Source organism: Methylobacterium sp. CM6247 (assembly GCF_054817925.1).
This window is the reverse complement of sequence record NZ_JBTXKX010000003.1, coordinates 2,255,001-2,311,557: the sequence shown is the minus strand read 5'-3', so window position 1 is coordinate 2,311,557 and position 56,557 is coordinate 2,255,001. Positions and strand designations below refer to the sequence as shown.

Annotated in this window: 51 protein-coding genes, 1 tRNA gene and 4 pseudogenes (2 of these 56 only partly in view); 40 read left to right on the top strand and 16 right to left on the bottom strand. The window is 64.3% G+C overall.

Going from position 1 to position 56,557, the window contains the following annotated elements; genetic code table 11:
* On the top strand, positions 1–1,274 hold the 3' portion of the coding sequence (locus tag ACYQOP_RS11705) for a histidine kinase (protein ID WP_461222459.1). It extends 295 nt beyond the left edge of the window; the window shows 1,274 of its 1,569 coding nt (coding positions 296–1,569); the start codon falls outside the window, past its left edge; the stop codon is at positions 1,272–1,274.
* A 68-nt stretch (positions 1,275–1,342) separates the two neighbouring features.
* On the opposite strand, the gene rpoH is transcribed toward ACYQOP_RS11705, so the two are convergent.
* Both rpoH and ACYQOP_RS11695 read right to left on the bottom strand, forming a co-directional pair.
* Positions 1,343–2,233, bottom strand: coding sequence for an RNA polymerase sigma factor RpoH (gene rpoH, locus ACYQOP_RS11700; protein ID WP_207411627.1), 891 nt, complete (start codon positions 2,231–2,233; stop codon positions 1,343–1,345).
* Positions 2,234–2,530: 297 nt separating this feature from the next.
* Positions 2,531–3,532 carry an RluA family pseudouridine synthase gene (locus ACYQOP_RS11695; RefSeq protein ID WP_461222458.1) on the bottom strand — a complete coding sequence of 334 codons (1,002 nt, stop codon included), beginning with the start codon at positions 3,530–3,532 and terminating at the stop codon, positions 2,531–2,533.
* A 291-nt stretch (positions 3,533–3,823) separates the two neighbouring features.
* Between ACYQOP_RS11695 and ACYQOP_RS11690 the strand changes: the two genes are divergently transcribed.
* Positions 3,824–3,899 (top strand) — tRNA-Glu (locus tag ACYQOP_RS11690).
* A gap of 285 nt (positions 3,900–4,184) precedes the next feature.
* Positions 4,185–5,364 (top strand): annotated as a pseudogene (locus tag ACYQOP_RS11685) (IS3 family transposase).
* Between the two features lie 12 nt (positions 5,365–5,376).
* Here the strand turns inward: ACYQOP_RS11685 and ACYQOP_RS11680 are convergent.
* A pseudogene (locus ACYQOP_RS11680) lies at positions 5,377–5,523 on the bottom strand (IS630 family transposase); the annotation flags it as partial.
* Between the two features lie 89 nt (positions 5,524–5,612).
* Here ACYQOP_RS11680 and ACYQOP_RS11675 point away from each other — a divergent pair.
* Positions 5,613–6,623 (top strand): IS110 family RNA-guided transposase, encoded by a 1,011-nt coding sequence (locus tag ACYQOP_RS11675; protein ID WP_419951587.1) that lies wholly within the window; start codon positions 5,613–5,615, stop codon positions 6,621–6,623.
* Between the two features lie 273 nt (positions 6,624–6,896).
* Here the strand turns inward: ACYQOP_RS11675 and ACYQOP_RS11670 are convergent.
* Positions 6,897–7,675 (bottom strand): annotated as a pseudogene (locus tag ACYQOP_RS11670) (IS630 family transposase); the annotation flags it as partial.
* 193 nt (positions 7,676–7,868) lie between these two features.
* Between ACYQOP_RS11670 and ACYQOP_RS11665 the strand changes: the two are divergent.
* From ACYQOP_RS11665 to ACYQOP_RS11560, 22 genes and pseudogenes are all read left to right on the top strand, one after another.
* Positions 7,869–8,284: pseudogene (locus tag ACYQOP_RS11665) on the top strand (IS630 transposase-related protein); the annotation flags it as partial.
* A gap of 447 nt (positions 8,285–8,731) precedes the next feature.
* Positions 8,732–10,597, top strand: a complete 1,866-nt coding sequence (locus ACYQOP_RS11660) for a hypothetical protein (protein ID WP_461222457.1) — start codon at positions 8,732–8,734, stop codon at positions 10,595–10,597.
* 186 nt (positions 10,598–10,783) lie between these two features.
* Positions 10,784–11,377, top strand: a complete 594-nt coding sequence (locus tag ACYQOP_RS11655; RefSeq protein ID WP_461225288.1) for an IS701 family transposase — start codon at positions 10,784–10,786, stop codon at positions 11,375–11,377.
* A gap of 531 nt (positions 11,378–11,908) precedes the next feature.
* Positions 11,909–13,816, top strand: a complete 1,908-nt coding sequence (locus tag ACYQOP_RS11650; RefSeq protein ID WP_461222456.1) for a methyl-accepting chemotaxis protein — start codon at positions 11,909–11,911, stop codon at positions 13,814–13,816.
* A 30-nt stretch (positions 13,817–13,846) separates the two neighbouring features.
* Positions 13,847–15,448, top strand: a complete 1,602-nt coding sequence (locus tag ACYQOP_RS11645) for a chemotaxis protein CheW (RefSeq protein ID WP_461222455.1) — start codon at positions 13,847–13,849, stop codon at positions 15,446–15,448.
* A 195-nt stretch (positions 15,449–15,643) separates the two neighbouring features.
* Positions 15,644–16,747 carry a chemotaxis-specific protein-glutamate methyltransferase CheB gene (gene cheB / locus ACYQOP_RS11640; RefSeq protein WP_056424932.1) on the top strand — a complete coding sequence of 368 codons (1,104 nt, stop codon included), beginning with the start codon at positions 15,644–15,646 and terminating at the stop codon, positions 16,745–16,747.
* A 1-nt stretch (position 16,748) separates the two neighbouring features.
* Positions 16,749–17,342 carry a HEAT repeat domain-containing protein gene (locus tag ACYQOP_RS11635; protein ID WP_461222454.1) on the top strand — a complete coding sequence of 198 codons (594 nt, stop codon included), beginning with the start codon at positions 16,749–16,751 and terminating at the stop codon, positions 17,340–17,342.
* A gap of 46 nt (positions 17,343–17,388) precedes the next feature.
* Complete coding sequence (locus ACYQOP_RS11630) at positions 17,389–18,240, top strand: CheR family methyltransferase (RefSeq protein ID WP_461222453.1); 852 nt, start codon at positions 17,389–17,391, stop codon at positions 18,238–18,240.
* A gap of 1 nt (position 18,241) precedes the next feature.
* On the top strand, positions 18,242–18,625 hold the full coding sequence (locus tag ACYQOP_RS11625; protein WP_311274943.1) for a response regulator: 384 nt from the start codon (positions 18,242–18,244) through the stop codon (positions 18,623–18,625).
* Complete coding sequence (locus ACYQOP_RS11620) at positions 18,622–21,288, top strand: chemotaxis protein CheA (protein ID WP_461222452.1); 2,667 nt, start codon at positions 18,622–18,624, stop codon at positions 21,286–21,288. The genes ACYQOP_RS11625 and ACYQOP_RS11620 overlap by 4 nt, the downstream gene beginning before the upstream one ends.
* Positions 21,288–21,539 carry a hypothetical protein gene (locus ACYQOP_RS11615; protein ID WP_461222451.1) on the top strand — a complete coding sequence of 84 codons (252 nt, stop codon included), beginning with the start codon at positions 21,288–21,290 and terminating at the stop codon, positions 21,537–21,539. The genes ACYQOP_RS11620 and ACYQOP_RS11615 overlap by 1 nt, the downstream gene beginning before the upstream one ends.
* Entirely contained in the window at positions 21,536–22,336 is an 801-nt protein-coding gene (locus tag ACYQOP_RS11610) for a ParA family protein (protein ID WP_461222450.1), read from the top strand. Before ACYQOP_RS11615 ends, ACYQOP_RS11610 begins: the two co-directional genes overlap by 4 nt.
* A gap of 127 nt (positions 22,337–22,463) precedes the next feature.
* The gene (locus ACYQOP_RS11605) at positions 22,464–22,838 is read left to right on the top strand and encodes a response regulator (RefSeq protein WP_056424947.1); all 375 of its coding nucleotides are present in this window, start codon (positions 22,464–22,466) and stop codon (positions 22,836–22,838) included.
* 3 nt (positions 22,839–22,841) lie between these two features.
* Positions 22,842–24,077 (top strand): methyl-accepting chemotaxis protein, encoded by a 1,236-nt coding sequence (locus ACYQOP_RS11600; RefSeq protein WP_461222449.1) that lies wholly within the window; start codon positions 22,842–22,844, stop codon positions 24,075–24,077.
* A gap of 147 nt (positions 24,078–24,224) precedes the next feature.
* Entirely contained in the window at positions 24,225–24,614 is a 390-nt protein-coding gene (locus tag ACYQOP_RS11595) for a response regulator (RefSeq protein ID WP_056424954.1), read from the top strand.
* Positions 24,614–25,471, top strand: coding sequence for an STAS domain-containing protein (locus ACYQOP_RS11590; RefSeq protein ID WP_461222448.1), 858 nt, complete (start codon positions 24,614–24,616; stop codon positions 25,469–25,471). Before ACYQOP_RS11595 ends, ACYQOP_RS11590 begins: the two co-directional genes overlap by 1 nt.
* Positions 25,471–25,860, top strand: a complete 390-nt coding sequence (locus ACYQOP_RS11585) for an STAS domain-containing protein (RefSeq protein WP_056424960.1) — start codon at positions 25,471–25,473, stop codon at positions 25,858–25,860. The genes ACYQOP_RS11590 and ACYQOP_RS11585 overlap by 1 nt, the downstream gene beginning before the upstream one ends.
* Positions 25,838–26,281 carry an anti-sigma regulatory factor gene (locus tag ACYQOP_RS11580; protein ID WP_461222447.1) on the top strand — a complete coding sequence of 148 codons (444 nt, stop codon included), beginning with the start codon at positions 25,838–25,840 and terminating at the stop codon, positions 26,279–26,281. The genes ACYQOP_RS11585 and ACYQOP_RS11580 overlap by 23 nt, the downstream gene beginning before the upstream one ends.
* Positions 26,278–26,721 carry an ATP-binding protein gene (locus ACYQOP_RS11575; protein ID WP_461222446.1) on the top strand — a complete coding sequence of 148 codons (444 nt, stop codon included), beginning with the start codon at positions 26,278–26,280 and terminating at the stop codon, positions 26,719–26,721. Before ACYQOP_RS11580 ends, ACYQOP_RS11575 begins: the two co-directional genes overlap by 4 nt.
* A complete protein-coding gene (locus tag ACYQOP_RS11570) occupies positions 26,718–27,299 on the top strand; it encodes a SpoIIE family protein phosphatase (protein ID WP_207413261.1) in 582 nt (193 codons plus the stop codon). Before ACYQOP_RS11575 ends, ACYQOP_RS11570 begins: the two co-directional genes overlap by 4 nt.
* On the top strand, positions 27,296–28,300 hold the full coding sequence (locus ACYQOP_RS11565; RefSeq protein WP_207413263.1) for an ATP-binding protein: 1,005 nt from the start codon (positions 27,296–27,298) through the stop codon (positions 28,298–28,300). The genes ACYQOP_RS11570 and ACYQOP_RS11565 overlap by 4 nt, the downstream gene beginning before the upstream one ends.
* Positions 28,301–28,709: 409 nt before the next feature.
* Positions 28,710–28,871, top strand: a complete 162-nt coding sequence (locus ACYQOP_RS11560) for a hypothetical protein (protein ID WP_200919205.1) — start codon at positions 28,710–28,712, stop codon at positions 28,869–28,871.
* A gap of 25 nt (positions 28,872–28,896) precedes the next feature.
* On the opposite strand, the gene ACYQOP_RS11555 is transcribed toward ACYQOP_RS11560, so the two are convergent.
* A complete protein-coding gene (locus ACYQOP_RS11555) occupies positions 28,897–29,802 on the bottom strand; it encodes a metallophosphoesterase family protein (protein ID WP_207413265.1) in 906 nt (301 codons plus the stop codon).
* Positions 29,803–30,171: 369 nt separating this feature from the next.
* Here ACYQOP_RS11555 and ACYQOP_RS11550 point away from each other — a divergent pair, with 369 nt between their 5' ends.
* From ACYQOP_RS11550 to lpxK, 3 genes are read left to right on the top strand one after another with little or no spacing between them, the layout of a single operon-like run.
* Entirely contained in the window at positions 30,172–30,924 is a 753-nt protein-coding gene (locus tag ACYQOP_RS11550) for a lysophospholipid acyltransferase family protein (RefSeq protein ID WP_461222445.1), read from the top strand.
* Entirely contained in the window at positions 30,921–32,225 is a 1,305-nt protein-coding gene (locus ACYQOP_RS11545) for a 3-deoxy-D-manno-octulosonic acid transferase (RefSeq protein WP_461222444.1), read from the top strand. The genes ACYQOP_RS11550 and ACYQOP_RS11545 overlap by 4 nt, the downstream gene beginning before the upstream one ends.
* A complete protein-coding gene (gene lpxK, locus ACYQOP_RS11540) occupies positions 32,225–33,256 on the top strand; it encodes a tetraacyldisaccharide 4'-kinase (protein WP_461222443.1) in 1,032 nt (343 codons plus the stop codon). Before ACYQOP_RS11545 ends, lpxK begins: the two co-directional genes overlap by 1 nt.
* On the opposite strand, the gene ACYQOP_RS11535 is transcribed toward lpxK, so the two are convergent.
* Positions 33,201–33,425, bottom strand: coding sequence for a DUF2093 domain-containing protein (locus tag ACYQOP_RS11535; protein ID WP_056429621.1), 225 nt, complete (start codon positions 33,423–33,425; stop codon positions 33,201–33,203). The genes lpxK and ACYQOP_RS11535 overlap by 56 nt on opposite strands.
* A gap of 154 nt (positions 33,426–33,579) precedes the next feature.
* Between ACYQOP_RS11535 and ACYQOP_RS11530 the strand changes: the two genes are divergently transcribed.
* From ACYQOP_RS11530 to ACYQOP_RS11510, 5 genes are all read left to right on the top strand, one after another.
* Positions 33,580–34,017, top strand: coding sequence for a cytidine deaminase (locus ACYQOP_RS11530; protein WP_461222442.1), 438 nt, complete (start codon positions 33,580–33,582; stop codon positions 34,015–34,017).
* Positions 34,010–34,819, top strand: coding sequence for a purine-nucleoside phosphorylase (locus ACYQOP_RS11525; RefSeq protein ID WP_461222441.1), 810 nt, complete (start codon positions 34,010–34,012; stop codon positions 34,817–34,819). Before ACYQOP_RS11530 ends, ACYQOP_RS11525 begins: the two co-directional genes overlap by 8 nt.
* Positions 34,820–34,827: 8 nt before the next feature.
* Entirely contained in the window at positions 34,828–35,574 is a 747-nt protein-coding gene (deoC, locus tag ACYQOP_RS11520; protein WP_461222440.1) for a deoxyribose-phosphate aldolase, read from the top strand.
* Positions 35,571–36,872, top strand: coding sequence for a thymidine phosphorylase (gene deoA, locus ACYQOP_RS11515; RefSeq protein ID WP_461222439.1), 1,302 nt, complete (start codon positions 35,571–35,573; stop codon positions 36,870–36,872). The genes deoC and deoA overlap by 4 nt, the downstream gene beginning before the upstream one ends.
* Before the next feature lie 294 nt (positions 36,873–37,166).
* A complete protein-coding gene (locus tag ACYQOP_RS11510; RefSeq protein WP_461222438.1) occupies positions 37,167–37,358 on the top strand; it encodes a hypothetical protein in 192 nt (63 codons plus the stop codon).
* Between the two features lie 194 nt (positions 37,359–37,552).
* Here ACYQOP_RS11510 and ACYQOP_RS11505 read toward each other — a convergent pair whose 3' ends face one another.
* The 3 genes from ACYQOP_RS11505 to dnaK all read right to left on the bottom strand — a co-directional run bounded on the left by ACYQOP_RS11505 (position 37,553) and on the right by dnaK (position 41,570).
* Entirely contained in the window at positions 37,553–38,188 is a 636-nt protein-coding gene (locus ACYQOP_RS11505) for a class I SAM-dependent methyltransferase (protein WP_056429636.1), read from the bottom strand.
* Positions 38,189–38,372: 184 nt separating this feature from the next.
* A complete protein-coding gene (dnaJ, locus tag ACYQOP_RS11500; protein WP_056429639.1) occupies positions 38,373–39,536 on the bottom strand; it encodes a molecular chaperone DnaJ in 1,164 nt (387 codons plus the stop codon).
* 117 nt (positions 39,537–39,653) lie between these two features.
* Positions 39,654–41,570, bottom strand: a complete 1,917-nt coding sequence (gene dnaK, locus ACYQOP_RS11495; RefSeq protein WP_056429641.1) for a molecular chaperone DnaK — start codon at positions 41,568–41,570, stop codon at positions 39,654–39,656.
* A 510-nt stretch (positions 41,571–42,080) separates the two neighbouring features.
* Between dnaK and ACYQOP_RS11490 the strand changes: the two genes are divergently transcribed.
* Positions 42,081–43,067 (top strand): hypothetical protein, encoded by a 987-nt coding sequence (locus ACYQOP_RS11490; RefSeq protein ID WP_207413280.1) that lies wholly within the window; start codon positions 42,081–42,083, stop codon positions 43,065–43,067.
* Between the two features lie 20 nt (positions 43,068–43,087).
* Here the strand turns inward: ACYQOP_RS11490 and ACYQOP_RS11485 are convergent, their stop codons facing one another.
* Positions 43,088–43,684: a YqgE/AlgH family protein gene (locus tag ACYQOP_RS11485; protein WP_207413281.1), complete on the bottom strand. Its 597-nt coding sequence runs from the start codon at positions 43,682–43,684 to the stop codon at positions 43,088–43,090.
* 533 nt (positions 43,685–44,217) lie between these two features.
* Between ACYQOP_RS11485 and ACYQOP_RS11480 the strand changes: the two genes are divergently transcribed.
* A complete protein-coding gene (locus ACYQOP_RS11480) occupies positions 44,218–44,700 on the top strand; it encodes a peroxiredoxin (protein ID WP_056429647.1) in 483 nt (160 codons plus the stop codon).
* Positions 44,701–44,704: 4 nt separating this feature from the next.
* On the opposite strand, the gene ACYQOP_RS11475 is transcribed toward ACYQOP_RS11480, so the two are convergent.
* Positions 44,705–45,556, bottom strand: a complete 852-nt coding sequence (locus ACYQOP_RS11475; RefSeq protein ID WP_461222437.1) for a 3'-5' exonuclease — start codon at positions 45,554–45,556, stop codon at positions 44,705–44,707.
* Positions 45,553–47,976, bottom strand: coding sequence for an NAD-dependent DNA ligase LigA (gene ligA / locus ACYQOP_RS11470; RefSeq protein ID WP_461222436.1), 2,424 nt, complete (start codon positions 47,974–47,976; stop codon positions 45,553–45,555). Before ligA ends, ACYQOP_RS11475 begins: the two co-directional genes overlap by 4 nt.
* A 227-nt stretch (positions 47,977–48,203) precedes the next feature.
* Here ligA and ACYQOP_RS11465 point away from each other — a divergent pair, with 227 nt between their 5' ends.
* The 3 genes from ACYQOP_RS11465 to ACYQOP_RS11455 all read left to right on the top strand — a co-directional run bounded on the left by ACYQOP_RS11465 (position 48,204) and on the right by ACYQOP_RS11455 (position 50,613).
* Positions 48,204–49,097: a protein-methionine-sulfoxide reductase heme-binding subunit MsrQ gene (locus ACYQOP_RS11465; protein WP_461222435.1), complete on the top strand. Its 894-nt coding sequence runs from the start codon at positions 48,204–48,206 to the stop codon at positions 49,095–49,097.
* 84 nt (positions 49,098–49,181) lie between these two features.
* A complete protein-coding gene (locus tag ACYQOP_RS11460) occupies positions 49,182–49,502 on the top strand; it encodes a hypothetical protein (RefSeq protein WP_461222434.1) in 321 nt (106 codons plus the stop codon).
* A 97-nt stretch (positions 49,503–49,599) separates the two neighbouring features.
* Positions 49,600–50,613, top strand: coding sequence for an adenosine kinase (locus ACYQOP_RS11455; RefSeq protein WP_461222433.1), 1,014 nt, complete (start codon positions 49,600–49,602; stop codon positions 50,611–50,613).
* Between the two features lie 113 nt (positions 50,614–50,726).
* Here the strand turns inward: ACYQOP_RS11455 and ACYQOP_RS11450 are convergent, their stop codons facing one another.
* The 3 genes from ACYQOP_RS11450 to ACYQOP_RS11440 form a co-directional block, all read right to left on the bottom strand.
* Positions 50,727–53,636: a bifunctional [glutamine synthetase] adenylyltransferase/[glutamine synthetase]-adenylyl-L-tyrosine phosphorylase gene (locus ACYQOP_RS11450; protein ID WP_461222432.1), complete on the bottom strand. Its 2,910-nt coding sequence runs from the start codon at positions 53,634–53,636 to the stop codon at positions 50,727–50,729.
* A 260-nt stretch (positions 53,637–53,896) separates the two neighbouring features.
* Positions 53,897–54,826, bottom strand: coding sequence for an alpha/beta fold hydrolase (locus tag ACYQOP_RS11445; RefSeq protein ID WP_461222431.1), 930 nt, complete (start codon positions 54,824–54,826; stop codon positions 53,897–53,899).
* Positions 54,823–55,158 (bottom strand): GIY-YIG nuclease family protein, encoded by a 336-nt coding sequence (locus tag ACYQOP_RS11440; RefSeq protein WP_461222430.1) that lies wholly within the window; start codon positions 55,156–55,158, stop codon positions 54,823–54,825. The genes ACYQOP_RS11445 and ACYQOP_RS11440 overlap by 4 nt, the downstream gene beginning before the upstream one ends.
* Positions 55,159–55,276: 118 nt before the next feature.
* Here ACYQOP_RS11440 and ACYQOP_RS11435 point away from each other — a divergent pair, with 118 nt between their 5' ends.
* Complete coding sequence (locus tag ACYQOP_RS11435; protein WP_461225286.1) at positions 55,277–55,882, top strand: DUF2239 family protein; 606 nt, start codon at positions 55,277–55,279, stop codon at positions 55,880–55,882.
* Between the two features lie 314 nt (positions 55,883–56,196).
* Here ACYQOP_RS11435 and ACYQOP_RS11430 read toward each other — a convergent pair whose 3' ends face one another.
* Positions 56,197–56,557, bottom strand: the final stretch of a protein-coding gene (locus ACYQOP_RS11430; RefSeq protein ID WP_461222429.1) for a sensor histidine kinase. The gene runs 1,028 nt beyond the window's last position; the window shows 361 of its 1,389 coding nt (coding positions 1,029–1,389); its start codon lies off the right edge, out of view; the stop codon is at positions 56,197–56,199.

Below are 56,557 nucleotides of genomic sequence, written 5' to 3'. Positions count from 1 at the left end.
CGGATCGATTACCGGAACCGACCAAGCGCGACTTCGCCGAACCGACCCTGCCGCCCGCACCTGAGCCAAACTTGGGCATTCGGCCCTCGCGGCCGGATCGCTCGCGTGTTGCAAACGCAGACGCGTCGCCACCCAAGTCTCTTCCCCCGGCAGCGGAACAGGTGCCTGTCTCAGACGGCCCTGCTACGGTCTTGCCGATCAAGCCGCGGAAGGCGAAATCTGCCGACAGGGTCGCCGACCGGAAGGCTGCGCGAGACGCTGCGAAGATGACCTCGGGCGCTGAGACGCCATCTGGTCAATCCACGGAGTCGGAATCACCCATAGAACCATCGATCGAAGCGCCGCCCGCCGAGCGTGACGCGGCGGGCATGCCTGTCGATTCCTCGAATGCGCGGCATCGTCCACGGATCGACGTCGTCGCCCCGCGTAAGGGCCGCCCTCGCCTTCTCCGGAATGTCTTCGTGGGAAGCGTTCTCCTGGTCGTCGTCGGGCTCATCGCGGTAGCGGCCTTCATGCTTCGCGACAAACCTTCGGACCTGCAGCCTGGAATCACGGAGACACAAGAGGAGGGGTCCGATCCGGCGGCATCGAAATATGCAGATCGGATCGGCGGTGACGCTCCCGCCCTCCCGGAGCGACGCGACCAGACCTCTCGTCAGGCTCCCGCCCGCCCGACGACGGCAACGCCGGATGCCGGCAAGGCACCGACCCAGCCCGATGTGGCGGTCGCACAGCGGGCCGTTCTTTTCGAAGAGAATACAGCGGGCGGAAATGCACAGCCGATCACCTTCCAGGGCATGGTGGTCTGGCGTCTCGAGGCGATGAATGGCGAACAGGGCCAGCCACTGGAGACCGTGATCCGGGGGCGTGTGACCTTTGCCGATGCTGGCCTGTCGCTGGTGATGACGATCCGACGGAACCTTGATCCCACCTTTCCTGCGTCCCACACCATCGAACTTGCCTTCACCACCACCAGCCCCGCCGGGGATACGCATGCGGTGCAGGATGTCGGCCTTCTGAGTGCGAAGGATGAAGAAGGGGGCCGGGGATCGCCTGTCTCGGGCCTGCCGGTACGCGTCAAGGAGAACCTGTTCCTGATCGGCCTGTCCTCGCTTCAGGCCGATGTAGACCGGAACACCGACCTGTTGGAGCATCGCAACTGGTTCGACCTACCGATGAAGTTCGTCTCGGGCCCTCGTGGCGTACTGACTTTCGAGAAGGGCACTTCGGGCAATCAGGTCGTCCGCTCGGCCTTCGAGCAATGGCGTCGATAGGCACAAAAAAAGGCCTTTTCCGCATCAGCGAAACCGGCCTTCTTTCTAAGTGCCTCTCGGAGGAAACTTCAGGCGTGAGCTGCCGCCCGCGGGGCCTCGCGAGTAGCGAGGTTGCGTTTCACCGCCTCCTGGATCTTCTCGAAGGCTCGAACCTCGATCTGTCGGACGCGCTCGCGCGAGACTCCAAACTCGCCTGACAGGTCTTCGAGGGTGATCGGGTCGTCTGCCAGTCGGCGCGCCTCGAAGATGCGACGCTCACGCGGGTTCAGGACCGACAGCGCATCGCGCAAGGCGGTCAGCCGGTTCTGGCCCTCTTCCTCGCGGGCGAGCACGGTTTCCTGACTCGGGCTGTTGTCCACCAGCCAATCCTGCCACTCGCCCTCACCTTCCTCGCGGAGGGGAGCGTTGAGGGAGGTATCGCCGGACAGGCGGCGATTCATGTCGATTACGTCCTGCTCAGGCACGCCGAGCTTGACCGCGATCTGAGCCACCTGATCGGGTTTCAGATCCCCTTCATCCAGGGCGGAGATCTTGCCCTTGGCCTTACGGAGGTTGAAGAACAGCTTCTTCTGGTTTGCGGTGGTGCCCATCTTCACCAGCGACCAAGAGCGTAGAATGTACTCTTGGATCGCAGCCTTGATCCACCACATAGCATAGGTGGCGAGTCGGAAGCCCTTGTCCGGCTCGAACCGCTTGACCGCTTGCATGAGGCCGACATTCCCTTCGGACACGACTTCGCCGATGGGAAGGCCATAACCGCGGTAACCCATGGCGATCTTGGCCACGAGTCGGAGATGCGATGTCACGAGCCGGTGCGCCGCATCGCGGTCGCCCTTTTCACGCCAGCTCTTGGCAAGCGTGAACTCCTCGTTCGGCTCGAGCATCGGAAACTTGCGGATCTCATCGAGGTAGCGCGAAAGTCCACCTTCGGTGGCGAGCACGGGTAGTGCGCCTGCCATAGTCATCTCTCCCTACAAGGTCCCCCATCCGGGCAGACCAGAAACGAACCGCCGCTCTATGAGCCGACCGTCCCACTCCCCGAGCCTACCCGGAAAGAAAACGGTACGGTAGCGGTCCGTGACTCGAACGTGGCTAACAACGCGCCAGTGAGCCGATGGCTCGAAGGTGACACGAAAGGCCGCGGGCCGGGGTGCGCCCGCACACCTGTTTGCCGGCCATCCTTGACAGGCGCAACTCCGCAACAGTGACGGGAATCGACGATTCCGTCCGAATACCTGGGGTCGCTGCTCGGCTCCTCAAGGCTTCGATGGTCCCCGCAAGGCAGCGATGAGGGCAGCCATATCCGGCGGGATCGGGCTTTCGAACCGCAGCACCTCGCCGGTGCGTGGGTGCTCGAAACCCAATATGGCAGCGTGAAGCGCCTGCCGACCCAAAGCTTCGAGCTTGGCCCGCGCCGCTTCGCCGAGTCGGCCGGCCTTGGTCTTGAAGGCGTTGCCATAGACCGTATCGCCGAGAAGCGGATGGCCGCGATGACTGAGATGGACGCGGATCTGATGCGTCCGTCCGGTCTCGAGCCGGCAACGGACGAGGGCGACTTCGGCGCCAGCGTCCAGGATCTCCTCGACGACGTAATGGGTGATGGCTGTACGGCCCTCCCCCGGGCGCATGACGGCGATCTTCTCGCGATTGCGCTGGCTGCGCGCGAGCTCGACATCGATCGTGCCCAGCCGGGGCTCCGGCGCTCCCCAGGTCAGGGCGAGATACGCACGCTCCAGCGGTCCGTTACGGCCATGGTCGGCAAACTGCGCCGTGAGCCCCTTATGGGCCAGATCGTTCTTCGCGACGACGAGGAGACCGCTCGTGTCCTTGTCGAGCCGGTGCACGATACCAGGCCTCCGTACACCGCCGATCCCCGACAGGCTCTCGCCGCAATGAGCGATGAGGCCATTCACAAGGGTTCCAGCATCGTGACCGGGCGCCGGGTGAACCACCAGCCCCGCCGGCTTGTCGATGACGATCAGGTCGTCGTCCTCGTGAACGATAGCGAGATCGAGGGCCTCCGCCATTGGCGTCGCATCCACCGGCGCAGGAATCGTCACGTCGAGGACGGCACCTCCGCTGACCTTCAGGGAGAGGTCCAGCACGACGATTCCATCCTTGCTCACCTGACCGGTACGGATCAGCTCCTGCAACCGCGAACGCGACACGTCCGGCAGCGCGCGGGCGAGCGCCCTGTCGATGCGCTCCGCCTGTGCGTCCAGGTCGAGGACGACACGGCGGTCCTGCGGTTCTTGCACGATATGATCTCTTTCGATGCCGATGAAATTTAGGCGCTCGGGAGGCCTTGCTCCCCCGCCCGACCGTCGCTATACGATCGCCAGCCGCCCGGAAAGCTCCCATCGTCTAGCGGTTTAGGACGTCTCGATACCCCTAATCATCCTGCCATGTGTGTAGGTTCAAGGGGTTAGGGTTGGTATCCCTACCATTGATGCCTGCGGGCCGAAGGTTGGCTGCCAAAGTCCTATCCCAAGGAGTTGACTTCGTGTTGTTAGTAAGCGTAGTCCTAGCGGTGTACTAGGAGTATATGCGCTCCCTTCGTCTAGCGGTCTAGGACGTCGCCCTCTCACGGCGAAAACAGGGGTTCGATTCCCCTAGGGAGCGCCAATAAATTGGCTTTTACTTGCATTCACATCGAAAAATCCCTTTAGCGCCATTCGACTATCGGTGAGGGCATTAGCCTTTCACGCTAGAGAGGCGGGTTCGATTTCCGTAGTGCGTACCAAGTATTTACGTGCGCCAATCTAATCTTTTTAGCTCTGGACGATCTTTTTAAGACTCTCAGCGAAGTCTGGATTGCTAAAGCGGCGACCGTCCATGTGATCCGCCTCCATCGAAGTGGTCCGCCCTGAGGTATGGCCTACGGGCCAGGACGAGGACGGACAGACGGGAATGAGGCGTCATAAGCCCGAGGATGTAGTTGCCAAGCTGCGGCAAGCGGACGTGTTGATCGCGCAGAGTGAGAACGTGGTCGACTTGATCCAATCTCTCGGCGTGACGGAGGTGGCGTACTACCGTTGGCGCAAGGAGTTCGGCGGCCTGAAGACAGATCAAGTCCGACGGATGAAGGACTTGGAGATCGAGAATCAACGGTTGCGCAAGGCGATTGCCGACGTGACACTGGACAAGCTGATCCTTCAGGCGGCGGCGACGGGAAACTGATCAGCCCCGCGCACCGGCGCGCCTGTGTCGAGCACGTTATGGATGTCTTGCAGGTCTCCGAGCGCCAGACATGCCGTGCACTCGGTCAGCATCGCTCGACACAGCGCAAGGTGCCGCGTGGCAGAGACGACGAGGCCGCGTTGACCGCCGACCTCGTCGCGTCGGCCGAGAAGTACTGCCGCTACGGTTATCGGAAGATCGGCGCGTTGCTGAAGGCGGCAGGCTGGCTGGTCGACGACAAGCGCGTGGAGAGGATCTGGCGGCGGGAGGGCCTGAAGGCGCCGGCCACGCAACCCAAGCGCGGCCGGATCTGGGACGGGGGCGGATCCTGTCTACGACTGCGGGCGGGGCATCGCGATCACCTCTGGTACTACAACATCATCGAGGCGCGCACCCATGACGGGCGCAGGTTCCGGATGTTCAACCTGGTTGATGAGTTCACGAGCGAGTGTATGGCGATCCGCGTCACCTGCAAACTCAAGGCAGCGGACGTCATCGACGTACTCTCCGACCTGTTCATCCTGCGCGGTGTGCCCAGCCGTATCTGCTCCGACAACGGTCCGGAGTTCATCGCCAAGTCCGTACAGGCCTGGATCACCGGTGTGAGCGCCAGAACAGCCTACATGACTCCGGGCTCGCCATGGGAAAATGGGGACATCGAGAGCTTCAACGCACGGCTACGGGACGAGTTGTTGAATGGTAAGATCTTCTACACGCTCGAGGAGGCACAGATCGTGATCGAGAGTTGGCGACGCCACGACAACGGCGTGCGCCCACGCGCCTCACTCGGCTACCGCCCCCCCCGGCTCCGGAGGTGTTTGTGCCGCCCTCATCCGGTTGGCCGGCTGCCCCCATCCGACCGGCTCCGACGGCCAAGCTACCCGCGAAGAGCAAACCAACCCAGCGCTAGAGCGTTTTCGGTTTAATCTGGTTCGTATCCAGCGGCGGCGAAGAAGTTGGCGCACTCGTTCGGTGTGACCGTGTCGATGAGGCGCCCGATGGCAGACCACAGTCCCTCGACGCTGCGTTCGGCCGCTTTGCGCAGCAGCGCCTTCAGCTTCGAGAACGCCACTCGATTGATGGTGTGGATGGCTCCTGCTCCCGGCGTTGCGCTGGGGCATAGGCGGGATGTTGTCGCCTCAAGCTGAGGAGCCACCCATGTCCAAGCTTGTTACGGTCGGTATCGACCTCGCGAAGAGCGTTTTCCAAATCCACGGTGTCGATGAGAGCGGTCGTGTTCTCGTGCGTCGCCAACTCCGTCGAAGCCAGCTGCTCGCGTTTTTCGAGAAGCAGCCGCGATGCCTGATCGGCATGGAAGCTTGCGGAGGCGCTCACGACTGGGGGCGCAGGCTTCAGGGATTGGGGCATGATGTCCGGCTGATGCCGCCGTCTTACGTAAAGCCCTATGTGAAGCGCGGGAAGACGGACGCAGCCGATGCGGCCGCCATCTGTGAAGCGGTCACACGTCCCTCCATGCGGTTTGTCGCCGTGAAGAGCGAAGCTTGCTCTTCGGTCCTGGTTCTCCACCGCACGCGGGATCTTCTGGTCCGCCAGCGCACGCAGATCGGCAACGCGATCCGCGCTCACATGACGGAGTTCGGTGTCATCGCAGCCAAGGGCGCGCAGAATGTCGATCGGCTGCGAACGCAACTGCACCAACTACCGGAAGCGGCCCGATTGCCCGTCAACCTGCTCTTCGAGCAGTTGGTCGACACCGATACGCGGATCGAGCGGTTGACGGACGAGATCGAAGCGACCCACGCCCAAAGTGAGACGAGCCAGCGTCTGGCGACGATCCCGGGCGTCGGCAAGCTTTCGGCGACGATCATCGCAGCGACGACGCCGGACGTCGGCAACTTCGACTGCGCGAGGGACTATGCCGCCTGGCTCGGCCTGACCCCCAAGCCGCACTCCACCGGCGGTAAACAGAGGATCGGGCGGATCTCAAAGATGGGTAACCGGTATATTCGGCGGCTGCTCTATCTGGGCGCCATGTCGCAGATCATGGTGAGATCCAGGTGCGGTCCGAGACAGGACTGGCTGTCCGACCTGCTGGCCAGAAAGAAGACGAAAGTCGCCGCCATCGCGTTGGCACATCGCATGGCAAGAACGATCTTCGCTGTCCTCAGGGACGGCTCACGCTACCAGCCGCAGGCGACCACCGCCTGAACGGCTAAACGAACGGTCAGGGCGACGTGAGGTGATGGCGAACAAACGGAGAGGAAGAACCAGGACACCCCGATCAATCCGAAGCGCTTCAAGCGCGCTCGATTGAATGGGACCTGTTCTCCAAGCGGACTTCATCAGGGCGCGCAGCGATCCCGCTGCAGATCAGACGCCGTATACATGGCCGCAACCGACCAGTTCACCCGAACCGATCCGACATCCTTGACCCGCAGGAGTCATCCATACACGGGTTGAAGTCGCTGCGCGGTCCTTCGGTTCGGGGCTGTAGGGCGGGAGGAACAGCATTCGGGCGCCGACCGCTTCGATCGCCGCCCGCACGGCCGGTCCCTTGTGGCTTCCGAGGTTGTCCATGACGACGATGTCACCGGGGACGAGTTCGGGCACGAGGACGCGATCGACGTAAGCCTGGAAGGCGTCCCGGTTGATCGGCCCATCCAGCACGAACGGGGCGGCGATCCCGGACAGGCGCAGGCCCGCCACGAAGGTCGTGGTCTTCCAGTGGCCATGCGGCACGGGTGAGCGTAGCCGCTCGCCACACGGTGAACGCCCGCGGGTGCGGGCCATGTTGGTCGTGGTCCAGGTTTCGTCGAGGAATACGAGGCGGGTTGGATCGAGATCGGGCTGGCCTGCAAACCAGGCCTCGCGCGCCGCCCTCACATCGGGGCGGTCCTGCTCGGTCGCGTGGGCTGTCTTTTTTTGTACGTGAGGTCGCGCGCGTCGAGGAAGCTCCACAGGGTCCCGAGCCCGACCGTGAGAGCTTGCTCGTCCCGCAGCCGAGCGCGCATCTCTTCCAGGGTGATGTCGTCCTTCTCGTCGATCAGGCCGCGCAGGAAGTCCTCGTGCGGATCGAGCTTCGAGCGGCGCGCCCGCCCTTGTGGACGGGCCGCCACCGTCCCGGTCGTCGTGAGCGCGGCCATCCAGCGGATCGACGTTGCGATGCCGACCCCAAACCGCGCCGCCGCTTGCCGACGCGAAGTCGTTGCGGCGGCCTCCACCACCCGCTCGCGCAGATCCTGGCTGTAGGGTCGGCCCATGCCTCGCTCCTTCTCAAGAGCGACCAGTGAATCAGTCCACCAGCGCCGCGTGAACCCCTCCCGTCCGATTCAGCCCAGCCCGAAAACGCTCTAGAGCCGTGCCCTGGCGGTTTGAATCGTTTGGGGTAGGCGATCTGGCTGGCGTGTGAGTCACTGGACGGGCTTATGAGGGGGGATTGCCATGCCTTAGGCCCTGTCAGTCGATCTGCGCGAGCGTGTGGTCGCCGCGATTGAAGCGGGTGCATCGCGGCGTCAGGCTGCCAAACGCTTCGGGGTCGGGGCAGCCAGCGCGATCCGTTGGCACGAGCGCTTTCGGCAGGACGGGCGGATCGCGCCCAGGCCCATGGGCGGCGACCGCAACTCGCAGCGCCTGGAAGCGCAGGCGACCCTGATCCTTCGGATCTACGAAGAGCACCCGCTCTCGTTCCTGCGGGAACTGCGCGACAGGCTCTCGGAACGAGGCGTCCGGGCAAGCACGAGCAGCCTGTCACGCTTCTTCGCCCCGCATGGCATCACCCGTAAAAAGGGGCTGTCCACGCGGCCGAGCAGGAGCGGCTGGATGTGGAGGCCGCACGCGAGGACTGGCTGGAGACATCTGCAAGCGAAGATCGATGGCTTTCCTCTCCGCATGCGCCATGGCAGTCAATGCGTCTTCGGCGGCTTCGAGCAACGACGGCATTGCGGCACACTCATGCTGTAACGCACCACAAGAAACGTCAGCAGTGCACAAAACGATCCAGGGGCCACGCCAAGCTTCTCTGATGGCCTTACAATTTGCGAGAAAACCCAGAGGATCAATTTAGGCACACCATCAAATTTTGCTTGATCGAACCGCCTTTCTCTATTCCTGGCGTCTCAGCCCTCATTGTATCCCCGCCTCCGACATAGGCATGTGTGCAAGCAATTGAACAGTGCCTTGATGATCGGATCACAATCTGGATTTCCCTGTGAAGCGACCGTGACGACGGGCGCTTGGTGCAAATTTGTCCATTGTGAGGTCTGTATATTCAGAAAAATTTAGTGCGCCTGAACTGCGCCGAGATAGGATTTTACACTATGAGCCAGGCGGGATTAGCAATTTTGGACGACGGTCGCCTCAAAAACTTGATTGTTTTGAGCAATAGCGCCGATCCAGACTCAAATATAGACGCGCCTCTCAAGGTAGGCTTCGTCGGCGGGTTCCTGGGCTTATCATTAGGGGGAACCCCTTCAGTAAAATATACCTATCCAAGCGGCGGCGCGCAGATAAATGTTGCCGATGGAGTAGGACCTTTATTGCTCTTCTACAACGACAGGACTGGCGATTCCGTTCTGCAAGGCAGTAAACTTGGTGACTTCATATACGGTGGCTCAGGCAACGACGTATTGAATGGCGGCGGCGGTGACGACACCTTGGTCGGCAATCTCGGCACCAATATCATTCGAGGCGGTGCCGGAAACAATACCGCCAGTTATATAGGTTATGATGGGCCGAACGAGCCCGACACTTTAGGGGTCGAGGTCTTTCTTGACGAACGCGAAGCCTACAATAGGACAGGCTTCGTTTTTCATGACACTCTCATCGACGTTCAGAACGCCGTCGGCACTCGTTTCCTCGATATCTTGGTCGGCGATGCGGGTGACAATATCCTCGAAGGTCTCAATGGCGCCGACGTCATCCGAGGTGGCGCCGGTATCGACACGTCGAGCTACGAGACGTCAGCCTTTTCTGTCGGCGTGAACCTGACGACCAAGGTCAACACTGGTGGGGATGCAGAAGGCGACATCCTTGAGAGCATCGAGAACGTTTGGGGCAGTCGCTACGCAGATTTCCTGACAGGCGATGCAAAGGCCAACGTCCTCGAAGGCGGTGCGGAAGCCGACCAGCTTTTCGGAGCGGGTGGCAGCGATACCGCGAGCTACGAGCATTCCCTTCTCGGTGTCGCCGTCAATCTGACGACGGGGGCCAACACCGGTGGCGACGCTGAGGGCGATATCCTGACCGACATCGAGAACCTTCGCGGCAGTCGATACGAAGACGTTCTGGCGGGCGATGCGACGGCCAATGTGCTCGAAGGCGGCGCGAAAGCCGACCAGCTTTTCGGCGCGGGTGGCAGCGACACGGCGAGCTACGAGCATTCCCTCCTCGGTGTGACCGTCAATCTGGCGACGGGCTCCTACAGCGGGGGTGACGCGCAAGGCGATAGCCTGACCGATATCGAGAACGTTCGCGGAAGCCAGAACGCGGATACGCTGACGGGCGATGCGACGGCCAACGTCCTCGCTGGGGGGGCGGGAAATGACCGGCTTTTTGGAGGCGAGGGCAACGATACCCTGCGCGGAGACGCTGGCTCCGACACGCTGGTCGCGGGAGTCGGCGACGATAGGCTGGTGGTCATCGAGGCGCCGACGCTGGTCCAGGGGGATGCCGGCAACGACAAGCTCTTCCTTCTAGGAATCGAAACCTTCACGTTCACCGACACGAACTTCAAGGAGATCGAGACGGTCTATGTGCGCGATGCGCTGACCCTCGATATGTCTGGTGTGAGTACGAAAGTCGCGATCGCTGTACAGAATGCCGAAACGACGCTCGCTACGGTGACGGGCACCAAGGGTAACGACACGATCACGGCCGGCGCGGGTGACACGGTCATTGACGGTAGCACCGGGAGCGACAAACTCTATGCCGGCGCAGGGGTTGATACCTTCACTTTCAAAGCAAACTTTGGACGCGACAATGTCTATGGCTTTGAGTCAGGCGCAGACCATTTTGACGTGTCAGCCCTCGTCAACAGCTTCACTGATATTAACATCGGCGGACTGAATGGCGGAGCGAGTACGCTCATCACCTTCGACGGCGCTGGGTCAGGCAACAAGATCATCCTTCATGATGTTGCCGCCTCGTCGCTGGATGCGAACGATTTCGGGTTCCTCCTCACCTAAGTTCAGCTCCCATCTCCTAGCGCTACCTGGGCATTTTGACCGGTCGCAACGCGTTGTCATCCTTGATGGTTCGAGAGGCAGCGGTGGATCAGGATCGCCAAGGGACAAACGAGCTCGATGCGTGCCTGGCGCCGTTCCTGGCGGTGATGGGGCCGCAAGACCCGGAGGACCTGGGCGCCGCTCTACCTGCGTGGCCTGCTCGGTCCGGGTGATCGCAAGAGCCTGCAGCCGATGGCGGCGCGCCTCGGGCTGCCGGGCCACGATCAGCTGCAGCACTTCATCGCCAGCCCGGCCTGGACGACGGGCGGCTCTGGAGGGAACTGGGCCGCCAGGCGGATCGGCTGGTGGGCGGCCCCGATGCCTGTGGTGATCGACGACATCGCCCTGCCGAAGAAGGGCACGCGCTCGGTCGGGGTGGCGCGACAAGACTGCGGCGCGCTGGGCAAGCAGGCCAACTGTCAGTCTCTGGTCTCGCTCACCCTGGCACAGGGCGAGGTGCCCGTGCCGGTGGGCTTGCGCCTGTTCCTTCCGCAAGCGTGGACGAGCAATTCGCAGCGGTGCGTGCGGGCCGGCGTACCCGAGACCGCGATCGCGACCGCGCCACGGAGCAAGGGCGAGATTGCTCAGTCGGAACTCGATCGTCTGAGGGCGGAGGGGCTGCGCTTTGGTACGGTGCTGGCCGATCCCGGTTCACGTCGGTCAACGTGCGGACCTGTTCGATATCGCCAACGACATGCTCCGCATGTCCGCGCCGGCCGTCTGCATCCCGAATTCGAATGATGAGCCAGAAGGTCGCATAGTCAGCCCCGTTCTGGCACGCCCAACGGATTACATAACGAAGCAGGTCGCCTGACTTGCCGCATGCGTTGACGTCGCGTTTCTGTGCGGAAGCTCAAGCAATTCGTAGAGTCGGTTCAGCCTCATCGCGAAGCAAAATTGGCGAATTAACGCTTTGCGATCCTCAATCCGAGGAACCCGTCAAACCAAATCGGCAATCGATATCTAATGTCACCATTATGCGTCGTACGGGATACTATTTACAGGTATATTCCAGAAAATTGAATACGTTTGCCTATCGGACTTCCATTAAGCGAGATCAATGCCTTCATTAACGGTTCTTTAATTCATATAGGCCAATTAGATCGCGCTGGAACGGAACATTACTTAAGTAAATTTTGGTTCCGACCACAGCCCACCGGGAAATTTCAAATTTATCTTGGGTTTGGAGCGCCTTCAGCAGAAGCGAGCCTTCCCAACCGCTTGCTACATTGGGAAGGTCTTACTCAGATGGCTCTTGCGAAGAAGGCGACGATGCGCGCTCTGCCCGTCTCCCATGGCATGCGGGATGAGGGTCATTCGCCTCCGGCCAAATCGCATCTCGTGGCGGAAGCCGAGAAGCGCAAGGCGCGGACCTTCGCACGCCAGCAGAAGGCTGCGGAGCTGATCGCCTCGGCGACCTCGCAGCTGTCCAGCGGCGTCGCCGAGGCGTCCTCAGCCGCGGAAGAACTGCGCAAGGCCGCAGAGCAGATCGGCGTCGGAGCCGAGGAGGCAGCCAGCGCCGCGCAGGAGACCATGAAAGCGGTGAACCAAGGCGCAATCCTGATCCTCGCCGCCAAGGACAATGCCGATCTGTCCCTTCGTAAGACCGAGAACCTGTCCGCCCTGCTCGCGGAGACCGCCGGCCAGATCGGCAACACCATCGCGGCCATCGCCAAGGCATCCGAGCGCCAGGAAGCCTCCGTCAAGATTGTCGAGGAACTCGACCGGCAGGCGACCACCATCGGTGAGATCGTCAAAGCCGTTGCTCGTATCGCCGATCAGACCAACCTACTCGCCCTCAATGCGGCGATCGAAGCGGCCCGCGCCGGCCAGCACGGCAAGGGCTTCGCTGTCGTCGCCGACGAGGTACGGACCCTGGCTGAAACCAGCGAGAAGTCGGCCCGGGACATCCAGGAGCTGGTCGCCCAGATCCAGCGCGACGTGAAGATCGTGGCGGACGGCATCGGTAGCTCGGCCGCCTCCTCGCGGAGCGAGGCCGAGAAAGGCGTGACCGTGACGGGGCAGCTCGAGCGCATCCGTCAGGACATGGCCGAGATCATCACCGGGTGCCGCGATATGGCGAAGGCGGCCGATGAATCGGGCATCGCCGCCAAGGAGTCTCAGAAGGGCGCGGAGATCATCGCGGCGGCGGCCGAAGAGCAGGGTTCCGCCTGCCAGGAGGCCGCCAAGATGATCGAGCAGCAGACGACGGCCCTGTCGCAGAGCGAACAGGCGTCCCAGGAGCTCTCCGAACTCGCCGAAGAGCTCAAGAGCAGCGCCAATATCGGCAAGAGCGCCGAAGAGGTGGCCTCCGCAGCGGAAGAACTGTCCAGCGCCGTGGAAGAGATCAACCGGGCGTCGACCCAGATCATGACCGCCCTGGACCAGATCACCAAGGGCGCACAGCAGCAATCGGCGGCCACCCAGCAATCCTCCGCCGCGATCACCCAGATCGAGCGGCGGACCCAGACATCGCGCGCCTTCGCGACGGCTGCGGTCGAGAAGGCGCAGTCCATCGCCGACATCCTGACCGACAACAAGTCCCTGGTGGACACGATGGTGAGCGGAATCCAGAAATCCGTCGAGGCCGGTCGCCTCAGCCGTGATCAGATCGCGGCCCTGGAACAGGTCAGCCGCCGCATCGACAAGATCGTCGATGCGATTACCACGGTCTCGATCCAGACCAACATGCTGGCCGTCAACGGCTCCGTAGAGGCCGCACGGGCCGGCGAGTTCGGCAAGGGCTTCGCAGTGGTCTCGACGGATATCCGCAACCTCGCCCGGGATTCCGCAGAGAATGCCGAGCGGATCAAGGATACCGTCAAGGCGATTCAGGACACGGTCGTGTTCGTGCGCGGCGATATCCAGGAAATCGCCGAGGCGGCCGTCGTCGAGGTGGAGAAGTCGGCGATCATCTCCAAGAACCTGGAGTTGGTGGCCAAGGAGATGGGCGACATCATCACCGGCAACCGCGAGATCCTGAACGGCTCGGACGGGATCGTCCGCATGGTGACGGAGGTTCAAACCGCCGTCGAACAGGTGGCGGCGGCGGCCCAGCAGGCGGTGCGCACCTCGGGCGAGGCCGGCAACGCGGCCCGCGAGCAGGCCAAGGGCGCCGAACAACTCGCCGCGGCCATCGAAGAGATCGCCTCCCTCGCAGACGAGCTCCAGGCCGCCTGAACCGAGCTCTCTCGAAGGGACGACACCCCCATGGCACCAGCAGTTGCCCAGGCGTTAGAAACGCTGGAGGCCAAGTTCGCGCCTCCAGCGGCTCGCGCCGCCCCGCCGCCGGTCTCGGACGCGGCACTTACGGAAGCACGGCAATTCGTGATCTTCCACATCGAGACCGAGATGTTCGCCGTCTCCCTCTCAGATGTCCAGGAGATCATCCGGGTCCCGACCGTGGTCCGAGTCCCCCTCAGCCCGGGCTCCCTCCTCGGCCTCGCCAACCTCAGGGGCACGGTCCTACCCGTCCTCAACCTCCGGGACGTGCTGAACTTCCCGCCGGTGCTCCACGACGACGCGACCCGCGTGGTGGTGCTCGACCAGGGCAGTCCGATCGGCTTCGTCGTCGATCGGATGGCCAATGTGGTGACCGTAGATGCAGAGCGGATCGAGCCCGCCTCCTCGCTCCGCGGCACCGTCGATACCGAGCTGCTCACCGGCATGATCAAGGACGCCAAGGGCGGATCGATGGTCATGATCCTCGACTCTGTGCAGCTGGTGCAGCGGGAGTTCAGCTCCATCGCTGCCCAGCGGTCTTCGGCGGGCGGCCTCATCGGCTCGGACGGGACGGCATCCGTCTCCGTATCGGTCGACGCGGTGGTCGATGAGGACCAGCTCGTCAGCTTCGAGGTGGCCGGGCAAGAATACGCCTTTCCCATCGAGCAGGTGCAGGAGATCGTGCAGCTCCCCGAGCACGTGACCCAGATCCCGAACACTCCCGGCCATGTGCTCGGAGTGATCACCCTGCGGAACCGACTCCTGCCGCTCGTCTCGCTCCGCGAGATGTTCGGCCTGCCCGCGAAAGCGTTCAGCGGCACCGACAAGGTGGTGGTGGTGTCCCTCGGCGGTGAGTCCGGCTTTTCGGTCGGCGTCGTGATGGACAGCGTCAAGGAGGTCCTGCGGGTCAACCGCAGCCTCGTGGAGGCCATGCCGACCCTTCTCAGCCATGACGGCACAATGGACGAGATCCAGGCGATCTGCCGCCTTCAGGGCGGCAAGCGCCTGGTCTCGGTCCTCTCGGCGGGGCGGATGTTCGACACCGCCGATCTGCGGTTGGCCGTGAAGGCCGGGGAGACGATGATGGGCACCAGCACCGGTTCGGAGCGGGAAACGGTCCAGGACAGCCTCGACGAGGAACAGTTCGTGGTATTCCGCCTGATGGACGAGGAATACGGCGTCCCGATCGAAGCCGTGCAGGAGATCGTCCGCGTCCCCGACGAGCTGACCCGAATCCCCCGCGCGCCGGCCTTCGTCGAGGGGGTCATCAACCTCCGGGGCGTCGTCCTGCCGGTGATCGACCAGCGGCGGCGTTTCAACCTTGCCCAGGCCGACCGCAGCGACCGCCAGCGGATCATGGTCTTCACGATCCGCGACGTGCGCACGGGCTTCATCGTGGATTCCGTGTCCGAGGTGATGCGTATCTCCGGCAAGGTGATCGGAGATGCCCCTCACCTCTCGGATGCGCAGAAGCGACTGATCCGCCGGGTAGCCAACCTCGAGGATCAGAAGCGGATGATCCTGCTGCTGGATATCCTGCAGCTTCTGGACACCGACGAAGCGGCTTCCATCGGACAGGTCACGCACTGATACCCGGCCGGGACCGGCCTCACGGTCCCGGCGGCTCCGGAAATCCGCCCGTCGTTCGGCCGCCCTCGATGGGCGTCGGATGACGGTCGGTCCCGGGCATGGCTGACCTTCGCGGGACGGGACATCGATCCACGAATTCGGATCGTGCCGTTCTTCCGCTTCTGCTCCTTTTCACCTCATCCGTCAGACAGTTGCATGATCAAGGTGCTCATCGTCGACGATTCCGCGCTCATGCGCCGGCATCTGACCCAGTTGCTCGAAGGCCAGGGCGATTTCATCGTCCGTGCCGCACGCAACGGCGTCGAGGCCCTGGCGAGCCTGGAGGAATTCGACCCGCAGGTCATCACCCTCGACGTGAACATGCCGGAAATGGACGGGATCACCTGCCTCTCCCGGATCATGAGCGATTACCCGCGCCCCGTGGTGATGGTCTCCTCCATCACCGAGGAAGGCGCAGAGACGACCCTCCAGGCGTTGCGGCTCGGTGCGGTGGACTTCGTCCAGAAGCCCGGCGGTACGATCTCGTTGTCGATCGACCGCATCCACCACGAGTTGCTCACCAAGATCCGCGGTGCTGCACGGGTGCGGATCCGGCGTAGCATCGGTCTGCGCCAGCGCATCGGGGCGAGGCGCCCCGCACCCGCTTCGGCTCCCGTCGACAGCGTCTCGAACCGCGTAAGGGCCGGCGCGCGGGGCCGCATGGGCCTCGTCCTGGTGGGCGTCTCCACGGGCGGCCCGAGCGTGCTGGAGGAAATCCTGCCGCTTCTGCCTGCCGATCTCCCCTGGCCGGTCCTGGTGGCCCAGCACATGCCCGGAAGCTTCACCGGCGTCTTCGCCCGGCGCCTGAACGAGCTCTGCGCCTTGTCCGTGGTCGAGGCGGCGCGCCAGACGCCGCTGGCGGCAGGAACGATCTATATCGCCAAGGGCGACGCCGACCTCGTCGTGACGAAGCGCGGCACCGGTCATTCGGCGACCCCGCTGCCCCAGTCTCAGGATCATCTCTGGCATCCGAGCGTCACCCGCCTGGTCGTCAGCGCCCTCGATCATTTTCCGGCCGAGCAGCTCATCGGCGTGCAACTCACCGGCATGGGCAATGACGGCGCCGAGGCCATGGCCCGGATCCACCAGCGCGGCGGCCTGACCATCGCACAGGATGCCGACACCAGCGTCGTGTTCGGCATGCCGAACGAACTCATCAAGCTCGGAGGCGCCAGCATGGTGCTGCCGAGCCACGCCATCGCCGCACAACTCACCGCCTGGCTTCGGCCACAGGCGGGCCTTCGAGCCCAGGGAGCCTAGGATGGCACTGAGGAAACCCGCCGCACTCGGCGACACGCAGGCGACTGCGTCCACCATCGATCTGGCGACGCTGAGCCTCGAACTCGCCTCCCTGGAGGCTTCGGCGCGTCGCGGTGCCGCGCGGACCCTCGGCGCAGTCCCGGAAGCAGTGCCGCTGCTATGCGATCGGCTGGCAGTGGAGAGCGCCCTCAGTGTCCGGAGCGCCATCGTCACGTCTCTCATTCGGCTGAAATCCGAGCGCGTGGTGGAAGGCCTGCTGCCGTTCCTGCGCAGCGAGGATACCGGCCTGCGCAATGCCGTCGTCGAGGCGCTTCAGGAGATGCCCTCCGAGGCCGAGCCGTTCGTCGCCGAGTTGCTCGCCGATGCCGATAGCGACGTGCGAATCTTCGCCGTGAACATCGTGAGCCTGCTGCCGCATCCCAGCACGCCGCTTTGGCTGACGCAGGTCGTGGCCGAGGACGAGCACGTGAATGTCTGCGCGGCCGCCGTCGAGGGACTGGCCGAGATCGGCACCGAACACGCCATTCCCGCGCTGGAAGCCCCCCCGGCCGTTTCCCTGACGTCCCCTTCATTGCCTTCGCGGTTTCGGCCGTGATCCGCCGGATCAGAGGATTGTAATGCCGCTCTCCAGCGCCATGACGATGAGACAGGGGCACTCTCCGATCAGCGAAGAAGAATACAACATCTTCTTCGAGTTCTTCTATCGTAGGACAGGCATTTTATTCAACGACAAGAAAGGGTACTTCGTCGAGAAGCGCCTGTATGACCGTATGGAAAAGACGGGAAGCACAAGCTTCCGGCGTTATTTCGATCTGGTTCGCTTCCAGGCCTCTGGCGAGGAGCTTCAATGCCTCGTCAACATTATGACGGTGAACGAGACCTATTTCTTCCGCGAGGATTATCAGTTCAATGCCCTGGTCCAGGGCATGCTGCCGGAGATCGCACGCTCGCGTAAGATCGGCGATACCCTGCGGATCTGGTCGATGCCGTGCTCGACCGGCGAGGAACCCTATTCCGTCGCGATCCAGATCATCGAGAACTGGTCGCGGGCCGATGATTTCGCCATCGAGATCAGGGGTTCGGACATCGACACCCGCGTGCTGAACGAGGCACGCCAGGGCATTTACGGCGAGCGCTCGCTGCACCGGCTCACTCCGGCACTGCGTGCGAAGTATTTCCAAAGTGTCGGACCGGATCGCTTCCAACTCCGCGAGGAGTTACGCGAATCCGTCGACTTCTCCATCGCCAATATCGTCGACCCCCTGCATACGACCCGCTACCGCGCCGTCGACGTCATCTTCTGCCGTAACCTTCTGATTTACTTCGACGACGTGTCGCGCCGGCTGGCCGTCGAAGCACTCTACGACTGCCTGTCGCCGGGCGGCTTCATCTGCCTCGGGCATTCCGAGAGCATGAGCCGGATCTCGTCGATGTTTCAGCCGCGCAAATTCGGCGACACGATCGTCTATCAGAAGCCTCTCGGGAACGATTGAGATGAGCGCCGAACAGAAACAGATCCTCGTGGTCGAGGACGGCGCGACGATGCGCATGTTCTACCGCGACGTGCTCAGCCGGGCGGGCTTCGTCGTCGAGGAGGCGGCGAATGGATTCGAGGGATTGGAGCGGGCGCTTCTCGGCCGTTTCGACATGCTGATCGTCGACATCAACATGCCGAAGATGGACGGCTACGAGTTGCTGTCTCGCCTTCGGAACGAGCCGGCACTACGGGCGATTCCCGTGGTGGCGATCAGTACCGAAGCCGGTGACCAGGATGCCGCCAGAGCCTATGATGCAGGCGCCAACCTCTACCTCGTGAAGCCCGCCGATCCCGTCGCTCTGGTCCAGACCGCCCGCCTTCTCACCGGTGCAGCGGCATGAGCAACCCGAGCCGTAACAACCCCTTGCTGCAGCGCTTCATTCCGGAAGCGCGGGAACTGTTGCAGGCCTCCGCCGGCGGCCTGCTGCGGCTCGAGAAGAACCCGCAGGACGGACCTGCGATCAATGAAGTGTTTCGGGCCGTCCATACCCTGAAAGGGTCGTCGGGGCTGTTCGACGCGACCGCGCTGACCCGTCTCGTCCACGCCGCCGAGGATCTGCTCGGTGCGGTTCGGGCGCAGGAAATCGTTCTCGATTCGAGCCTTGTCGACATGCTGCTCGACAGCCTGGACCAAGTCAGCCTCTGGGTCGACCGGCTCGAAGGCGACGCCGAGCTTCCCGCCGATGCCGATGGCGTAGCCAGCCGGATGGCATCGGGCCTGCGCGCTCGGGTCGCCTCCAAGGATTCGCCGGAAACCGCCACGACAGCTGACGCAACGCTGCCGGCCGAAGCGCCGCCGATCTGGCTGCATCGCCTGCCCGTGGAATCCCTTCGGGAGGGATTCCGTCGTGCCTGTCGAGGCGCGACCGTTCTAGCCTTGTGCTACGAGCCCGACCCCGGCTGCTTCTATGCGGGCACCGACCCGCTTCAGGCCGCTCTCCAGGTTCCCGAGGCCATGGCCTTCACCATCGAGGCGGTGGCCCCCTGGGGACCGGTAGCTGATCTCGACCCCTACCATTGCAACCTGCGCTTCCACATCCTCACTGACGCCCCCCGGACCGAGGTGGAGCAGGCGATACGCTACGAGCTGGATCAGGTTTCGTTCAGCCCGGTCTCTGCCCGTGACCTCGTCCAGATTGCCGGCGAGCCGAGCGACGGGCCGGTCTGGGACGATTTTTACGAGGCCGCCTCGGCCCAGCACGCCGCGGGCGATCTCGCGGCCATCCGTGCCAGCGCGGCGACGCTTCGGAGCTTCACCGGGCCGGGTCTATGGCGCAACGACGCCCTATCCTGGCTCGAAGACGCAATCTCCGCCACCGCTCCGGACCACGACCTCGTCCGCGCCCTGATCCACGCGGCCGGAACCGGGCGTTTCGGCGGCGTAGGGAATTCCACCGTATCCGCTACTGCGTCGGGGGCTCCGACCACGCTATTGGACGGCCCCAACGGCGCGGTGGCACGCAGCATTCTTGCCGGCCAACGGCAAGCCCTCGGCAAGGACGGGTATGACGAGATTCGGCTGGCCTCCGTCGCGGCGGTCGTCGGCAACCTGCTTGTCGGCCTCGGCCTGGACGCGCAACGTGATGCGTTCCAGCAGGCGATCGTGGATACGCATGAGAGCCGCTCGACCCTTCCGCTCCTAATCTTCCTGGACGTGCTCGAAAGCGGTGGGACGCCGGATACCCTCCCTCCCTCGGATCCACTCACCTCGATTACCTCGGCAACCGACCTGCCGAAGGCTGCCGACCTCCCAAAGAGTACCGCGCCGGTGCCGGGGCCGGGGCCGGACGGAGCCGCACGGAATGCAGCTCCGGAGGTGCGCGCGCCGCAGAAGACCCTCAAGGTCGAGCAAGCCAAAGTCGATCTGCTGATGAATCTGATCGGCGAGCTCGTAGTCTCGAAGAACAGCCTGCCCTTCCTGGCCAAACGGGCGGAGGAAACCTACGGCTCCCGTGACATGTCGCGGGAGATCAAGGAGCAATACGCTGTCATCGACCGCCTCGCGCAGGAAATGCAGGGCGCGATCATGCAGGTCCAGATGCTTCCGGTCTCGGACATCTTCGATCGATTCCCACGTCTGGTTCGCGATCTCGCCCGCAAGCTCGGCAAGCAGATCGGCCTGTCCGTGGAAGGGGAAGACACGGCGGCCGACAAGACGATCATCGAAGCGCTCGGCGACCCGCTGCTGCATATCGTCCGCAACTCCCTCGATCACGGCATCGAGCAGCCCGAGATACGCGAGGCCGCCGGCAAGGCACGCACGGCGAGCCTGCGTCTGCGGGCCCGCCAAGAAGCCGATGGCGTGGTCATCGAGGTGCAGGATGACGGGCGCGGTATCGATCCGGCCCGGATCCGCGCCGCGGCGATCGAGAAGGGTGTCATCAATGCCGAGGAGGCCGGCCGGCTGTCCGATCAGGAGGCGATCAACCTGATCTACAGGCCGGGCTTCTCCACGGCGCAAGAGATCTCTGACCTGTCCGGTCGCGGCGTCGGCATGGACGTGTTGCTGACCACGGTCGAGAAGCTCGGCGGCCGTGTTTCCGTGACATCGCGCCTGGGCGAAGGCACCACCACCCGACTCACACTGCCGCTCAGCATGGCGGTGACGCGGGTGATGGTCGTGGAGGCCGCGGATGGCGTCTACGGGGTGCCCATGGACATGATCGCCGAGACGGTCCGGGTGCCGGAAAGCCGGATCCAGCGGATCAAGCGCGCCGAAGCCTTCGTCCTGCGCGACATCGTCATCCCTTTGATGCGGATGTCGACCCTGCTGGGCGTGCCGGCGCGCCAGCGGAGCAGCGACGAGGAAGCCGAGGAGGCGGTCCTCGTCTGCCAGATCGACGGCCGTCATGTGGGCCTCGTCATCGACGATTTCCGCGAGGGAATGGACGTGATCCTCAAGCCCCTCCAGGGCGCCCTGGCGGGCATGCGGGGCTATTCGGGGACCGCGCTCCTGGGAGACGGCCGCGTCCTGCTCATCCTGGACCTCAAGGAATTGATCTGATGCCGCTGAGAATTGCTCGCACGACCGTGCATTTCGAAGGTCATTGCTCAGTGGAGGAAGCCCTCGACCTCCAGGCCTTCTTCGGCCGGGTCAAGGTGCCCAAGGTCGTGCTGACGCAATGCGCCGGCCTGCACACGGCGCTGCTTCAGGTGCTGGCGGCCGCACGGCCGGCCAGCATCGCGCCGCCCTCGGATCCCATGCTCGCCCAGGCAATCATGCCGTTCCTCAGCGGGATCGGAGCCGACAGGTGACCGCCATTCTCGCCATCTCCAACCGGAAGGGAGGCAGCGGCAAGACCACGACGGCTGTCAACCTCGCGGCGGAGTGGGGGGCACGCGGCCATCGCATCTTGCTCGTCGATCTCGACACACAGGGGCATGCCGGGCTCGGATTCGGCGTGGTGGCGGGTCGGGACGAGCCGACGGCGCATCACATCTTCTCCAAGACGGGCTTCTCGCTCGAGGAGGCCATCCGGCCGAGCGTATCGGCCAATGTCGCGGTGGCGCCCGCTGACCCGCTCTTCGACGGGACGGGCGTAGCCGACCGAAGTGTCTCGGCTCTGCGACGTAACTTACGGTCCCCCGCCATCGCCGAGCGGTTCGATCTCGTCATCCTCGATACGCCGCCCTCTCTCGACATGGTCCTGGTCAATGCCCTGGCGGCCGCCGATAGCGTCCTGATCCCAATGATCCCCCATGCCTTGTCAGCCGAAGGCGTGCGGCAACTGACGCGGCTGTTCTTCCGGATCGCCACGACGGTGAATGCGGGGCTGACGCTGGCGGGCCTGCTTCCCGTGATGCTGAATCCGCGCACGAGCCATCACCGGGATACCCTGCAGGATGTTGGCACGGAGTTCGGCTTCAACCGCCTCCGCAGCGGGATCCGATCCGACATTCAGCTCGCGGAGGCCTTCGCTGCTCGGCGGCCAATCCACGATTACGCCCCGCGCAGTCGTGGTGCGGCCGATTATCGCGCGTTGGCGGATGAACTGGGGGGACTCTGGTCTGAACTCAACCCCGATCAGGCTTTTGATACCCGTTTATCCTGAAATGCGCTGGGGAAAAGAAGATGGATCTGGAACAATGAAACCACTAATCAATGATTTGCCACCTATTGAGTGGTTTCCAGAAAATTGCGACTGAACTTGACTTCTATTATTTGTCTAAGGAGCATTCATGGCAGCGACCATCATGATCGTCGATGATTCCCCTACGATGCTCATGAGCATCGAGGGAATCCTGACCAAAGCTGGACTCGGAGTTGTCAAAGCAGCGAACGGTGAGCAGGCCCTCGAGACTTTAAAGACCGGAACCAAGCCTTCTCTCGTCATCACCGATCTCAATATGGGCGCGATGGACGGGATCGAGCTGATCCGCCGTGTACGTAAGCTTCCTGGCCTTCAATTCACGCCGATCCTGATGCTGACGACGGAGTCGCAGCAGGACAAACGGAACGAGGCTAAATCGGCCGGAGCCACCGGTTGGATTGTGAAACCAGTCGATGCGACCGCGCTCATCAAGGTCATTCGCCAGCTCGTGCCGGGCGCCTGAATCATGAGGCGGGAAGCCATCCTTCCACCGCCGGAGCGGATCGCACCGCTCGCGGCCGGATTTTCGGCCCTCGCAGTCGGCGCGGCCGGATTGCCCACGCTCGGTCTCACGCCGGCCCTCCTCGCCATCGCGGCGGCAGGGTTCGCGACGACGTGGCTGGCTTCCACTGCGACACGTCTGTCCCGCCGTCGAACCGACGATCCTGCTTCCGCCCCTGCCGCGGACGACGACGTCCATGAGCAGACTGAGACGAAGGCGGGTGAGGAGGAGCCGGACAGGCCGTCTGGCACCGAGCCTCCGCCATTCAACCATGCCTTGACGCAGCATTTCGGCGTCTACGATCAGCTCTTCGCGCGGGCCTCGCGTGACACCGCTTCGGTGACATCCGAGACCGAAGCGGCGGCCTATAACATCATGATGAGCCTGCGAGCGGTCGACATCGCCATGTCGGACCTTCTGAGCTTCCTCGATTCGTCCGGGTCCAACACCCGCGTGATCGAGATCGTGGAGGAGACCGACCGGCAACTCGTGACGAACCGGAACCTGATCGCGGCCTTTCTCGAAAGCCGTGACCGGGACATCGAGGAGTGCCGCGTGCGGCTCGAGGACGTGGAAACCGCGACGGATCAACTGAGCGGCCTGGTCGGCGGTATCCGCGACATAGCAAGGCGGACGAATCTCCTCGCTCTCAACGCCGCTATCGAGGCGGCGCGCGCTGGAGAGTTCGGGGCCGGCTTCGGCGTTGTCGCCTCCGAGGTCAAGCAGCTGTCGCAAGCCTCCGATCAGGCGGCGACCCGCATCAACGAGGGTTTGATGACGCTGCGTGGCTCGATTCGGGAAAACCTGACGACCCTCGTCAGTCACCGCATCGCGGGTGAGCGTGTGGAACTCGGGAAGATCTCGACGGCGATATCGGACCTGACCGAGAACATGGAGCGACTGATCTCGCATCAGCGCGACACACTGGTGAAGGTTCAGGACGAAAGCGCACGCATCGCTCAGCCGGTGGTCGAGCTTATGGCTTCGATTCAGTTCCAGGATGTCACGCGCCAGCGTCTCGAACATCTCGAGACGATCTTCGCGGCGGCACGCCACAATCTCGATGCGTTGGGCAACGCCGCCCAGTCCACGGGCGAGTTGCCCGATCTCGATCAGTTCGCCGCTGTGGCGAACGCCGATGGCCCATCTCCACCGCGCAAACTCGTTGTCGGAGGCGGCGACGAGATCGAGCTTTTCTAGGCTCCCTGCATATGAAACGCATGGGGCCTGAGCCACAAACCATGGGTCACCGTGCTGCGCCTAGAGCGGGATAATGGTAACCTACATTAACGTCCGGTCTCTTGGCTCCGCTGGTACCGTCTACAAGCAGAAAGTGATCACGCGCGCATGGCAACCGTCCTGGTGGTGGACGACATCCCTGTCGTCAGGCGGACCATCCGCAAATTCCTCGAACGCGGCGGTCATTTGGTGACCGAATGCGGTTCCGTGGGCGAAGCGGAACAGGCGCTGGGATCGGGTTCATTCGACCTGATCGTGACCGATCTCTGGATGCCGGGACAGGATGGATTGACGCTGATCCAGCACGTGAAATCGCGCACCCGGCCGCTTCCCCTGGTGGCGATCACGGGCGGGGCGCCACGGATGCCCCAGCTCTTCTCTACCGAAGAGGCGATCCGGGCCGGAGCCGACCGCGTGCTGATGAAGCCCGTGGGCATGCAAGAGCTCTTGAACTGCGTGACGGAACTGCTCGCCGCCCGTCTGAAGGGAGTGAATTGATGCACAGTCTCGGACGTATCCTGTCGGAGCACCGCGATGCGGTGATCGATTCATGGATCGAGCGTTTACGCGACGATCGCGGTGCCGGCGTGACACCGAGTGCTTCACCCCGCGTTCTGCGGATCGAGCTCGCCGCCTTTCTCGACGCGCTGACGGCGTTCTTCCTCAGCGGCATTGAAGGAACCGAGGACAGCTTCCGCGAGGTCGCCTCACAGGCCACCATCATCAGCTCGGCGCGGGCTCGGGACGGCTACACCCCCGCCCAGACCGCGACCCTCGTCATGTCGCTCAAACCCGTCGTCAGCGCGGTCATCCAGCGCGAAGCCGGCGGTCTTTCGTCCGAACTCCTCGAGACTCTCGCGCACTTGGATGCCACGGTGGACAGAGTTGCCCTCGTGACCTTCTCGGCCTTCGTCGAGACCCGCGAGCGGCTGATCGAGCGCCAGAGCCGTGCGCTTCTCGACCTTGCGACACCGGCCCTGCCGATCTGGCGCCAAATCGTGCTGATGCCGCTCGTGGGCATCGTCGATACGCAGCGGGCGCGACAGATCATGGAATGGCTGCTCGAAGCGTTGACGCGGGAGGAAGCCCACATCGCCATCCTCGACGTGACGGGAGTGCCGGTGATCGACAGCCGCGTCGCCCTCCATCTCACAAAGACCGTGGAGGCGGCACGCCTTCTGGGCGCCAAGGTCATCGTCACGGGCATCAGCCCGGATGCGGCGCAGACCCTGGTGAAGCTCGATGTGAACCTCACGAGCATGATCACCCGGGGCACCTTGCGGGCCGGCCTCGGCGAAGCTTTCCGCCTGCTCTCCGCCGATGGCCAGGCACCGCCCAGCAAGGCGGGGTTCTAATGCGCGTCCCGATCCTGAAGCTCGGGCGCGTCCTGCTGACCTCCCTGCCCGCCGACCTGACGGACCAGCAGGTCATGGATCTACAGATCGATGCGCTGGCCCTGCTCCGCGACGACCGTGCGGATGGGCTCGTCATCGACATCACCGCCGTCGACGTAGTGGATTCGTACATGGCGCGGGTGCTGTCGGAGACCGCCAAGATGGTCGGCATCATGGGCGGTGTCGCGGTACTCGCCGGCATGCGCCCCGCCGTGGCGCTGACTCTGGTGGAGATGGGCCAGAACCTGATCCAGATGGAAACGGCGTTCGACCTCGAAGGCGGCGTCGCGAAGGTTCAGAGGGCGATGGCCACCCGCGGAGGTCACCGTGACGAACCACCCGAGGTCTGAATTTCCCGACGAGACGTCGGCGACCCTGGTATCGGTCGTGGAGATTCACGGACAGGAAGACATCCTGATCGCGCGTCAGGCCGGGCGGGACGCAGCCCGGAACATAGGGCTCGGCACCGTCGATCAGACCCGCCTCGCCACGGTGATCTCCGAACTGGCCCGCAACGCCCTCCGATACGCCGGCGGTGGCCAATGCCGCATCACCACACAGGTGGCGGCCCTGACCCGCACCATCGTGCTGGAAATCGAGGATCGGGGACCCGGCATCGACAACGTGACCGCCGCCCTCACCCCGGGCTTCTCGACCGGCGGAGGACTCGGTCTCGGCATGTCCGCCGTCCTCAGGCTGATGGACGACATGGTCGTGGAGACGCGGCCGGGACGAACCATGATCCGGGCGCAGATGGTGCGGCATACATGACGACGCCCATCGGATCCGAACGTCCGGACGAGGCCCCCCTCGAAACGATGACGTTCCGAATCATCGCGGAGATCGACGTGGCCGAGGCCCGGCGGGCCGCGCGGCATATAGCCGGCCGACATGGCTTCAAGACGGTGCAGGCCTATGGCTTCGCCACGGCGGTGTCCGAGATCGCGACCAATCTCGTCCTCCATGCCGACCGTGGCGGCGTCATCCACCTGATAGCCGCGCTGGTGAACGGTATTCCAACCATCGGCTTCACCGCAGAGGACGACGGCCCCGGCATACCCGATCTCGCTCTGGCCATGCAGGATGGCTACTCGACCCTCGGAGGCCTGGGATGCGGGTTGCCCGGGACAAGGCGCCTCGTCGACACCTTCGCGGTGACGACGCGTCCCGGCGAGGGAACCCGCATCGCCTGCAGCCTGACCCGCATATGAAGATCGCCTCGTCCCTGCGCTCATTCCCGGGTGAGACCGCTTGCGGTGACGTCGTCGCTTGGTGGCGGGAGAATGACGCGACGCTCATCGCCGTGGCGGACGGCCTCGGGCATGGCACCTCCGCGCGGCTCGCCGCCGAATCCTTCATGGCCGCCGTGGAGGATTCTTCCGGCCTCGGCCTGGCCGAACGGATGCAACGGGCCGATCGGGCGATCGTGCGCACACGGGGCGTAGCTGCCACCCTCGTGCAGATCGACCTCACCGCAATGACATTGACCGTTGCGGGGGTCGGCAACATTCAGGGCGGGATATTCGGCGCTCGAACGCGGCGCTTCGACGGGGCCGCAGGCATCGTCGGGGCGGGAATCCGAGCGATCCGCCCCCTCACATTCGCGTTCGATCCGGCGGACGTGCTGGTTCTATGGAGCGACGGCCTGCGGCACGTGGATATCGACGAGACCTGCTGGCGGTTTCGCGACGAACCACAAAGGCTCGCGGATTGCCTGCTCGCACGCTTCGGATGCGAGAGCGACGATTGCTCCGTCCTCTGCGTCGCCTTCGACGGAGCCGTGGTGTGAAGGCCTTCCTCGACCGCTATGCCGCCGGGATGGCCTCCTACGTGATGACCGAGGGGGAGGCCGCTCTCGTCGATATCGAGGAGCTTGGCCGCGAGGCCATCGCGACAGGTGTCTCGCTCGAAGACATTGTCGGCCTTCACGAGGGGGCCACTCTATCCCTGTCGGAGATGGGAATCGCCATCAGCGAGCCGGCCATGATCCGCCGGATGTCGGCCTGTCTGAGCGCCCTGGCCATCGCAGCGGCCATTGCCTTCGGGAGCAAGCTCGAACTGCTTGAACGGCAGCGGCAGGAGGAGAGCAAGCGAACGGAACGGGAGCGTCAGCGCCTCGAGACCCTCGGCCAGATGGTCGGCTCGGTGGCGCACGAACTGAATAACCTGCTTCAGCCGGTCCATGGCATGACGGAGATCATGCTCGCGGATTTCGAGGCGAATGCGCCCGAGCGGGCAGACCTCGAAACCATCCTCGCCTGCACCGATCAGGCGGTCGGGGTCATCCGCAACATCCTGGCCTATGTCAGACAGGAGCGCAGGGTACCCGAAGCTATACCCTTGGGCCATGCGGTGGAGAATGCCTGCGCGTTCCTCCAGCCAATGCTGCGTCCGCCTCTCGATGTCGCGATTCGGGATACCGAGAGCCCGGTTCTCGCCACGGAGAGCGAGGTCACCCAGATCCTGCTCAATCTCGTCCAGAACGCCATGCAGGCCGAGGCATCGCGCATCACGGTGCGGGTCGACCGTTGCAACCGGCGCTTCACCGCGGGTCCTGCCGAGGTGCCATGCCTTCAGCTCGTGGTGATCGACGACGGGTGTGGCATGTCCGAAGAGGTCGCGGCCTGTGCGACCGATCCTTTCTTCACCACAAAGACCGAGGGTCAGGGCACCGGCTTAGGGCTCGCCATCGTCAAGGGGATCGTCATGGGATGGTCGGGCGAGTTCGAGATCGCGTCGCGGTTCGAGCGCGGCACGGTGGTGACGATGTCGTTTCCAGTTGTGTTCTGACAGCCCATCACCGCACCTTGCCGGCAGCGGCCTACGTGATCCCCTCACGGCTTCATGCGCATCGATATGACGAGGCCTCCGCCCGGCAGCTTGCTCAGCGCAGGGTGGACCGTCAGGTCGCTCTCATGATCCGTAAGAGTTTTCGCCACTGCCCAAATCGGCCTGAGCACAGGGCGCTACCGACGCGGAATATGCATCGTTGTGCGACGCACCAATCTGCTGTCCGTCGTTGATCGTGAACGTGTTCTTGTGCCGGAGGTGAGTGAGCACCGCTCGGGTCGGAGTGCGATGCAATGACGAATGTAGACTGAATAGGCGTCTGCCACACTTGCGGCGGATGAACGCCCGATTAACACTACCTACTCCGAAAGAATGAATCGACCGATTCCTCGAGGCCGGGAGACAGTCCATGTCCCAGACGATTCACGTCAAACCGACCCATGACGGCACCTATACGGTCTATCGGGGTCCGACGGCCCTCGTGAGCGGCCTGACGCGGCTTCAGGCAGAGCTGTATCAGGCCAGCATCTCCCGCCAGGCCCAGCGCCCCCTGGTGGGATTGACGGCCTGATCCGGCATAGCCGGCGGGTGAGCGGTCATCTCCGCGTCAGCTGCAACACCCGGAGGTCGGCAATCGCCCCGGCCTCCGTCAACCCGCGTTCCTTGGCTTCGATCACGTAGCGGTCGTCGGCCTTTCTGACCGTATAGACATGATAGCTCGCGCGGCGGTGCAAGGTGCCGCCGTGCGACACCGCCGAGGCCGAAGGCGCTCCGACCACCGGGACGGCGGCACCACCGGGGCCTTCGACGAAGGCGATGCTCCCCACATGGTTGTGCCCGTGCAGGATCAGGTCCGCGCCGGCGCGCGCGATCATCGCCGTGAACGCATCCGCGTCCTTCAATTCGCGCCCGGGCGACGCCCCCCCTGGCTGCGGCGGATGATGGATCATCGCCACGCGAAACGGTGGTTCGGGCTCGGCGCCCAGCCGTTTCAGAATGGTCTCGACAGCCTCGATCTGCGACGGGCCGAGGCGCCCACTGGCGACGAAGGGCTTGGTGGGAATCGCGGACGAGACCCCAATCAGGGCGAGCGGTCCACGGCGCCGGAGATAGGGGAAGATGCCGTCGGTGCCATCGTCACCGGAGGTCCAGGCGCGGCACGCCTTCAACAGCCCTTCGAGTGAGCCGCGCACATAGGCGTCGTGATTGCCCGGAACGAAGCTCACATCGTCTGGAGCGCCGAGCGCTTCGAGGAAGACCTTAGCCGTCGACCACTCACTCGGCAGACCGATGTTGCACAGGTCGCCGGTGCAGGCGATGTGATCGTGGGGCTGCGTCCGCAAGTCGGCCACCAGCGCCGCGAGGATCTCCATGTCGTGGTGTCGGCTGCGCCCGCGGCGCCAGTTCACATAGCCGGTGGCGCGCTTGCCCAGAAGCTGGCGCAAGCGAGGACGTGCGATAGGGCCGACATGCGGATCGGTGAGATGGGCGAGGCGAAACATCGGTCTCCGTTTCGGATGAGGGCCTCGCCTTCGCCACTGGCGGCTGCCGCGTCAAGCCTCGCAAATCGTCGCTCGCGCCTTCGAATCCAGGATCGCAACGGCGTAAGCCCGCACGTCATAGAGAACCACGCCGGCGCTCCGATACGGTGCTTCCTCCCTTACATGATGGCCGTTCCGTCGAACGGATGAGGTCGGGCCCGCCCCGGCGAGGTTGCGCCGGTAATTCGAACGGCGCTAGACCACGCGGGACCGGCCATGCTCCCGAGCGAGCGCCGTTCGGCGGATGCGCAGACGACGCAACCGGCCGCGCGTGCGCCCTGAGGGCCGACCGGACGAAGGGCCGAACGTCCGGCCCGCGGAACCGAGTGTATGAGCCTTCTCAAACGCGTCGGCCGGTCGCCACCGGTTCAGAAAAGCCTCGGCTTCGTCGCCTTCCACTATCTGCGCTTGGTGCGCGCGACGAACCGCTTCACGGTCGAACCGGCCGAGCCGCACCGCTGGCTCGACGGGAAATCGCCGTTCATCGCCGGCATGTGGCACGGTCAGCATACGATGATCTCGTTCATGCGCCGCCCGCAAGATAGGATCGCGACGATCATCTCGCGGTCGGCGGATGGCAACATCAACACCATCGCCCTCACCCGAATGGGTGTCCGCGTCATTCGGGCCTCCGGGGCACGCGGACGCGCCGTGCGTGATGCCAAGGCGAAAGGCGGCGCGGAAGGCCTGCGCGCCATGATCCGTGCCCTGAAGGATGGCGAGAGCGTCGCCTTCAGCGCCGACGTGCCGAAGGTGTCGCGCCGCTGCGATCTCGGCATCCTGACACTGGCGCGGTTCTCCGGTCGGCCGGTCATTCCCGTCGCGGTCGTCACGAGCCGGCATCTGCGCTTCAACAGCTGGGACAAGGCCTGTTTCGGGCTGCCCTTCGGCAGGGGTGCCATGGTCTTCGGTGAACCGGTCCTCGTCCCGCGCGACGTCGATCCGGAGGAATTGGAGCGCTTGCGTCAGCGCCTGGAGAACGAGATGAACCGGGTTCACGACCGGGCCTACACCCTCGTCGGCCGCCCGGACCGGGTCGTCGATCCGGTGGCCGGGTCCCTGGCCCTCGGGCCGTTTTCGTGAAGGCTCCCCCGCTCACCATCGCTCTACGGGCTTATCGCTTCGGCCTCTATGTCGGTGAACCGGCGGTGGCGGGCCTTCTGGCCTGGCGCTCCCGCCAGGGCAAGGAGGATCCCGGGCGCCTGCCTGAGCGTCGCGGCCTTGCCGGACGAGCCCGCCCGATCGGGTCCCTGGTCTGGATGCACGGAGCGAGTGTGGGCGAGGCCCTCTCGCTCGTCGGATTGGTCGACGGCATGATCGCCCGGGGCTTCAGCGTCCTCGTCACGACGGGGACACGCAGCGCCGCCGAACTGATCGGGCGGCGCCTGCCGGCGGGCGCGGTCCATCAGTACATGCCCCTCGACGCGCCGCGCTGGATCGAACGGTTCCTCGATCACTGGCAACCGGACCTGGCGCTGGTGGCGGAATCGGAGATCTGGCCGAACACCGTCATCGCCCTGCACCGGCGCGGCATCCCGCTGCTACTCGTCAACGGCCGCATGTCGGAGCGGTCGTTCAAGGGCTGGGTTCGCTCGCCGCGCACCGCCGAAGCCCTGCTCTCGCGCATCGCCATCTGCCTCGCGCAGACCAGGGACGATGCGGAGCGTTTCGAAAGGCTCGGCGCACCGCGCGTGAGCATCGCCGGCAACCTGAAATACGATTCGGCCGTGCCCCCTGCAGACGATCAGCAGCTCGCCTATCTGCGCGACGTCATCGGCGACCGTCCGGTCTGGGTCGCGGCCAGCACGCATCCCGGCGAGGATGCCACGATCGCTGAAGCTCACGCCGCCTTGCAGGAGAGAGTGCCGAATCTTCTCACCGTGGTGGTGCCGCGTCATCCCCAGCGCGGCGAAGACGTGGCGGCGTGCGCCTCCGCCCTCGGGCTTCGAAGCACGCTTCGCTCCCGCGGCGGTCGCCCCCACGGCAACATCGACGTCTATGTCGCCGATACGCTCGGGGAATTGGGTCTGTTTTATCGCCTCGCGCCGCTGGTCTTCCTTGGAGGTTCAATGACGCAGCGCGGCGGCCAGAATCCGATCGAACCGACCCGTCTCGATGCGGCGATCCTGCATGGGCCGAACGTGCAGAACTTCGCACAGGTCTACCACGCCCTGGACGAGGCCGGCGGGGCCCTGATGGTGGCGGATGCTGGGGAGCTGGCAGCGGCTGTCGGCGCACTCCTCCTCGACCCCCGACGGTCCCGCGCCATGGCCGATGCCGGAAACGCCGCCTTGCGTCCGTTCGAAGGGGCGGTGGAACGCACCCTGGCGATCCTCGATCCATTCATCGCCCAGATGAAACTCTCTGCCCTGATCGCCTCCTGATGCGAGCCCCGGTTTTCTGGGACTTGCCCGGCCATCCCCTCGGCCGATTGCTGGCGCCGCTCGGGGAAATCTACGGATCGCGCGTCGCCGCCCGCATGGAGCGCGCCGGCAACAAGGCGGCCTGCCCCGTCATCTGCGTCGGCAACTTCACCCTCGGTGGCGCGGGCAAGACCCCGACCGCTCTCGCCTTGGCAGCGATGCTGCGGGAGATCGGCCTGGAGCCCGCCTTCCTGACCCGCGGCTACGGCGGACGTCTGACCGGGCCGATCGCCGTCGATCCGTCTCGGCATGGATCGGCGGATGTCGGCGACGAGCCGCTCCTGCTAGCCCGCAGCGCTTTAACGATCCTGGCCCGCGACCGGCCTGCCGGGGTGGAACTCTGCCGCGCGCTCGGTGCCGGCGTGGTGGTGATGGATGACGGGCTCCAGAATCCGAGCCTCGCCAAGGACCTTTCCCTCGCCGTGGTCGACGCCGTCAGCGGAATCGGCAACGGCCTCGCTTTTCCGGCAGGTCCTCTCCGCGCACCGCTCTCGCGCCAATGGCGTCACGTCCACGGCCTCGTCGTTATCGGCGATGGCGGCCGGGGCGAGGACCTCGCGACGGAGGCGGCGTCGCGAGGCTTGCCGGTCCATCGGGCCAAGCTGGTCCCGACAGTGCCGGCTGCGGTTGCGGGAAAGCCCGTGCTCGCCTTCGCCGGGATCGGGCGGCCGCGGAAATTCTTCGATACGCTGACGGAGGCCGGAGCGACCCTAGTCGAGACCCGGTCCTTCCCGGATCACCACCCCTATCGCGCCGCGGATGTCGCCGGCCTCGCGGCTTGGGCCCAGGCTTTGGGCGCGATGCTGGTAACGACGCAGAAGGACATGGTGCGCCTGCCCGCGGATTTCGCCGCGGGGGTGACGGCGCTCGGTGTGACCCTTCGGTTCGTCGACGAGAGCCTACTGCTTGCGCAGGTGAGCCGCGTCGTCGAGACGTTCAGCCCGCCGAACGACCGAGTTCGGCCAGACGCTTCATTACCGCTTCGGGCGTGATGTAGGCCTCCTGGAGCTCGGCACTCCAGTAACGAAGATTGTCGAGGGCGATCGGCTCGCCGGTGACCGCGCAGCGCACGAAGCTTCCGGGCTTGACGACGCGCATGGTGCCGTCGCCGTACTCCACCGTCGCCTCGCCGGAGGCCTTGCGTTCGAACCGACCCAGCATGTCTCGCCCGCTTCTCAACTGCGACCATCGAAGGAGCGTTCTAGGATCGCGCCGACGCCATGTCGATGGCGCTTGATGACGTCCGATGGCGCTCGACAGGCCGGTCGCGTTCCTGTTCTAACAGCCGTCGAAGCCTCCTACCGGACCCCATGCGATGGCGGACACGATCGACGCGGATCTCGCTGCTCTGTTCGATGCCGCCGGCGCGGCGAAAGCCCGCGCTTACGCGCCTTATTCGAACTTTCCCGTCGGCGCCGCCCTGAGGGACGAGCACGGCCGCCTGCATGCCGGCTGCAACGTAGAGAACGCGGCCTATCCCGTCGGCACCTGCGCCGAGGCGGGCGCCGTCGCCGCGATGATCGCGGCCGGCGGACGCGCCATCGGCGCTATCCTCATCACAGGCAACGGCCCGATTCTGGTGACGCCATGCGGCGCCTGCCGCCAGCGCATCAGGGAGTTCGCCACCCCCGAAACGCCGATCCACATCGCCGGCCCAGAGGGTATCCGACACAGCTTCACCCTGGAGGCACTACTCCCTCAGTCTTTCGGGCCGGACAATCTGCACCGTACCAAGCCGTGCGCCGATGTCTGACACAGCCATCTCCCTCGCCGTGGACACGGTGCGTCGCCACGGTTTCGGCGGGCCCTACGATGCCGCCATCGTCACCGGCACGGGCCTCGGGCTGGTCGCCGGCAAGCTCGAAGACAGCATCTCCCTCGCCTATTCGGGGATTCCAGGCTTTCCCTCCCCTGGCGTGACCGGTCACGGCGGCACCCTCCATGCTGGGCGCCTCTCCGGGCGACGGGTGCTGGTTTTCGAAGGACGGAGCCACGCCTACGAAACCGGCAACGCCGCCGTCATGAAGGTGCCTCTGGGGGTCGCAAAGGCGCTTGGCGTCCCGCTCCTACTCCTCACCAATGCGGCTGGATCGTTGATGGCGCAGGCGGGCCCGGGCAGCCTTGTGGCTGTCGCAGACCACATCAATTTGTCGGGCCTCAATCCGCTGATCGGCGAGACGGGTGATGGTCGTTTCGTCCCCCTTGTCGGCGCCTATGATTCGGCGGCGCGCGAAACCCTCCACGAAGCGGCAAGGGAATGCGGGATTCCCTTGCATCACGGAGTCTATGCATGGTTCTCGGGGCCAAGCTTCGAGACTCCGGCCGAGATCCGTATGGCGGGGCGCCTCGGCGCCGATCTGGTGGGCATGTCGACAGTTCCGGAGGTGATCCTCGCCCGCTTCTTCGGCCTGCGGGTCGCGGCCATCTCGGTGGTTACGAACCTTGCCGCCGGTATCGGAGACGGCGATCCGCACCACGACGAGACCAAGCGCGCGGCCGTCGCTGCCGCGTTCGACCTCGCCCGTCTCATCGACGCGTTCGTCGCACGGCTGTAGGAAAGAGCATGAGCGACGATCCCCATCATTCCGAAACCGCCGTTGCGCGACGCGCGCTGCCCCTTCTCGATCTCACCGATCTCGGCGATTCTTGTTCGGATCAGGCCATAGCGACGCTCTGCGGCAAGGCCCGGGCAAGCCGTGTTGCCGCTGTCTGCGTCTGGCCCCAGCATATCGGGCGCTGCGTCGAGTTGCTGGCCGGGACTCCGGTGCGTATCGCCACGGTGATCAACTTCCCAGCCGGAGGCACGGATATCGAGCGCGCGGTGGAGGATACTGCCGAAGCGCTGGATGACGGCGCGCATGAGATCGATCTCGTCCTACCCTATCGGGCGTACCTTGCCGGTGACACGAGGACTACGGCAGGGATGATTGAGGCCGTGCGGGAGATTGCAGGGCGCGCCATTCTCAAGGTGATCCTCGAATCCGGAGCGATGCCGGGGCTCGGCCAAGTCACCGAGGCAAGCCGCCTCGCCATCGCCGCGGGGGCGGATTTCCTCAAGACCTCAACGGGCAAGAGCGTCATCTCCGCAACGCCGGAGGCCGCGGAGGCGATGCTCGCCGCCATCCGGGACAGCGATCGCCCTGTCGGATTTAAGGTCTCGGGCGGATTGCGAACCGTGGCCGATGCCGCTCTGTATCTCGCCATCGCCGACCGGATCATGGGGCCGGGCTGGGTCGAGCCGCAGACTTTCCGCATTGGGGCGAGCAGCCTACATGACGCGCTGACTGCGAGCCTCGGAGGCCACGCTTGATGCTGCCGCAGGAGCTGATCCGGGCCAAGCGGGATGGACGCATTCTCGCTGATGCCGAGATCGCCGACTTCATCTCCGGTCTCACCGATGGGCGGGTGACCGAGGGGCAGGCCGCCGCCTTCGCCATGGCCGTGTTTTTCCGTGGCCTGTCACTGGCCGAGCGCGTGGCCCTAACGCGGGCGATGACTCATTCGGGCTCAGTGCTGGATTGGGATTTGCCCGGCCCGGTGCTTGACAAGCACTCCACCGGCGGCGTCGGCGATACGGTCAGCCTCGCTCTGGCACCCATGGTGGCTGCCTGCGGTGGTTACGTACCGATGATCTCCGGCCGCGGCCTGGGCCATACCGGCGGAACCCTCGATAAGCTCGCGAGCATTCCCGGCTACGACGCGACACCCGGCCTCGATCGTTTCCGCAGCGTCACCCGCTCCGTCGGTTGCGCCATCATCGGACAGACGGCCGACCTAGCTCCAGCGGACCGGCGGCTCTACGCCATCCGTGACGTCACCGGCACGGTCGAATCCCTCGACCTGATTACGGCATCGATCCTGTCGAAGAAGCTCGCGGCCGGGCTCGACGGTCTCGTGATGGATGTGAAGACGGGCTCCGGAGCGTTCATGGCGGGGACGAAGGAGGCACAGGCTCTCGCAGAAAGCATCGTTACCGTCGCCAAGGGCGCTGGGCTGAAAACCGTCGCGCTTATCACTAACATGGACGCTCCCCTGGCCTCCTCTGCCGGCAACGCCCTCGAAGTCTCCTATGCGGTGGATTACCTCGCCGGTCGCTCCTGTGAACCAGCCTTCCATGCCGTAACCGTGGCGCTCTGTGCCGAGATGCTGATGCTGGGCGGCCTTGCCAAGGATTTCGACGACGCATCCCGCAGGGTCGAGCAGGCACGCGACTCCGGACGGGCGCTCGAAATCTTCGGACGGATGCTGGCTGAGTTGGGGGGGCCTGCGGATTTCATCGAAAAAACCGACCAATATTGCTCCGTCGCACCGGTGATCCGCCGGGTGAAGATGACCACGACCGGTACAGTCGCTCGGGTAGAGACTCGCAAACTCGGGCTTGCCGTCATTTCACTCGGCGGCGGCCGTACCCGGCCACAAGACGATATCGACCCGGCAGTCGGCTTCTCATCACTCGCCCGCCCGGGAGATACAGCCGATCTCCTCGGCATCATTCATGCGCGGACAGAAGCCCAGGCCGATACCGCTGAAGTAGCCCTCCGTGCTGCCTACCGGATCGCACCCGATGCCCCTCAACCGCCTCCGGACATTGCCCAACGGATCGCTTGAGGAGCACGACGGCTGGCGTTGAAAGAGGAACGGCCCGCGCCGTTTAAGTTCAAGAACTGGCCGGCCTCGCCAGAGAACGCGAGTGTCGTGAATGGCACCGATGCCCATGCCGAAGGCGAAATTCTTTAAGCCCTGGAATGGGATAGATTGGTCCTATGGGAAACCAAGAAGAAGCCCCAGCGGACGAGCCCGCTGGGGCTTTTTTTACTAGAAGCGATAGTAACCGCCGTGGCGATGCCCGTGATGGTGATGGTGGCCCCAACCGTGATGGCGCGGGCGCCATCCATGATGACCATGACCGCCCCAGCCGTGCCCACGGTGCCCGCCCCAGCCATGGCGATGATGTCCACCCCAGCCATGGTGCCTACGATGGTGATGGTGATGGTGCCCGCCCCAACCGTACTGAACAGGAACGATACCGGCCTGTGCCGGATCGACCAAGGCTACGGAAGGGGAAAGGGGTGCTGCCTGAACGATGCCCGGTGACATGCCAACAACGCCGACGGCGAGGGCCGCAGCGGCAAACCAACCTCTCATCCGATGTGCGAATGCGCGAAACGCCATGTCAGCCTCCGTCGATTGCTACGCCAGGGCGATCCCGGCGCTGTAGCCAGACCGTAGGAGCGATGAGCTGAACCGTGGATGAGCCGGCTCTTCAGCCAACGTTCGGCAGCAATGACTCAGGGACGGCGGTAAACCCAGACCCGTGCTGGCGGAAGGTTGAGCCAAACACGGCTCGAGCGGCTGGCTGTATAGCTCCCGGCATCGCAGCGTTCGGGGATCGGCGGCACCACCGCATAAGTGAACTGCACGAAGGGCGAACCCGGATGCATCATCGTATGCGCGGCATTGAGAAGATCGAGACGTTGCTCGAGAGGTTTGGTGAACAGCGGCAGGCTGGAGACGGTTGCAGCGGCCTTTGAAGTGAGTAACTCACCGATCGTCTGTTTCATGTTGTAGGCGTCGCCGCGCAGGATCGTAGCGCGAGGAAAACGCTTCTGCAGCAATTTGCAGAAATCCGGATTGTACTCCACGAGCACGAGACGTTCCTGCTCGATGCCCCGGCGGATGAGTGCCTCGGTCACCGGACCGGTACCGGGTCCGAGTTCGATCACGGGGCCCGGCGTACGAGGATCGACATAGGATGCCATCATCCGCGCGAGCATCTTGCCCGACGGCGTCACCGAACCGGTAACGAGCGGCCTCTCGAACCAAGAGCGCAGGAAGCGAGCTTCATCCTCCAGCGGCTCCCGCCGTTCACGGACAGAACCGGTAGCGGCGTAGGCTTTGGCGCTGGGTCGGCGTAGCGGCAACAAGATCCACTATCCTCAGATCACGCGTGGGAGGCTAAGGCTAGACGACAAAAGAGCGATGTCCGTCAAGACACAAGCCTCGTATCATCAGGAAGGGCGGAGCGTGCTCGCGGCGGCGATGCAACACCGCCACAGCTACAACGGCGAAGAGCCCGTTTCGATCCGCCGTCGCGGATGAAGACGCCGGTCACGAGCGGGCTGCCCCGCTGAGACCGTCGAAGAAGTCCCGCACCTTAGAAAAGAAGCCTGCGCTCTCAGGGTGGTTCTCTTCGGAGGCCGTACTATTAAATTCTTGGAGGAGCTCGCGCTGACGCTTCGATAAGTTCTGCGGGGTCTCTACGAAGACCTGAATATAAAGATCGCCGACATCCCGCGACCGCAGGACCGGCATGCCACGACCCTTTATGCGAAACTGCTTGGCGGTCTGCGTCCCCGCGGGGATACGGACTTCCGTCTGCGAACCATCGATCACCGGCACAGTGATTTCGCCCGACAAGGCGGCTGTCACCATGGAGATCGGGACGCGACAGAAAAGATCGGCACCATCGCGCTGGAAGAAGGTATGCGGTTTGATCGACAGAAAGACGTAGAGATCGCCTGCAGGCCCACCTCGCAGTCCCGTCTCGCCCTCTCCAGCCAGACGGATGCGCAGACCGTCATCCACCCCCGCCGGGACGTTGATGGACAGCGTGCGTTCCCGTGTGACGCGCCCCGCGCCGGAGCAATTACCGCACGGATTATCGATAATCTCTCCGCGCCCGTGACAAGCCGGGCAGGTACGCTCAATGGCAAAGAACCCTTGGGCAGCCCGCACGCGGCCGTAGCCGCCGCAGGTCTGGCAGGGCTTCGGCTTGGACCCGGCCTTCGCACCGCTGCCGGAGCAGACTTCGCAGGTTACCGCCGTCGCCATCGTGATGGTTTCGGTCTTGCCGGCGAACGCATCCTCAAGAGAGATCTCTAGATTGTAGCGCAGGTCTGCGCCGCGCTCACGGGTCGCGCCACCGCGACCGCCTCGCGCGCCGCCGGCCGCTGCCCCCCCTCGACCATCACCGAAGAAATTATCGAAAATGTCCGACATGAAGTCGCCGAACTCGTTTCCAAATCCGGGGCCACCCGCTCCCCCCTGCTGGAAGGCAGCGTGACCGAAACGATCGTAGGCCGCGCGCTTCTGCCCATCGGTGAGCGTCTGGTAGGCCTCGTTGATTTCCTTGAATTTGAGTTCTGCTTCCGCATTCCCCGGATTGCGATCCGGGTGATAGGTCATTGCCAGCTTGCGGAAGGCGACCTTCATCTCGCCGTCGGTCGCGGTCTTTGAGACCCCAAGAATCTCGTAGTAGTCCCGCTTCGACATTCCCCGTCCTCAAAAGTCCCCGGCGGATCTCACCCATCGTCACGGGAATCACGCCATTGTCGGTAACCAGACGTGATGCGGGGCCGGATCACTCCGGCCCCGCATGCAGCGTGCGCCTTATGCCCGCTTCTTCTGGTCCTTGTCATCGACTTCCTGGAAGTCGGCGTCGATGACATCGTCTTTCTTAGTCTCCTCACCGGCAGCGGCATCCGCCCCGCCTTCCGGCGTTTGGCTGGCGGCGTACATCGCCTCACCGAGCTTCATGGAAGCTTGCATCAGATCCGTGGTGCGGGACTTGATGACCTCGGCATCATCACCCTCGAGGGCCGTGCGAAGGGCAGTCATAGCGGTCTCGATGGCGCCCTTGTCGTCGGCCGAGACCTTGTCGCCATACTCCTTCACCGACTTCTCGGTGGCGTGGATCAGGCTTTCGCCCTGGTTCTTCACCTCGACCAACTCACGACGCTTCTTATCCGCCTCGGCATTGGCCTCGGCGTCCTTCACCATCCGGTCGATATCGGCATCCGACAGACCACCCGAAGCCTGAATGCGGATCTGGTGCTCCTTGTTCGTCGCCTTGTCCTTGGCCGTCACGTTGACGATGCCGTTGGCGTCGATGTCGAAGGTCACCTCGATCTGCGGCATGCCGCGCGGGGCCGGCGGGATGCCCATCAGATCGAACTGGCCGAGCATTTTGTTGTCAGCCGCCATCTCGCGCTCACCCTGGAAGACCCGGATGGTGACCGCGTTCTGGTTGTCTTCGGCCGTCGAGAAGGTCTGCGACTTCTTCGTCGGGATCGTGGTGTTGCGGTCAATCAGACGGGTGAAGACACCGCCCAGCGTCTCGATGCCAAGCGACAGCGGGGTCACGTCGAGAAGCAGCACATCCTTGACGTCGCCCTGGAGCACGCCGGCCTGGACCGCCGCACCGATGGCCACGACCTCATCCGGATTGACACCCTTGTGGGGCTCCTTGCCGAAGAAGGATTTCACGACCTCCTGGATCTTAGGCATGCGGATCATGCCGCCGACGAGCACGACCTCGTCGATCTCGGAAGCCGAGACGCCCGCATCCTTGAGAGCCTTGCGACAGGGCTCGATCGTGCGCTGGACGAGGTCGTCGACCAGGGACTCGAACTTGGCGCGGCTGAGCTTCAGAGCGAGGTGCTTAGGCCCCGTGGCGTCGGCCGTGATGTAAGGCAGGTTGATCTCGGTCTGAGTAGCCGAAGACAGCTCGATCTTCGCTTTCTCAGCGGCCTCTTTGAGGCGCTGAAGGGCGAGCTTGTCCTTCGTCAGATCGATCCCCTGCTCCTTTTTGAACTCGGAGGTCAAGTACTCGACGACTCGGTTATCGAAATCCTCGCCGCCGAGGAAGGTATCGCCGTTCGTGGACTTCACCTCGAACACACCGTCACCGATCTCGAGGATCGACACATCGAACGTGCCGCCACCGAGATCATAAACTGCGATCGTGCCGGTCTTCTTCTTATCGAGGCCGTAGGCCAGGGCGGCCGCTGTCGGCTCGTTGATGATGCGCAGGACTTCGAGGCCGGCGATCTTGCCGGCATCCTTGGTCGCCTGACGCTGTGCATCGTTGAAATAGGCGGGGACCGTGATGACGGCCTGCGTCACCGGCTGACCGAGGTGTGCCTCAGCAGTCTCCTTCATCTTCTGAAGCGTGAAAGCCGAGATCTGCGAGGGAGAATACTTCTTGCCGTCGGCCTCGACCCAGGCATCGCCATTGTCGCCGCGGACGATCTTGTAAGGTACGAGACCCTTGTCCTTCTGCGTCATCGGGTCGTCGTAGGTACGGCCCACGAGACGCTTGATGGCGAAGAACGTGTGTTCCGGATTGGTGACGGCCTGACGCTTGGCCGGTTGGCCGACGAGACGCTCGCCGTCGTCGAGGAAGGCGACGATCGACGGCGTGGTGCGCGCGCCTTCCGCGTTTTCGATGACCTTGGGCTGCGTGCCTTCCATGACGGCCACGCAGGAATTGGTGGTGCCCAGATCGATGCCGATTACTTTACCCATGGCGGGATCCCTCTCATGTCATTTGGTCAAGCAGACCGCCGAGCCCCGAAGCGGCCCGGCCCATGGCGGTGAAGAACGAAAGATTGTGAGAGCGGAATTCGAACCAGCCAGAGCGCCTGAAACGCGCCAATCCAGGTCTTAATCCCGCGTCCCGCCGGATATAAGAAGGGTGATGCGGAGCCGCAAGGCGAAGCGTTCCGAACTGCCACGCCGATCCTATCTCCTTCGCGAATCGGGATGTTTGCACGGGGGATGATCGATATTCGGCAGCATGGATCTCAAAAATGTTGCAGGGACGCCACGTCCGCGCCACCCATCACATGCTAGTCTGGAACGTGGAAGACGGGCTTCCGGCCCGTCAAAGCGGGTCAAAAGTCAGTTTGTCGGCGAAAGCATCAGCCCCGGATGTGACATCAGGGTTTCGAAACAGTTGATGCAAGAACGAGAGCCCGACGCACATTCACCGTTCACCAGTCCGGTGCCGCGAGCTCCAAAGGCATGAAAGACTTGATGCGTCCATCCCGCGCCTTCCACCTGCTCCCTGCACTCCTCGTCCTGCCTCTCGTCGCCCTTCCGGCGAACGAAGCCGGGGCGCAGAACTTTTTCGAGGAGCTGTTCGGCATCGGCAAGGCGGCTAAGCCTCCAGTACCACCTCGCGGGGTACCTCCGGCCGGAGCGCCTCAGCCGGGGACGTTGCTGCCGCCGGGCGCACCAGGAGAAACAGCCCCTGAAGCTCCAAGGCCGGCCCCTGCGCCCCCGCGCCCCGTCGTCCTGAAAACACCGAGCGACGACAACATCCTTGGCCAGGAACTCCTGCTCAATGGCCTGACTGGCAGCCTCAAGATCGACAAGGCTGGCAATGCGGCCACCGCGCGGATCACCTTGCCCGGTACCAAGATTTCGCAGCCGAGCGAGACCTGCAAGGTACCGCTATCCGGGGGCTCGCCGATCTCTCTTTCCTCCGAGGGACGTCCCCAGGGCGTGGCGCGCTACGAGATCACCGGCGGTGAATGCCCGCTTCGGTTCGAAATCCTCGAAGGCAGCGTCTTGGTGACACCGATTGGCGGTGGCCGTGTCTGCAGCTTCGCATCGGCAGATTGCGCCACCAATCCGGGCGGCCTATGGGGTCCTGCAGCAGCGACCCTAATCCCTCGCTCCGCCGAATTCGACTCTGGACGAGGCGTCGCCGACAAGGCTGTGCGTGATAACTATAAGGTGATGACCCAGCGCGCCCGCGGGCAGGACGTCCGCACCATCGTCACCGAACAGGCGGCTTTCTCCTCCGACCGTGAGCAAACGTGCCGGACCTATGCCCGGGAGGGCGCCCACGGCTTCTGCAACGTGCGTTTCACCGAGGCGCGGGCACTTTCCCTCGCGGCAAGGCTTGGCGCCAATACGAGCACACCGACCGCGAGCACGACGCCCAGGCCTCGTAAGGCGAAGCCGCCGGTGGAGGGTATGAACCCAGACAGCGACGGTTCGCCGATCGGAGAATGAAGCGATACGAGCCGATCCGTTCAGGCTCGCCCTGCGCTGAAGGATAGCATCGCCGGGTCGATACCGTTGCTGCGCAGAGTGCGTTCGTACTTCGTTTCGAGCGCAGCATTGAAAATCATCTCTGGGTCTGCAGGGCAGTTGAGCCAGCCATTGGCGAGAATCTCGCTCTCGAGCTGGCCTGCCTGCCACCCTGCATAACCGAGGGCGAGGACTGCGCTGGTAGGCCCCGCCCCGTTCGCGATGGCCCGTAAAATCTCCACGGTCGCGGTGAGGCAGATCCCATCATCAATGATGAGTGTCGACTGATCGATGTGGAAGTCGTCGGTGTGAAGCACGAAGCCGCGCTTGGCATCCACCGGACCGCCCATGAGCACCGGAATATGGCCCACCTTCTCACGCAGGCGGATCGCGTCGTCCTCACTGGCGATGTCCAATTGGACCAGGAGGTCGGGCATGTTCAGGTCGCTGGCCGGCTTGTTCAGGATAATCCCCATCGCACCATCGGCGGAATGGGCGCAGAGATAGATCACAGACCTTGCGAAGCGCTCGTCCGTGAGGCCGGGCATCGCCACGAGGAACTGACCGTCGAGATAGGCGGAGACCGGATCATGTCGCATTGCATCATGCTACCTGGGCGTGATGGCTTGTCCAGCGGGGATGCGATCCAGCCCATCGATAAGAAGGATGGCGACCTCACTGTCACTGCTGAGGCGGCGGTGAGTGAAGGATGCATCTCTGGAAAATTCGAAGTTCCTAAGCTTCGATGACGTAAGCATCGAAGCGGGGAGTTGGAGGTCCACGGCGTCGAGAAGGGCTGAATCATCATCCTTCCCTACGGATTTTTAGCCCTTGCTAGTTCGGGAAACCGGAACGGCCTCTCACATCCCGCTTTTCGCTCGAACCCGACTGGGCTGAGGACGACAACCTATCCGTACCCGCTCGATACGATCGCCCTCCGTCAATGGAATGTGGACGGACCCCGCTTCTCAGAGGCTCGCCTCGACACGCCCCTGGGCTCGGGCTAGACCGTTTCCACCTATAGGGGGCCATCATGGCTCCCTTGGCCCATGAGCTCTCGCGCGTTGTGGTGTCAGAACTCGGTCATCGAGACCGGGCATGGGCTCCAGGCGATCTGAGGAGACGACGACGGATGACGATCCAGGTTGGCGACCACCTTCCACAGGTGACCTTTCGCGTGAATGGCGCCGGGGGCCCCGAGGCTAAGACCACCGACGATATCTTTAAAGGGCGCCGCATCGTGCTGATCGGCGTACCAGGCGCATTCACGCCGAGCTGCCACCGCAACCACTTGCCCGGCTTCGTCGAGAAGCAGGAAGAGATCAAGGCACGCGGCGTCGATGCCGTGGCGGTGACCTCCGTCAACGACGTGTTCGTCCTCGAAGCCTGGCAGAAGGCCAGCAATGCCGACGGGATCGAGTTCCTCGCCGACGGCAATGCCGAGTTCGCCAAGGCCATCGGCCTCGACATGGACGGGGCCGGCTTCGGTCTCGGACCGCGCTCTAAGCGTTATTCCATGCTCGTGGATGACGGCGTCGTACGGGTCCTTAACGTCGAAGAATCCCCGGCCAAGACCGAAATTTCCGGCGTCGACGCCCTGCTCAAGGTCATCTGAACGGTCACATGTCCCGGGGTCGCGGTATCGCGGCCTCGTCGAACATCCGGCTGAGGGCGACCACGTCCGCGTGGTTGCCCGATACGAGATCGGTGATGTCGCCGACGAGAAGCGCCTTGGCATGGCGGCAGGCGACACCGTAGCGTCCCGCCATACAGGTGCATCGCAGACGCGGGCCGCTCGGGCGGTCCTCCAGGGTCACCGCGTACAGATTGCCGCTGCTACCCCGCACGGAGAACCGCATCGCCCCGATCGGCGAGACGGGTGACTCGAACGACCTTGTCTCCCGTTCGACATATCCGGCCGGCAGTCGGGTGACCGGCAGGTGGATCGCCCTCGCCAGGGCAGTGATGTCGGGAGCTTTGTGCTGCCTCGCCGCAGCGAGGGCGATCTCCGCGCAGGCATAGGCGTCCTCACCCGCATCGTGATGTTCGAAACGGATACCGAGCCGGGCGGCGACCTTGCCGAGGCCGCATCCCTCCGGTGCGGGAAACACTTTTCGCGCGATTTGAAGTGTGCAGAGCGAAGCGAAGGCTGGAACGGTCATGCCATAGGCGTGGAGCGAGGCACGGAGCACACCCATGTCAAAGCCGGCATTGTGAGCGAGTACCAGCCCGGACGAGAGGTCGGGAAGGAACTCTGCCATCACATCCGGGAACTCCGGTTCCCTGCGGACATCAGCCGGCAGGATACCGTGGACCCGGATGTTGCCCGGCGAGAACCGGATCTCACGTGGCCGGATCAGGCGTGATTCACGCCGGACCACCGCACCACCTTCGATCCATGCGAGCCCGACCGCGCAGGCGCTGTCGCGCCGTTCGTTGGCCGTCTCGAAATCGATGGCGAGCGTCGTCACGCCGTCTCCACCATGGCGATCCAATCTTCCTCGCTCACCACTTTGACCCCGTGCTTCTCGGCATCTTTCAGCTTTGAGCCCGCGCCGGGCCCCGCGACGACAAGGTCCGTCTTGGCCGAGACGGAGCCCGAGACCTTGGCGCCGAGGCGTTCAGCCGTGGCCTTGGCCTCGCCTCGGGTCATGCGCTCCAGGGTGCCGGTGAAGACAAGGGTCTTGCCGGCGAAAGCGGTCGCAGTGGCGGCCACCGCCATCGGCTCGGTCTTCACTTCTCCGAGCAGGGCGTTGACCGCATCGGCATTGTGCGGTTCGGCAAAGAACGCGATGAGGGAATCGGTGGCCACGGGGCCGATCTCGCCATCGTCGGCGAAGACCCGATAGGGATCGCCCGGACGCTGGTCACGGGCGCGGGCGACGGCTGCTTCCACGGCGGCCTCGTCGCCGTAATGGGCGATCAGGTTAGCCCGCTGCGCCGTAGTCGGGCGCCGGCCCGTCCCGACCTCGCTGCCCTCCGCCTCGCCCACGAAACCGAATTCGAGCAACCGGTCCCGCGTCGTCGGCCCAACCCTCGGTACCGCCGAGAGTTCGAGCCAGTCCGGTCCAGCTTGAGCGGCGGCAGCGGCGGCAAGGGCCTGCATCAGGCTCGGCATATCCGGAAAGCGTTTGGCCAGGGCTTTGGCGGTGGACTCGCCAATATGGCGAATGCCAAGGGCGAACAGGAACCGGTTGAGGGCCAGGCTGCGGCGCTCGTCGATGGAGGCGAGCAGGTTCTTAATGGCCTTGTCCTCGTCGTCCCCCTTCTTCTTCGCCTTTTTCGGTGGCGGCTCACCTTCGGCGCGACGCTCGGCCGAAAGCGCTTCTCGACGAGCGACGATGGCCTCCTTCAACGGCGCGAATTCCAGGCGGAACAGGTCAGCAGGTTGCTTGATGAGTCCGGCCTCGAACAGCACCTCGATAGAGGTCTGGCCAAAGCCTTCGAGATCGAAGGCGTTGCGCGAGACGAAATGCTTCAGGCGCTCCAGTCCCTGCGCCGGGCAGATGAGCCCGCCAGTGCAGCGGCGTACCGCGTCGCGCTGTCCGGTGCGTGGATTGACCTCGCGGACGGCGCGGCTGCCGCAGGCGGGGCAGGTCTCCGGAAAGACGTAGGGCTTCGATTCCGGCGGCCGCCGCGCAAGATCGACATCCATCACCTTCGGGATCACGTCGCCAGCACGTTGGACGATGACCGTATCGCCGACGCGGATGTCGCGACCGTCGCGGATCGGCTCGCCGTCCCCGCCAACGCCCTGGACGTAGCCTTCGTTATGAAGCGTTGCGTTCGAAACAACGACACCGCCCACCGTTACCGGCTTCAACCGCGCCAGCGGATTCAATGACCCGGTCCGGCCGACATTGATCTCGATGGCCTCGAGGATCGTGAAGGCCTTCTGCGCCGCAAACTTATGCGCCAGCGCCCAGCGTGGGCTGCGTGAGACGAAGCCGAGGCGTCGCTGAAGCGCCAGATCGTCGACCTTGTAGACGATGCCGTCGATGTCGTAGCCGAGGCCGGAGCGATCCTCCTCGATCGTGCGGTAATGCGCCAGCATGGCTTCCGCGTCGGTGCAGAGCACAGTGCGGTCGTTCACTGCGAATCCCCAAGAGGCAAAGGCCGCGATCATGCCGTGCTGCGTCGTCTCCGGCATCTCCGACATCTCACCCCAGGCATAGGCGAAAAATTTCAACGGCCGCGAGGCGGTGATCTGGGAATCGAGCTGGCGCAGGGACCCGGCCGCCGCATTGCGAGGATTGGCGAAGAGCGCCTTCCCTGCCGCTTCCTGGCGAGCGTTGATGGCGGCGAAATCCGCATGCGAGAGATAGACCTCGCCGCGTACCTCGCAGATCTCCGGCCAACCCGTCCCAGCCAGCACCTCTGGGATGCCCGAGACGGTTCTCGCATTCGCGTTCACATCCTCGCCGACCTCGCCATCGCCGCGGGTGGCCGCCGTTACAAGCTTACCCTCGACATAACGCAGGGAGAGGGACAGGCCATCGATCTTGGGCTCGGCGGTGAAGGCGAGCGGCTCATCGGGCAGGTTGAGGAAGCGACGGACCCGGCCCACGAAATCGTGGACCTCCTCATCCGCGAAGGCATTGCCCAGCGACAGCATCGGCACCGCGTGCCGAACTTTTGCGAATTTCTCAGAGGCCTTCGCGCCGACGGAGGCGCTTGCCTGTCCGGTGCCGGCAAGATCCGGAAAGCGGGTCTCGATCGTCTCGAGGCGACGCCGGAGGGCGTCGTATTCCGCATCCGTGATCTCGGGTGCGTCCTCTCCGTGATAGAGCCGGTCTGCCTCCGCGATCTGCTCGGACAATGCGGCGTGCTCGGCCCGAGCCTCCTCGGCGCTCATGGCATCGATCGGGTCGGGCAAGGCGGATGCGGGCATGAACACGTTTCACGGCTTTGGCTGGGGCATCGCGGGGTTTATCACAACCGGGCACGGCGACGGGAGGCCCCACGGATGCGCCGCAGCGGCACGGTGGAGAGGTAACCTTCGGCGGAAGCCATACGAATGGAACAGGCAGTCTCTCGCGCGAACGTGTGACTGGCCACCCTATATCGTCTCCACGCTCGCCTATTTGAGGGTGAAGACTTTTCCGCTGACGGACCTTCATGCCTGCCACACCTGCTTTCTCCGCTCCCTGGCGTGACCGCGCCGGTCGTGTCTCGGGCCTGAAACTCGCGACCTTCCTGTTCGCGCTGGCGCCAGGCCTCTGGCTCGCCGCCGCCTATGGGCTCGACGCCCTTGGGCCAAAGCCGATCACCGCCCTCATTCACAGCACAGGAGAGTGGGCGGTGCGATTCCTGCTGCTGTCGCTGGCGGTGACGCCGCTGCGGCGGATCGCGAACTATCCGAAGCTGATCCTGGTCCGGCGCATGCTCGGCCTCACCGTCCTCGCCTATGGTGTCGTCCATCTCGGTCTCTATGTCGTGGACCAGAATTTCATCCTGTCTAAGGTGGTGAGCGAGATCGTCTCGCGGTTCTATCTCACCATCGGCTTCGTGGCCCTGCTCGGTCTCACCGTATTGGGGATCACCTCCACGGACGGGATGATCCGCCGTCTCGGCAAAGCCTGGCCGCGCCTGCATAAAACCGTCTACGTCATTGCGGTGCTCGGCCTGTTCCACTACTTCCTTCAGGCCAAGATCGACGTGTCGGCGCCGGTCTACTGGACGGGCCTGTTTCTTCTGCTGATGGGATGGCGGGGAATGCAGCGTTTCCGCCTGCCGATGAACGCGATCACCCTCCTCGGCCTCGCCATCGCGGCCTCCCTCGTCACCGCCCTGGTGGAAGCGGCGTGGTATGGGGTGAAGAGCGGCGTACCCGCCAGCGCGGTGCTCGGAGCTAATTTGGAATTCTACGATGGCCTGCGCCCGGCTTGGTGGGTGCTCGTCACCGGCATCGCCCTGCCCCTGCTCAACGTGATGCGTCCCGCCATGACTAGAGGCGGCAAGGGCAGACCTGCCCCCCACCAGTCCGGGCGGGAAGCGGTCCAGGCGAGCTGAGCGCTTGCGACAGGCAAATCCCTCGCGCACAAGCTCAGCGCCGTCCGGGTGAGTGGGCGTCTCGAACGTGAGGGAATTCCAGCGATGCGTGTCAGGCTTCTTGGAGCGGCTCTCGTTCTGACAGTCCTTCTTCCGTCCTTCGCCATGGCGGAATGCGCGAAGGCCGTTCCGCCGGACCCGGCGACGCGCCCGACGAAGCCGACCGCCCCCGCCAAGCCGGCTTGCCTCGATGCCAAGGGAGGATGCCCCGGCTGGGAGGCCTATACGTTCAACGACGCGGTGAAGGCTTACAATCTCCAGATCGCGGCCTATCGTCCCCTGGCCGAAGCCTATGTGAAGGCGCTGAACGCCTATGTAAAAGCGAGCGGCGACTACGCGCAGTGCGAGGTAAAATCGCTGCAATAGTGGGGGCTTCGCGGACCCGTGACGCCTTCCCTCGCTTGACCCTCCTTGGGTGCAATGCCACAGCCTGCGGCATCGCCAGCGCCAGACAGGATGTCAGATGTCCGCTCCCCTCGACCTTCTCGTCCTCGGCAACGCCATCGTCGACCTGATCGCGCGGACGGATGATGGATTTCTCGAACAGCAGGGCGTCGCCAAGGGCGCGATGCAGCTCATCGACGAGGACCGGGCGGAGAGCCTGTTCTCGGTGATGGGACCGGCCACCATCGTTTCCGGCGGTTCTGGCGCGAACACCGCGGTGGGCGCGGCTCTCCTCGGCGCGAAGACCGGCTTCATCGGCAAGGTCCGCGACGACGAGCTCGGCGGCCTTTTCGCCCATGATCTCAAGGCGACGGGCGTCTCCTTCGCCGTGCCGGCCGCGCCGGAAGGGCCCGCCACCGCCCGCTGCTTCATTCTGGTGACGCCGGATGGCGAGCGCACCATGAACACCTATCTCGGTGCCTGCCAGGGTCTGTCACCGGCCGATGTCGACGAGGCCACCGTGGCGAGCGCCCGCACCGTCTATCTCGAAGGTTATCTCTGGGATCCGCCGGCGGCCAAGGAGGCTTTCCGCAAGGCCGCCAAGATCGCCCACAATGCCGGCAACGCCGTCGCACTCACATTATCGGATGCGTTCTGCGTCGGCCGCTACCGCGAGGAGTTCCTGGGCCTCATCCGCGACGGCAGCATCGATATCCTGTTCGCCAATATTGGCGAGCTGAAGAGCCTCTACGAGACGGACAACGAGGAAGCGGCCATCAAAGCTTTGCGCGACGAGCGCAACCAGCGCGGCATGCATCTCCTCGGCCTCGTCACCCGCTCTGCCGAGGGCGCGATCGTGGTGAAGGGCGGTGAGATCCGCGCCATCGAGGCCGCACCGGTGACCGAAGTGGTGGATACGACCGGCGCCGGAGACCTGTTCGCGGCGGGTTTCCTCGCCGGCCATGCCCGCGGCCTCGACAACGTGTCGAGCGCCCGGCTCGGAGCCTTGGCGGCGGCGGAGGTGATCCAGCATATCGGTGCCCGGCCGCAGCACGACCTCGTGGCCCTGGCCAAGGCGCGCGGCCTCCTCTGAAATCACCGCCATAGCCCCCCCCCCTTTCGACCGCCATTGGACGCGATTAACGACGAAGCGGTAGATGGGTCCGATTCCGGTGCCGCAGGCCCGCGAGTGCGGGCCTGCGAGGCTCAACCGAGCAGCCGCTCGAACAGCGATCTGACCTCGGCGCGGCGTTCATCGAGTTCCGCCGCCAGGGTCGCGGCATCCGGCAGGCCCATGGCGATGGCGAGCCGCGTCAGCGCCACCGACGCGCCCGCCTTCGATTCCGCCTCGCCCATGAGACGCTGCCAATGGAGCGCGTCGTCGAAGAGGCGATAGGCCTCGCCGAGCCGTCGCGCCTCGTTCACCGGCAGAAGGCTGCCATCGCCGGCCTCGGCGAAGACGGAGGATGCATCGAGGCCGATGAGACCGGGATGGCTTTCGGCATTAGCCAGGGTCAGGGCCTGGGCCATGAAGTCGAGATCGAGCAAACCTCCGGGGGCCAGCTTGAGATCGAGCGGGCCCGCAAATCCTTTCTCGCTGGCCACGACCTGGCGCATGTCGCGAACCGCGCGGAAGACCTCCGCTGTCTCGCGCTTCAGCCCGACGATGGTCTGGACCTGCGCCATCACCTCGTCGCCGAGACTTCGATCCCCGGCGATGACCCGGGCGCGGGTGAGCGCCATATGCTCCCACAGATCGGCCTCCCCCTGCTGATAGGGGAGGAAACTCCGCACCTGAACCGCCACGGGCCCCTGCCCGCCGCCGGGACGCAGGCGAAGATCGACCTCGTAGAGACCGCCGCGCCGGGTCAGTGCGGTCAGCGCCGCGACGAGGCGTTGCGTCAGCCGGTTATAGGCCATGACCGCGTCGATCGATTTCGGCCCGAGGCTCGTCCGGTTCTCCGCATCGAAATCGTAGAGCACGACGAGGTCGATGTCGGATTCCGCCGTCATCTGGTTGGCGCCGAGCCGCCCGAGGCCGAGGACCACACAGCGCCCGCCGGGCACCTCCCCATGCTCGGCGAAGAACTGGCGGGAGACCGCATCGAGGCTTGCCGCCACGACGGCATCGGCGATACCGGCATAGGCCCGCCCCGCCGCCTGCGGCGAGAGGATGCCCGTGAGCAGCCGCGCCCCCGTGACGAAACGCAATTGCCGCGCGGCGTCCCGGCTGCGGTCGAGGAAATCCTCGTAGGCCGCCGGTTTGCCGACGAGCCCGTGATACTGCGCGGCGATGTCCTCGGCATCGACTTTCGGCACGACGAAGGCCGGGTCGATGACCGTGTCGAGGACATGGGGGCTGAAGGCGACGGTCTCGGCCAGGCGCGGCGCACTTCCCAGCAGGTCGGCGAAGAGCAGGCGCAGACGATCGTTCGAACGCAGGATGGTGAGGAGTTCCACCGCCGCCGGCATCCGCGCGAAGGCCCGGTCGAGGGTATCCAGCGCCACATCGGGGTTCGGCGTGCCGCCGAGCGCCTGCATCAAGGCCGGGACGAGTTCGGTGAGAACCTCGCGGGCACGCGCCGTGCGGACAGCGGGGCGACGACCGAAATGCCAGCCGCGCACCGTCTCGGCCACGCGCTCGGGATCGGCAAAGCCCAGGGTCCGGAGGGTGGCGAGGGTCGCGGGATCGTTGTCCGTCCCGCTGAAGACGAGATTTCCCACGGAAGCCGACAGGTCCGGTTCCGCCTCGAACAACAACGCGTAATGCGCCTGCACCCGCCGGGCGTGATGGAGCAGTTCCGTCTCGAAGGCCTTGGCGTCGGTGAAACCGGCGAAACGGGCGAAGCCCTCGAGCCCCGCCTCCTCGGTCGGCAATCGTTGCGTCTGCTCGTCATTCACCATCTGCAGGCGGTGCTCGATGGTGCGCAGGAAATCGTAGGCTTGGCCCAGCTCGTCGCGCGCGGTGCCGTCGATCCAGCCTTCCTCGGTGAGGGCCGCCAGCATCGCGATGGTGCGGCGGCCGCGCAGGTCCGGCCGTCTCCCGCCGAAGACGAGCTGCTGGGTCTGGACGAAGAACTCGATCTCGCGGATGCCGCCGCGCCCGAGCTTGATGTCGTGCCCGGCGACCGCGATCGTGTCGTGCCCGCGCACGGCATGGATCTGGCGCTTCATCGCATGGACGTCGGCGATGGAGGCGAAGTCGAAATACTTGCGCCAGACGAAGGGCCGCAAGCCGGTCAGGAAGTGTTCGCCCGCTTCGATGTCTCCGGCGATCGCGCGCGCCTTGATATAGGCGGCGCGCTCCCAGTTCTGGCCGAGATTCTCGTAGTAGAGATAGGCCGAGTTCAGCGAGATGGCCGTCGGCGTCGATCCGGGATCGGGGCGCAGGCGGTAATCCACGCGATGGACGTAACCCTCGGCGGTGCGCTCCTGCAGCAGCTTGGCGATCCCCTGCGCGAGTTTCGAGAAGAACGGCGTCGGAGCCAGGCCTTCCTTCAACCGCGCGATATCGGGATCGAAGAACACGACGAGGTCGATATCGCTGGAATAGTTGAGCTCGCCGGCCCCGAGCTTGCCAAGGCCGAGGATGACGAGGCCGGATTTGAGCTGCGGGCTCGCGATGTCATGGGGGTAAAACCGCCCGGCTTCGGCCGCCTGCAACAAAAGAGCTTCGGCCGCCGCATGAACGGAGGCATCGGCGAAATCGGAGAGCGCCTTGGTCACCGTCGCCAGGGGCCAGAGGCCGCCGATATCGGCCAGGGCCACCAATAGGGCATGATCACCGCGGTTGCGTCGAAGCTCGGCGGCGACGGCGTCGAGATCGCGGACCTCTCCGGATTCCTGGCGTGCGGCAGAGCGCTGCCGGGCAATGAGGTCGGCAACCACGCGTTCAGGGGGTCTATCCAGCATCGCGGCGACGCGCCCGGGGTCCCGCACCACACGCTGCCAGAGGAAGGGAGAATGGTCGGCAAGGCCGAGAAGCAGGGCTCGTCCCGCCCCGTCGAGATGGGCGAACGAGGGCTCGACCTCTCTGAGCCGTGCCGCCGCACGCTCGGGATCCCTCAGGACGGGCGCCCTCGTCAGGCGCTGGGTCAAAGGCGCTTCCTCGGTCACAGGCTGTCCTTTCCCGGCTCAGCGGGTTCAGCAAAAGCGGGCACTGATTTTACGTCAGAAAACGCGCGACACTTCAAAAGCTCAAGCTCGTGGTGGAAATCTGACGGATGGTGCCCGCCTTGAGCATCCGCGATGGGTGGGAAGCGGGCTTTCGCTCTCCGCCCGGAATCGGACGTTCCGTATTCGACCCGACAACGTCATAGGATGGGCGCGGCTGCCTTCTCGAAAGCGGTCGTTCGAACCCTCGAGATGGTACTCTTCTACCCTCCTGATGCCGAGATGGTCGAACGACGAGCGGTTCGCTCGATTGCATCGGCAATGGCTCGGTACAAGGATGGCGGCAGATCATGGCCCATCCCGGCGATCAACATCATCTCCGCTTCCGGGATTGAAGCTGCAGTGTCCTCGCCGCAGGCAGGAGGAAAGAGAGGATCGTCCGTCCCGTGAATGACGAGTGTCGGCGCCGTGATCGCGGCAAGCCGTGAGCGACGGTCACCAGCCACCCCAACCGCCGCGACCTGTCGTCCGAACCCACCCGGCGCACGGCCTCTCCGAACCTCCTCCTGGAGGAGAGCGCGGAAGCCCCCTTCGTCGAACGGATGAGCAGTGCCAGCAATGCGGCGTGCGAAGGTGACGCCGTGATCGAGGAAGCCCGCCTCGTCCCAGACGGGATCGGGAGCGGGACGCATCATCATTGCCAACACGTCGGGCGCAGCCGGTGGCAGACACGGGTTGCCTGTGCTCGACATCATCGAGGTAAGCGAGAGAACGTGGGACGGGTGCTCGCTTGCCATGATCTGGGCGATCATGCCGCCCATCGAGCGACCGACGACGTTGGCTCGGCGTATGGACAGGACATCGAGCAAGCCGAGCGCGTCTGAGGCCATGTCGTCGAGCGTGTAGGCGAGTTCCGGCCGTCGCCCCTCAGCAAGCGTCGCGGCCAAGGCCGCGAAATCCATCGCGCCGTGCTCGGTAAAGTGGGTCGAGCGTCCTGTGTCCCGGTTGTCGAACCGCACGACACGATAGCCGCGCGTCACCAACTCGCGGCAGAAGGGGACGGCCCAGCGGATCATCTGCGTGCCGAGCCCCGCGATCAGAAGGATCGTCTCAGCTGCCTCGTCTCCGAAGCTGTCATAGGCCAGGGTGACGCCGTTGGCCGTCAAACGTGCTGGACTCGGTTCTGTGCTCATATCCGTACAGCCCGAAGCTGCTCTGCCCATAGGACAAGACGCTCCTTCATCACTCGGTCGCGGACGTATCCAATCTCTTCAGCATCCAACCGCTCGACGATCTCGAAGCTGAACGCCTCTGCTCCATGCGCATTCCAAGCGATCTGGAGCGAACGGTGCGTGTTCATGCCCTGCCGGAGGGTAAACCAAAGGCGGTTCTGGATCTTGGAGAGGTCGGGCGACCCACCAACCCAAACCTCACCGGACGCCACGCAGCGGACGGCGTAGATGCCACCTTCGACCTCCCGCTTCTTGTAGGCGTTAACAGCCACCTTTCTGTCTTCGGTTCTCATCACATGCCCTCGTAGATCGGCAGCGACGCTATCGAAGCCGATACTTACGCGCAATATCATCCGGGTAAAATTGACGACAAGGGCTCGCTGTGGTTATGACGGTCAGGATGGAGGTGCCATGTCAGAAGACCAGATGAGGACGTTCACCGCGTTTGTGGGGGTGCGGCGGCTCGCCAGCGGTCGCTTGATAGACGTGGCTCTCGCCATGAAAGCGCAGGCGGCGGAAGAAAGCGATCCGATCTTGGCCTTCGACGACAGGTCGGGCGCCGTCATTGACCTCGATCTGCGTGGAACCGAGGCGGAGATCGTCGCACGTTTCGCCGAACTCGCGGATGCGGGAGACGCCACGAGTACCGTCGAGAGCCGACCGGATCCCGATGGTGCACCAAGGAGCCGTGGTCGCCCGAAGCTCGGGGTCATCGCTCGCGAGGTGACGCTGCTTCCCCGTCATTGGGAGTGGCTTGCCTCCCAGCCGGGCGGCGCATCGCAAGCGTTGAGGCGCCTCGTTGACGAAGCGCGGAAGGCAGATGGTGGGCAAACCCGGATGAAGGCAGCGAAAGAGGCCGCATACCGCTTCCTCTTAGCGTTGGCGGGCGATCTACCCGGGTTTGAGGAGGCAATCCGGGCGCTGTTCGCCGGGGACGCCAAAGGCTTTGCCAGCCACATGACGGCATGGCCCCCGAACATACGAGACCACGCGCTTAAGCTTGCAGCGCTCGCCTGAGCAAACGCCCGGCGGGAAGCTCAAGTCTGCGTTCGAACAACGTCGGCTTTTCAAGATCCACGTCAGCAAGCTGACATTCTGAAATCCACCCCGACCCGGTCGTTGGCCTTTGCCTCGACAACCTGGGAGCGGACCTTTCGAGAATCGGCAAGGGGGTCGGGACGGACCCAGGCCGGCGGTTCCATCCGTCGGATGTCGACCACCCGATGGAGCATGGGCTCGCAAACGCGAACCTGCTTTGTATCTCTCAAAAAAACTCCCGCTGCGCCGTTGTGCCGTGAGCGAGGGACGACGGTAAGTTTTGTAAGGCAGTTTCAGGCCGGGAGGGTCATGACGACGCGAAGTCCCGGCCGATTGTCTTCCAGCGCGAGCGTGCCCTGATGAAGGCGCACCACCGCATTGATGAGACTGAGCCCTAGACCGAATCCCGGCAGGGACCGCGCTTCCTCCAGGCGGACGAACCGGCCGAGCACGCGCCCGCGCGCCTCCTCGGGAATGCCTGGACCATTGTCGGAGACGATGACCGCAATGCCGGATCCGCGCTCTTCGGCGGTGACACGCACCGTTCCGCCGGCGCCGCCATATTTCACCGCATTGTCGATGAGGTTGGCGAGGGCCTGGCCCACGAGTTCGCGATTGCCACGGATCATGAGCCCTTCGGGCGCCTCGATGGCC

What these genes read in the sequence shown, in the direction of transcription:
- ACYQOP_RS11675 (WP_419951587.1), top strand. Translation starts at nt 5,613, where the DNA reads ATGTCCAAGCTTGTTACGGTCGGTATCGACCTCGCGAAGAGCGTTTTC.
- ACYQOP_RS11465 (WP_461222435.1), top strand. Translation starts at nt 48,204, where the DNA reads ATGCCTGCCACACCTGCTTTCTCCGCTCCCTGGCGTGACCGCGCCGGT.
- dnaK (WP_056429641.1), bottom strand. Translation starts at nt 41,570, where the DNA reads ATGGGTAAAGTAATCGGCATCGATCTGGGCACCACCAATTCCTGCGTG.
- ACYQOP_RS11590 (WP_461222448.1), top strand. Translation starts at nt 24,614, where the DNA reads ATGCACAGTCTCGGACGTATCCTGTCGGAGCACCGCGATGCGGTGATC.
- ACYQOP_RS11635 (WP_461222454.1), top strand. Translation starts at nt 16,749, where the DNA reads ATGGCACTGAGGAAACCCGCCGCACTCGGCGACACGCAGGCGACTGCG.
- ACYQOP_RS11650 (WP_461222456.1), top strand. Translation starts at nt 11,909, where the DNA reads ATGCGCGCTCTGCCCGTCTCCCATGGCATGCGGGATGAGGGTCATTCG.
- lpxK (WP_461222443.1), top strand. Translation starts at nt 32,225, where the DNA reads ATGCGAGCCCCGGTTTTCTGGGACTTGCCCGGCCATCCCCTCGGCCGA.
- ACYQOP_RS11560 (WP_200919205.1), top strand. Translation starts at nt 28,710, where the DNA reads ATGTCCCAGACGATTCACGTCAAACCGACCCATGACGGCACCTATACG.
- ACYQOP_RS11440 (WP_461222430.1), bottom strand. Translation starts at nt 55,158, where the DNA reads ATGAGAACCGAAGACAGAAAGGTGGCTGTTAACGCCTACAAGAAGCGG.
- ACYQOP_RS11620 (WP_461222452.1), top strand. Translation starts at nt 18,622, where the DNA reads ATGAGCAACCCGAGCCGTAACAACCCCTTGCTGCAGCGCTTCATTCCG.
- ACYQOP_RS11480 (WP_056429647.1), top strand. Translation starts at nt 44,218, where the DNA reads ATGACGATCCAGGTTGGCGACCACCTTCCACAGGTGACCTTTCGCGTG.
- ACYQOP_RS11445 (WP_461222431.1), bottom strand. Translation starts at nt 54,826, where the DNA reads ATGAGCACAGAACCGAGTCCAGCACGTTTGACGGCCAACGGCGTCACC.
- ACYQOP_RS11485 (WP_207413281.1), bottom strand. Translation starts at nt 43,684, where the DNA reads ATGCGACATGATCCGGTCTCCGCCTATCTCGACGGTCAGTTCCTCGTG.
- ACYQOP_RS11605 (WP_056424947.1), top strand. Translation starts at nt 22,464, where the DNA reads ATGGCAGCGACCATCATGATCGTCGATGATTCCCCTACGATGCTCATG.
- ligA (WP_461222436.1), bottom strand. Translation starts at nt 47,976, where the DNA reads ATGCCCGCATCCGCCTTGCCCGACCCGATCGATGCCATGAGCGCCGAG.
- ACYQOP_RS11510 (WP_461222438.1), top strand. Translation starts at nt 37,167, where the DNA reads ATGACCGCCCCAGCCGTGCCCACGGTGCCCGCCCCAGCCATGGCGATG.
- ACYQOP_RS11455 (WP_461222433.1), top strand. Translation starts at nt 49,600, where the DNA reads ATGTCCGCTCCCCTCGACCTTCTCGTCCTCGGCAACGCCATCGTCGAC.
- rpoH (WP_207411627.1), bottom strand. Translation starts at nt 2,233, where the DNA reads ATGGCAGGCGCACTACCCGTGCTCGCCACCGAAGGTGGACTTTCGCGC.
- ACYQOP_RS11645 (WP_461222455.1), top strand. Translation starts at nt 13,847, where the DNA reads ATGGCACCAGCAGTTGCCCAGGCGTTAGAAACGCTGGAGGCCAAGTTC.
- cheB (WP_056424932.1), top strand. Translation starts at nt 15,644, where the DNA reads ATGATCAAGGTGCTCATCGTCGACGATTCCGCGCTCATGCGCCGGCAT.
- ACYQOP_RS11615 (WP_461222451.1), top strand. Translation starts at nt 21,288, where the DNA reads ATGCCGCTGAGAATTGCTCGCACGACCGTGCATTTCGAAGGTCATTGC.
- ACYQOP_RS11460 (WP_461222434.1), top strand. Translation starts at nt 49,182, where the DNA reads ATGCGTGTCAGGCTTCTTGGAGCGGCTCTCGTTCTGACAGTCCTTCTT.
- ACYQOP_RS11555 (WP_207413265.1), bottom strand. Translation starts at nt 29,802, where the DNA reads ATGTTTCGCCTCGCCCATCTCACCGATCCGCATGTCGGCCCTATCGCA.
- ACYQOP_RS11530 (WP_461222442.1), top strand. Translation starts at nt 33,580, where the DNA reads ATGGCGGACACGATCGACGCGGATCTCGCTGCTCTGTTCGATGCCGCC.
- ACYQOP_RS11630 (WP_461222453.1), top strand. Translation starts at nt 17,389, where the DNA reads ATGAGACAGGGGCACTCTCCGATCAGCGAAGAAGAATACAACATCTTC.
- ACYQOP_RS11570 (WP_207413261.1), top strand. Translation starts at nt 26,718, where the DNA reads ATGAAGATCGCCTCGTCCCTGCGCTCATTCCCGGGTGAGACCGCTTGC.
- ACYQOP_RS11435 (WP_461225286.1), top strand. Translation starts at nt 55,277, where the DNA reads ATGTCAGAAGACCAGATGAGGACGTTCACCGCGTTTGTGGGGGTGCGG.
- ACYQOP_RS11535 (WP_056429621.1), bottom strand. Translation starts at nt 33,425, where the DNA reads ATGCTGGGTCGGTTCGAACGCAAGGCCTCCGGCGAGGCGACGGTGGAG.
- ACYQOP_RS11600 (WP_461222449.1), top strand. Translation starts at nt 22,842, where the DNA reads ATGAGGCGGGAAGCCATCCTTCCACCGCCGGAGCGGATCGCACCGCTC.
- ACYQOP_RS11550 (WP_461222445.1), top strand. Translation starts at nt 30,172, where the DNA reads ATGAGCCTTCTCAAACGCGTCGGCCGGTCGCCACCGGTTCAGAAAAGC.
- ACYQOP_RS11575 (WP_461222446.1), top strand. Translation starts at nt 26,278, where the DNA reads ATGACGACGCCCATCGGATCCGAACGTCCGGACGAGGCCCCCCTCGAA.
- ACYQOP_RS11595 (WP_056424954.1), top strand. Translation starts at nt 24,225, where the DNA reads ATGGCAACCGTCCTGGTGGTGGACGACATCCCTGTCGTCAGGCGGACC.
- ACYQOP_RS11585 (WP_056424960.1), top strand. Translation starts at nt 25,471, where the DNA reads ATGCGCGTCCCGATCCTGAAGCTCGGGCGCGTCCTGCTGACCTCCCTG.
- ACYQOP_RS11660 (WP_461222457.1), top strand. Translation starts at nt 8,732, where the DNA reads ATGAGCCAGGCGGGATTAGCAATTTTGGACGACGGTCGCCTCAAAAAC.
- ACYQOP_RS11625 (WP_311274943.1), top strand. Translation starts at nt 18,242, where the DNA reads ATGAGCGCCGAACAGAAACAGATCCTCGTGGTCGAGGACGGCGCGACG.
- deoC (WP_461222440.1), top strand. Translation starts at nt 34,828, where the DNA reads ATGAGCGACGATCCCCATCATTCCGAAACCGCCGTTGCGCGACGCGCG.
- ACYQOP_RS11490 (WP_207413280.1), top strand. Translation starts at nt 42,081, where the DNA reads ATGCGTCCATCCCGCGCCTTCCACCTGCTCCCTGCACTCCTCGTCCTG.
- ACYQOP_RS11525 (WP_461222441.1), top strand. Translation starts at nt 34,010, where the DNA reads ATGTCTGACACAGCCATCTCCCTCGCCGTGGACACGGTGCGTCGCCAC.
- dnaJ (WP_056429639.1), bottom strand. Translation starts at nt 39,536, where the DNA reads ATGTCGAAGCGGGACTACTACGAGATTCTTGGGGTCTCAAAGACCGCG.